Below are 48222 nucleotides of genomic sequence, written 5' to 3' on the forward strand. Positions count from 1 at the left end.
CGCTGGGGCTGGCCGCTCCGCTGGACTTTGATCGCGTAGCGGCAAAAACCGAACCGTTAATCGCCGAAGCTATCGCCAGGGGCTTCGGGGATAACCAGGGTTACGGGGTTGTCAGGTTGCAGGCTCATGTCCCACTTATCCAGTATGGCGAAAGCCGCAGCCCCTCCATCGCCATGTCTCCCTTGTCAAAAGATGACAGCTGCCGATTTGAGCAAGCGGTCGGGGAGTAGTAACTGCACCTGGTATCAAAAGTGCAAAATAGTAAATAATTGGATTTCGTTAGTTGAACAGGACTATTTTACTGCTATCTTCTATCGTTCAATTCTCCGTAGGTCGCTAAAGGAAAATAATAAAAACAGTAGTGCCCTGATTACAAATCATATAAAATGACATATTTGCAATGCGTGATTTCCATATGGTTGCTAACTGGGGGGTATCTGTGAATAAAAACGCGCTTCAACGAGCGATGAGCGTCTTGCTTTCTGCAGCGCTTGTGATTTCGTTTGTTCCTGCTCAAGGCCTTGCAGAGTCGGTTGCTTTTGCGGGTTCAAGTCCTGAAGCCGGCGCTTCTGGCGGCGAACGGCTCGGCGACGGGACCGGCTCCCTGGCCGCCGCTCCGAGTGCTTCTGAGGAATCGGTTGATGAAGGCGCATCCGCTGGCGAGCAGTCCGATGGCGGACCTGGAGCGACTGCGCTTGCAAACGACGCTGCGGTAGCCTCTGCATCCGAAGCTTCCGAATCTGATGGGGCCGACGAACCCGCGCCTGCAGCGCACGCTACAGCTCCCCTCGTCAATATTGTCGAGGCGGATGCCGCCGGCAACCCTCATGCGCAGATGTATACCACGCTGCTTGACAAGGACGGAAAGGTCGTGGACACAAACGACCCCAATCGCGCGGTCGACCAGCGTTATAAGCCCGTCGAGCAAGGCGGGGAAGGCGCCGGCCTCTCGAAGGGCGATGGCGTGACGGTTCATTTTCGCATGGCTGCCATAACGCCGAACAACGCCGACGGCGAAGGCACGGGCGTCCAAGAGGACACGACCTACTCCATGGAACTTCCCTGGCAACTCGTTGCCGCCAAGCAGGACAAAAGCGGAAATAAGCTCGTCGACCCCGATGTTCCGCTTAACTTCTTCAATTCTGGGGACATGACTGCCAAGGGCGGCGTTTACTCCAGGCTCGGCTCTGATGGAGCCCCGCTTGCGAACAGCACGGGCGACCCCCTCTACGAGCTTCGCATCGACTTCGCCAATGTTGCCGATCGCGTGGATATTGCCGGCGAGTTCCAGTACACCACTACGGTAAGCCAGAATGTTACCAGCGGCAGCACCGTCTCCCTCACCTATGTTCCCGGTGGTACTGTGAGCTTCAAGGTGAACGACGACCCCACTCCTGGCATTGACGGTGAGTACGGGGCTGCCATCAGCGCGGGCTCCGGCGGCCCCACATCATATTATGTGTACACCTCGCTTTCCAAGAACGCTCCGGAGGGCTCGGCAGACGACGTCTTTGCCTACAAGAATGCCAGAATTTCGCTCGACGACAACATGGGCGTGTGGGTTGACGAGAGCGCCTGGGCGCAAACGGCTCCTGCCGAGGGCAACGTCTTCAACGCTTACGGGGACAACAGCGGTCCTTATTTCTCGCTTGGCGTAACCTATGCCGAGAAGACCGAGGGTGGCAGCAACAAGAGCGCTTGGGTGACCGCCAATCCGTCGAACATCATCGAAAACAGCAACGGCAAGACCGTGGTCCGCTTTTCCCTCGACGGGCTTCAGGTCGATGTTGCATTCTCTGCCGCTGACGCCCTTGAAGGGTCGCTCATCCGCACGGATCATCAATCCTATATCGCCAAGGGCTTCACGCTAAGCGTCACCGACGGCGCTGGCAACGAAGCGAAGGGCATCAAAGCCCTGAACCTTTATGTGCCCACGGTTCTTGCAGGTGACTACGCGGGAACCTGGATGAACGCGCAGCTTTCCCTGCATGCCACTGCCGACTCCCTCAATGCGCTTGATGCCACGGGGTCCCTCAATACTGACCTTGGGCGGTTTGAACAGCCGGATGGAAGCACGGCAACTTTCAATCCCGCTTCGGGCCTCGAATTCGTCAATTCTGCGGTGTGCACGTGGCTCGGCACGAATACCAGCTCCTACAGAGGCAATTACTACTGGCTTGATTTCGACCCTGCGGTGTACAACGACACAGGCGTGAACTTCTACGCCTCTATGGCTTCTTTCCTTCCGGGCAAGAAGCTGGAGTCGGACTATCGCTGGCTTGACAATTCGGGTGGCTACGTGATGAACGATGGCACGGCTTCCACCTTCATGACGGGCGGTGCCGGTCCCGGCACGCAGATCGTCGGCATGACGGGCTCGAACTATTGGCAGTTCATCGGCACGGTGTCCGTGGGCCAGGTTAAGGGCGACTCCAACCTGGTTTCCAATTCCTGCTTCGCTTCAGGCAACGACGGTGGATCACGCGGCGATGCCAAGCTGCAGTACCAGCTGAAGAAGGTGTTTGCCGACGCAGACTCAAGCCAGCAGCTTGTGGTGTATCGCAGCGTCGATCAGAACGGCAACCTGGTGCGCAATTCCTACGGCGACGTGATGTACATCGTGGTAGACCCGCGGACCAACGCCAACGCCCAGCGACAGCAGGAAATCAGCGGCCAAAACTGGTACAACTATCGCGACGAGCGCAGCAACAACATGGAAAGCGCCAAGGGAGGCTCTTGGCGCCTGCACGTGTTCAATGCTCCCCAGTCCTCCCTCCAGATGACGTTCCCGCAGTACGAGGGTTCTTTCGACGTGAGTGACCAGGCCCGCTCGGGTAAGCACATTGCCGACCGGGTGCAGGTGGGCAACGGCTCCTTCAACGCGGAGTCGCGTACCGCGAAGGAGATTTCCTATGGCGTGGGCACGCAGCAGTCTTCCTACATGAATGCCGAGTGGGTGGATGACACCACTATCTTTTGGTCCATGACGATGAACGTCGACAACTGGCAGAGGTGGACCGATGGCAAGCTCTACGTGAGTGCCGACAGGCCTCTTCAGGTCGTTTCGGCACCCAGCGGCGTAAAGGTGAGCGGCAAAGATGTAAGCAGCGGATACGCGTTCGCGAAAACTTCGAACGGCTGGGAAAGCGTCGCGTCAGGTATGAGCACGGGCTTTTACCAAGCATCCTGGGACCAGATGTGCGATGGCACCACCATCGAGCAGAAGAGCGGGAACAATAACTTCTCGATCCGCATCGAAAGAAATGCCTTCGATGTGGATTCGACAACGGGGAGCAAGACCATTACCGTGGGCTTTTTCACCAAGGTGACCGATCGCTCTGTGCAGTCCGACGGCTCGTTCAAGGCAACGGCGCAGCTTGTGTGCCATACGGGTGACGCCACGCTTATTGCGGGCAACGGACATAACAACTGGCCTGGGTATTCGAGCTATGCGAGTTCGCTTGGTCAGTGGGCCTATCGCGTGAGCGCGACAGGTGCGACGCATACGCCCAGCCTCTACAAGTACAGCAATGAGGCCGCGTCCGCATCCGACCCCGCCAATATCGCCACCTCTTGGACGCTTGTGGCAAACAACTTCAACATGAGCGGCAACTACACCACGCATACGAGCTCGCCGCTGGTTAATGCCTACTATGGCGGCTGGACTGGACGCTTCACCATCGGTGACACGATGAACGGCTCCAAGGTGACGGATGCCGATGGCAACGAGGTCAACGTGGATGCGGGCAAATACACGCATGTCACGCGAATGTTCCCGAGCAAATACCCAAGCGTGAATGAGAATCGCAACGGTGGCGGCTGCGGACCCATCCCGTCAAAGGACATGGGCGGCGATGCGTGGGAGAAATACGTTGACGGCGCATGGAAGACCACGAACCCCGTTAACTGCTATTGGGATGCCGACGTCCCTGGCGTGTACCGCAAGATTCTGACGACCAGCTCGGGCGGAGGTACGGCTAACTCCGAGGCCAATCCCATGGCGGTCTACGTTTATTACGCGGGCAACATGACAGACTCTATTTCCAGCACGGTGGGCGGCAGCACGTTGAGCTCCGTCGGCGCCAATGTCGGCGACCCAGCATACTCCACCAGCTCGCTTGCTATCGAATACCGCGGCCTTGAGCAAGTGGTGAGCGTTGGAAATAACGATCAGCTCGATTATCAGACCGAGCTTGATACCAAGGAACTCGTTGCAGCCGCAGCGGCAGCCCAGGGCAAGGCTGGCGTTGATGCCGCAACAGCGCTTTACAACGTTGAGCTCAAGAATGCAGCAGGTTTTGGCACGTGGCGCGTTACGAATAAGGACTCTGCCATCTCAACGGTTAGCAAAGCCGTGACGGCAGGCCTTTCCATTAAGAAGGAAGCTACTGGCCCCGCCGCCGCAAACGATGACAACGGTGGTCTCTATGCAAGCTATAAGATCGATACCCAGGTGGGCTTCTCGCCCTCCGCGTTTGTCAACATCGAAGATCACATCTCTAAGGTCGTTGACTCGGGCAACACTTCGAATGGCTCCGATGCGGTGACGTATGATGTTTCCGACATCGCAACGACCACGCAGCAAGACAAGGACGCTGTTGCAGCACTCAAGAAAGCCACTTCCCTTAAGAACCTTAAGGTAACCGTTACCGAGCCAGGCCAGCCCGAACAGGTAATCGGCACCTATGATGAAGAGACGGGGACCTTCACATTCAAGGATGGTTGGAAGTCTTCGGTCTTGAACTTTGGCGATTATTCTGAGCAGCCCGGTTCGCTCTTCAACGGTCAGATTAAGCGAGATGAGGACTCGGACGGCAATCCGCAGCTACTCTCTGCTCAGACCAAGATTAGCGTCACCTATGACCTCTACCTTGATATTGACGCTAAGGCCGAGAGCGACACAAGCTTCCGTGAAAGTGACTACTATCACGGCGGCGCGCTGGCATTGTTCAACCATGCTCAAGCGGAGCGCCCGTACGGGGTCGTAGACGGTACCGACGCCGCTTCCGCCGCTATTGCTGATGAAGACGTTTCCGCAGCTGGGGCAAGCCATGTGGGAGATATGTACGCCCAGGGCGTGGATGACGGCATTTCGCTTGCCGGCGGTGAGATCGACGGGAACAACGGCATGTTGCGCGTGTGGCCCGATGCAAATGTGCAGCGCGAGTTTCTCGCCGATCAGCTCGCGGCGAAGACCCCCGTCGCTGTAAGCGCCAATAAATCCCATATTGATTGGATGTTCTACGACTGGACAGGCACGCTGGGCAAAAATAAGCCGACCGTGAAGCTGGACGATATGAGCCGAGTCTTCGTTGATGACCTGTGGTCGGATGTCGACGGCATGGACGACGCCCAGAAACTTGCGATGCGCCAGCAGCTTGCCGACCTGCTCAACAAGCACATTTCGATTAGCGATTTGAAGGTATACCTTGTGGGCGGCAATGAGAAGCCTGCTGTTTCGGAGAATCGAACCAACCTCGAGGGCAAAACCCCCATCTACAGCATCGACGGGAAGCTTTCCTCCTCGAACGACGGTACTGGTACCGCAACGGACGGCAGGGCGATCGGTTTTACCTATCAGCAAGGCGGCGCGCTGACCGAGACCAACGAGCAGGGCGGCAAAGACGTCTACGCGGCTGGTCCGGGATTCACTATCACGGCGAGCGGTTTGCCTTTCGATAGCTACCTTGCGAGCACATACTCCATGGACATCGACTGGCAAGGGTTTTACCAGGATGCTGCAGAGAAGGGCCTCCTCGATGGTGCGGGCAATGCCATGGGCACCAACCGTGCGCCGGAGCTGACCGTCAAAAACCAGGTCGTGGGCGACCGCAATCAGAAGGCGGATTCATCGGCCGGGAAAATCAAGATCGAGTCTGCGACCTTCGGCAAGTCCGTCAAGGACGTCGATGCTTCTGCCGGCACCGCTACCTGGCAGCTCTCTGCGAAGACGAGCGATTCGGTGGACCCCTCCGAGCTTGTGTTCAACGACGAACCCACCTTCTCCGCGGACGATGAGGCTGCGGCAACGGCTGCCAAGAGCGCAACCACCATCGAAGACGTCGTAGTCTCGCTCGGCGGCACTGTTCTTTACGAAAACGGCGCCCTGACCGACGAGGCGATCAATGGCGGCTGGACGACCGGCAATATGTCGGTTGCCATTGACGGCACGCGGCTCTCCATCGCGATCAAGAATACCGACGGGGCGAAGGTTTTGGCTAAGGGGCAAAACTACGAGGTTACTTACCGAACGGTGCTCGATAAGAATGCGTTCGTTGCCGCGCTCGTGAAGGCGGGCGGCGCTGCTGCGAACGCCGCTTACCGAATCCAGAACGTTGCGAGCCTGTCTTCGGGCGGAGCGGTCCTTTCCGGCGGGTCGAACGCGAGCTTTGCGCCGAACATTCCGGTCACAGCGGAGAAGTCTGCCGCCACTACGCCGCAAGGCGGCCTCGAAACCCAGTCGGCATCGTTCACGGTGAAGGCGGGCGCAGGCGAGGCGTCGCGCGAGGACTTCACGCTCATCGACCAGATAACGTCGATGTTCGGCTATAACGATTCTGCGGCTGCAGCCCAAAAGGCCATGATGCTTTCGGCGCTTACCGTCAAGGTGACGCTCGCCAATGGGGCGGAAGAGTCTTTCGACGCCGCGAAGATTGTGAACGGTGAAGTTGCCGGCGTGTCGCTCGCCATGGTGGACGGAAGTGAGCTTGCGCTTAACGTTCCGGGCACTTTTGGTAATGATCGCGGTTGGAAGTTGACGTTCGACAAGCTTCCGGCGGGCGCGACGGTAGTCGTCGACTATACGTTGACGGTCGACCGTGCGGCATACGTCGCTGCGGGCGGTGACCTCGATAGTGTCGTCACTTTCCGCAACGCTTTCACGGTGAGCACCGCCGATGGCTCTACCGCCGCGGATTCCTCGACCGGACAGGTTAAGGTCCAGCCCGATGTCTCGAAGAAGGGCATCGTCTCTTCGGGTAAATCCGAGGACGGGAACCCCCTCATCAACTGGTCCGTGGACGTGCGCCTGCAGCAGATCTTCGGCGCCGTTGAACTTTCCAGCCTTGAGACGGCAAGCGTCAAAGATGTGCTTGACCAGCGTTTGAGGTATCTGGGCGTCTCGGTTGAGGACAGCCGCACCACGCTTGCTGGAACGACGGTTGCCCCGCTTGAAGAGGGTCGTGATTACGAGGCGAGCTTCGACGAGGCGACGCGCACCCTTGAGGTGAAGATTAAGAACCCCTCGGAGCATCCCGACGTGCGCGTTACGATTAAGACCGAGGTAGTGGGCTCAGTCGACGGCATTGGCAACTCTGTGGACGTGTTCGTGGACGGCCAGTACAAGGGCGGGAACAAGACAGAGGTCAAAGACGATCTTGTCGTCGTCACCGAGTACGGATCGGTAGTTTCCGCCAAGGCGCCTACGTGGTCGGCGACCGCTCTCAAACTGGTCGACGGCGGCAAGGGCGAAACCCCTGCAGGTGCTTTCACCTTCTCGCTCGTGCAGGTTGACGAGAACGGGAGCCCCATCGAGGGCGGGCAGAGCGCCGAGGCGGCAAACGACGCCGACGGAAAGATTGCGTTCGACGGCATCACGTACGGGCCGCGCAACATCGCTGGCACGTATTGGTACCAGATGACCGAGAAATCCAGCGACGAGCTCGCCGCGATTTACCACATGGACGAGTCGGTGAAGACCATCAAGGTTGTTCTTCAGAAGGGAGCGGACGGCGACTATCTGATCTCAAGCGAAGTGCTGGACGGCGGTGATGGAGTTTCGACTGACTCCGTGGTCTTCAATAACGAGACCATCCCCGAGGTTCCCGACAACCTGGACAAGCCGGTCAACCCCGGTGAGCCTGAAGGGCCTGAGGCTCCCGACAACCCCGAGACTCCCAGCAAGCCGGGGGCTCCCGATGTCCCGGCTGTCCCCGAGGCGCCTGAAGCTCCTAGCGATGAACATTCGCTTTCCAAAACTGGCGATGCCGCGCCGATAGCGCCGCTGCTCGCCCTTGCGCTCGGTGGTTTGGGGCTGGTGGTCGTATGCGTTCGTCGCGTTCGCAGGGAGTGAAGCACCGCCCTTCTTCGGGTATGCGGTTTTACTCCGCAGCAAGGACGCCCATATGCCGATCAAAGCGGTTCGTTTCCGGCGCGGTTGGCGGAGAACCCTTGGATCACCCCTTTTCGAGCCGCCCGCTTCGAACCCCGACGGAAACCTGGGAGTGATTAAAGGTGAGACCTGCGGTTTCGTGAATCAATTGAGTCATTCCCGAAACCGTGAATCAAGGGGCCTGATTTGCCTGGATTGCGCACGAATCAGCCTTTCGGTGGCATAGTCCGACACGAATTGGCAGCACCCGTACTGGATTAGTCGCTGAGTGGGAATAGAACAGACGTTCTATATAATAGAATAGTACCGGACTGCGAGCGCGGATTCGATCGAAGCCGCGCTCCCTGTTATAAGAGCGGTTGAAGTTCTTTAGATTTGTTCCATGGGACGCAAGTTACCCCCCCGATAAACGGCGGGCTCGATAGCGCTTGACGGGCCGGATTACACTTGCCGCCCGAATTCTCGCGCTGCCGCCATGAGCTCTTCGCGGTCAGCCGCCTCGTTGGGCCCGGTGACGCCTCCGCTCGAGAGCAGGCCGCCGAAGGAGGCCTTTGGGAAGCACTCTATCCAGCCTTGCAACCCCCGGGCCGCTCGTTCGGCAACGTCGTCGCCCTCTTCGGCAGAGGCCGTGATCAGGCACACACTCCTAAACTTGTAGTCGCTTATGTATAGCGGATTGCAGCGGTCGAGGAAGACCTTCATCTGGCCGCTCATCTCGTAATAGTAGATGGGCGTCGCGAAAACTATCGCATCTGCCTCGCGCACCTTTCCGATCAAGGCGCCCATGCCGTCGCGAATTACGCAGCTGCCCGTCTTCTGGCAGGCCAGGCATCCGCGGCAGAACCCGATTTCTCTCCCTGCGAGCGACACGAACTCGACTTCGTTGCCCGCCTCGAGCACACCGCGCTCAACTTCGCGCGCCATGATCTCCGAATTGCTGCCTTTGCGGATGCTGGTTGAAACGATCAAGACCTTCTTGCTCATCGTGATTTTCCCTCGCCACCGTTCGCCTATTTGAGGTTCTTATCGAAGAACGCCGTGATCGCATTCCAGGGGATGACGCCGTCATCTCCGCCGTCGTACAGATCGCAATGGGATGCGCCCTCGACGATGAGCAGCTCCTTGTTGTCGCCCTTCAGCTTCTCGTAAATGCGCTCGCCCATATAGCGCGAGTGGGCCTTCTCGCCGTGCAGCATCATGACGGCGCTTTCGATCTCGTGCGCGAACTGGAGCAGGTTGGTATTGGCCCAGGGGATGTTCGAGGTCGCGTTCCACCCGTCGGTTGAGTTGCCCGAACGCTCATGATAGCCGCGCGAGGTCTTGTAATAGTCGTGGTAGTCCTTGACGAACTGAGGCGCATCTTCGGGCACCGGATCGACGACGCCACCGGCGCGCAGGTACTCGCTCGCACGGTAGTCGACCGTGCGCTGGGCCGCGACGTTCTTGGGCTTGTGGAGGTCCGCAGCCAGGGTAATGCCGAATCGGTTGACGAACGTCACCTTCTCGTGCTCGACCGCATCGCTTTGGGGGAACACCTTGTCCCATTCCTGCGACAGTTCCAGTTTTTCGCTTTGCATCATGCCTTCTTCCGAATCGCTCTAGTCATCGCTTATTACTACCTGGACTTCTTCGTCGCCATGAACCCATCCAAGCGCGCCGGCTTCATATCCGACGATCTGCCCCAAGGGGGTATAGGCCCAGGAGTTCGAACCGTGGAAGATGGCTATCTGATTGCCCTGGTAGAGCATGACGTCCCCAGCCTCTGTTGTGACTTGCCGATTGCTTCGAGGGAGCGTCCACGGCAGCTCGCCCACCTGTTCAAAGCCTCCATAGGGGTGCAGGTCGACCGTGATGTCGCCTTGCGATGCCTTTGACGCCAGCTCGCGAGCGGCGTCTGTGTCCGCAAGCTCGATGGTCATGGCCGCGTCGTCGACCTGGATGCTCAGGCTTTGAGCCGCCTGGGCATCAGCGGTTTGCTCTGCGGCGGCTTCTGGTTGCGACGACGCAGCAGCGGGCTCCTCAACTATCTGAGGCGCGTTGTCTTGCGATCCCTCAGCACATCCAGCCAAGGCTCCCGAAAGCAGCATCAACGCAAACGCCAAACCAGTTGCTCGTTTTGCCCCCATCTAGAGCTTCTTGATCACTTTGGCGGGGACGCCGGCGGCTACCGTGCGGGAGGGGATGTCTTTCGCGACGACGGCGCCCGCCGCGATTACCGCCCCGTCGCCGATGCTCACGCCGGGAAGCACGGTGACGTTCGCCCCGAACCACACGTCTGAGCCGATGTGGACGGATCGGGGAATCATGTTCGCTCGCCTTTCAACGTCCAGGCAATGGTTGATCGTCGTGATGACGGCGTTGTGGCCGATGAGCGTGCGGTCTCCTATGAAGATCCCGCCTTGGTCCTGGAATCGGCAGCCCGCGTTGATGAAGACGCCCCGGCCCAGATGCGTGTTGAGCCCGCAGTCGGTGGAGAAGGGCGGAAATAGGCCCACGCCGTCCGGAAGCTGCTCCATGAGCAATTCCTCAAAGGCGTCTCTGGTCTCCGAGAGGCTCTGGAAAGAGGAGTTCATGCGCGCGGTTATGTGCATTGCGCGCTCGGATGCGGCAACCATGATGCGGTGGACCTCCGAGCCGGCCTCGATTTCCCTGCCTGAAGCCATAGCCTCGAGAAAGGTCGCCACGTCTTCTTGCGTTAGATCGTGGGTGTCTTCGTAATAGTCGGTCATAGTTTCCCTCCTTTCAGACTTACCAAGATAGTAAGGAGGGATTCAACCTATAGCTAATACCAATAATGTAATTTGTAATATGCTTGTTAAGCATATTACGAAGAACGAGGAGAGGGAATGGAACTAAGAACGCTCCGATACTTCATCGCGGTGGCGCAGGAAGGAAGCCTTGTCAACGCGTCTAAGCGGCTCCACATCACGCAGCCGACGCTCTCGCGCCAGCTGGCGGATTTAGAGCGTGAACTGGGAAGGCAACTGTTTCTTCGAACTCATGGCGGGACCGAGCTTACCGAGTACGGAACCGTCTTGCTTAACTACGCGCAATCAATTACGGAACTCGTATCGAAAGCGGAGGAAGATATCAAGCTTCCCGAGCGCAGCGTAACGGGTAGCGTGCATATCGCCGCGGGGGAGACAAGGGCGATGTCCACCCTTGCTCAAGCAATGCGGAATACGCGAAACAAATATCCCGGCATCGATTTCCAGCTCCATAGCGGCACATCCACCGACCTCATGGACGGGCTTGTTCGCGGGCAATACGACTTCTTGCTCGAGTGCGAGCTCCAGCCCCATGTAAACCTCAACGTCTTGGAATTGCCGTTTCAGGATAGATGGGGCGTTGTTGTCCCTTCTGACCACCCACTTGCCGCGAAGGATGACGTGCAGCTGGATGGCATCGCCTCCTTCCCCCTCATTCTTTCGCGCCAGGCACAGCGAGTCGGGTCTCTGCGGCAATGGTTCGGAGCCCGCGCCGGATCTCTGGAAATCGTCGCGACCTACGGGCTCCTCATGAATGTAAAATGGCTGGTGAAAAGCGGTTTCGGAATCGCCTTGGCATTCGAAGGGCTCATCGCCTCTTCCGCAGAAGCGAGCCCCGAGGGCCTGTCGTTCGTGCCCCTTGATCCGCCCGTGCACTCAAGAAACGGGCTTCTTTGGAGAAAAACGATGCTCAGCCGACAAGCTCAAGCGTTCCTCGATGAGGTCAACGCGCTTTGTCTTCCAGCAGGCATCTGTTTCGAATAATCCACCTAGCTTTTAAGCCACCTACAGCTATTGTTCCTGGGAAAACGAGGATTGATCCGTGAAGGCCCCGGGACATCTCGATACCCTCATCGGGCCCCCGCTCGGCATCTTGGGGACGGCATCGACGACATGCAGGCAATCGGCAGTGGCGCAAGCTTGGTGGATTGCAGGCGAGACAAATCACCCGACTCCTGTCCCACCTGCGACCCTGACGCCATTCCCCGTGAAGCGTCTGTGCTTTCTCATGAAAAATCCACGCAACGCGCTCGCGTGTAGCCATGACTTCTGGTATCATTCAACAGGTTGCGCTAAGGACGGCGCAATCGGGAATAAGTGCGATGATACGCGGAGGCGGTGCATATGCGCTCCTCGGAGTCTTGCTACGGCCACGCTTCAAAGTTATCGCATGCAGTTATTTCGCATAAGGAGAAGTGAATGTACGCAATCGTGAAAACGGGCGGCAAGCAGTACAAGGTTGCCCCTGGAGACCGCATCAACATCGAGAAGCTCGATGCCGAGGTGGGCGCTGAGGTCGAGCTTCCTGTCATCTGCGTCGTCGACGGCGAAACCGTCGAGGCGGACCCTGCCAAGGCCGCTGCCACCAAGGTGGTCGCAACTGTCATCGAGCAGTTCAAGGGCGAGAAGGTTCTCGTCTTCAAGTTCAAGAAGCGCAAGAACTACAAGAAGCTGCGCGGCCATCGCCAGCAGCTCACTCGCGTGGAAATCAAGTCCGTCGGCACCGCCGTCGCCGAATAGGTAAAGGGAGGCATACACCATGGCTCATAAGAAAGGCTTAGGCTCCAGCCGTAACGGTCGCGACTCTCACGCACAACGACTTGGCGTGAAGATGTTCGGCGGTCAGCATGTCCGCACCGGCAACGTCATCGTTCGTCAGCGTGGCACCAAGTTCCATCCCGGCGAGAACGTCGGCCGCGGCAAGGACGACACCCTGTTCGCACTGTGCGACGGCACCCTCGAGTTCACTCGTGGCGTGAAGCGTCGCGTGCATGTCCGTCCCGATGCCGAGGTTCAGGAATAGCACGCTACCGCGCAATCAGCATAGATAGTCGGTTTTCGAGGCGCCCCCTGCATATCAGAGGGCGCCTTTCGTTTACAATCCAGACAACGCGGGCACCCATGAAGCCCGCACTGTTCGCGAAGGATCACCCATGTTCGTAGACAAGGTACGCATATATGTCAAAGGCGGCGACGGCGGCGCGGGCTGCATGTCGTTCCGCCGCGAGGCCCATGTTCCCAAAGGCGGTCCCGACGGCGGCGATGGCGGACACGGCGGCAATGTCGTCATCCAGGCCGACCTGGGCGTCTCGTCGCTGATCGACTACCGTTTCAAGCACCACTTCAAGGCCGAGCGCGGCACGCACGGGAAGGGCTCGCGCATGCGCGGCGCCGACGGCGAGGACATGATCTTGAAGGTGCCCGTGGGCACGGTGGTTCACGAGTATTTCGAGGATACTAAGGAAACGGGCGAGCTCATTGCCGACCTCACGCACGACGGCGAGCGCATCACCGTGGCGCTTGGCGGCGTCGGCGGCCGCGGCAACGTGCACTTCGTCACCTCGACCAGGCGCGCTCCCGCGTTCGCCGAGCTGGGCGAGCCGGCGCAGGACCAATGGGTCGAGCTCGAGATGAAGCTTATGGCCGACGCGGCGCTTGTAGGCATGCCGTCGGCGGGGAAGTCCTCGCTCATTTCGAAAATCTCGGCTGCGCGACCGAAGATCGGCGACTACCCGTTCACGACGCTTGTCCCGAATTTGGGTGTGGCGACGAGCGGCGATTTGAGCTTCGTCGTCGCCGACGTTCCCGGCCTGATCGAGGGCGCGCACGAAGGTCGCGGCCTCGGACATGAGTTCCTCCGCCATATTGAGCGTACCGCGCTCATCGTGCACGTGGTCGACCTCACGGGCGACTATGAGGGACGCGATCCCCTGCACGACTACGAGGTGATCAACCGCGAGCTCGAGTTGTACGCGAGCGACCTTGCTTCCCGCCCGCGCATCGTCGTGGCCAACAAGATCGACGTTGCCGGTACCGAAGAGGTTTGCAAGAAGCTTGCCGAGCGCGTGCGCGCCGATTCCATCGCAGCTGCCGGCGGCGACGAGTTTGCGGACAGCCCCATCGACCCGAAGCTTTACCGCATCAGCGCACTTACGGGCAAGGGGGTCGATTCGCTTAAGGCCGCCATCGCGACGAAGGTGCACGAGCTGCGCGAGGAAGCCCGCGCGAATGCCGCTGACCAGCCGGAATTCGAGCACGTGTGGGAACACAAGCGCGAGATGCGCGACCGCCGCTTCACCGTGCGCAAACTCTCCGACGGCGTCTTCCGTGTGGAAGGCGGCCAGGTCGAGCGCATGGTCATCCAGACAGACTGGGAAAACGAGGACGCCATCGCCTTTTTGCAGCATCGCTTCAAGCGCATCGGCGTGGAAGATGCGCTCGCGAAGGCGGGCGCGCGCAACGGCGACGAGATTCGCATCGTGGGACGCGCCTTCGAGTTCGAGTCGGCGCTGGCGGAAGACGCATTCGAGGAGCTTGACATCTAATGGACGAGGCCAAGACCGACATCACCGCAGTGGCCGAGGGGCACGAGACTTGCGATGGGCATGACGCCCGCGAGGCAAGTGACGCCCGCGGGGCGTGCGGTGCCAGCAGCGCCAGCGAGACTCGCGAGGGACGCCTTCCCGCCCACCTGCGCCCGCTCGTGGTTAAGATAGGTTCCTCAACGCTCACCACGTCTGAGAGCAAGATCGACTACGCGTTCCTCGACGACGTCGCTCGCCAGATCACCCGCGTGCGCGAGGCGGGTTTCTCGCCCATTATCGTGACGAGCGCGGCCATCGCGTGCGGGCTCGAGGCGCTTGGCATCGAGCGGCGGCCCACCGACATGCCAAGCCTTCAGGCGGCGGCCTCGGTGGGGCAAAGCGCGCTGTCGGCAGGCTATGCCCGAGCGTTCGCCCAGCATGGGATTACCACGTCACTTGTTCTTTTGACCAGGCGCGACACCGCCGACCGCACAGCGTATCTCCATGCGCGCGACACGCTTTCCCGCTTGCTCGAGATGGGGGTCGTGCCCATCGTGAACGAGAACGACACGGTCTCGGTCGAGCAGATCCGCTTCGGCGACAACGATACGCTCGCGGCGCTCGTCGCCTGCCTCGTCGAGGCGGAGCTTATGGTGATCCTCTCTGACATCGACGGCCTCTACGACGCGAACCCGACGAAGGTCGAGGGCGCGCACCTGATCGAGTGCGTCGATCGAATCGATGAGAGCATCATGGGCGTTGCGGGGGATGCGGGAAGCGTCGTCGGCTCGGGCGGTATGATCACCAAGATCAAGGCCGCGCGCGTGCTCATGGCGGCGGGCATTCCCATGACCATCTGCCTCGGGCATGCCCCCGACGCCATCGTGCATGCCGCTCTCGGCGAGCGCATCGGGACGCGTTTTGCGGCGAGCGAACGCCCGCACGAGATCACGCCGCGCAAGCTTTGGATTGCGCTCGGCGATTCGGCCCGTGGAGCACTTATCGTCGACGACGGCGCGAAGCAAGCGCTGCTCCACCGCGGCAGCTCGCTTCTCTCGGTGGGCATCTCCCGTGTCGAGGGGCGCTTCAACGACGACGACATCGTCGATGTGAAAGACGCGACGGGCCACGTGATCGCACGCGGTCGCACGGCGTTCTCGAGCGACGAGGTGGAACTTGCTTGCGGGCGCACGCGCGAGGAACTCGAGCGCAACCGCTTGCTTGCGGCGTTCGCCGAAAAGCCGGTCGTCCACCGCGACGAGCTCATTGCCTTCGAGTAGCGCATGACTGGAAAACGTCCCAACTAGCAGGGATTATCGCAGGGAAACAGAACGGGCGAGAGGAAGGTTCAGGCATGTACGAAGAGATCGAGATGCTCGCCAAGCAGGCTCGTGCGGCGAGTGTCCGCTTGGCCCAGAAAAGCGACGAGGAACGCAACGGCGCCCTGCGCGCTACGGCCTGCGCGCTGCGTGCGAGCGCGCCTGAGATTCTCGAGGCGAATGCGGCAGACGTTGCCGCCGCCCGCGAGAAGGGCACGAAGGAGAGCCTCATCGACAGGCTCGCGCTCGACGACGCGCGCGTTCGCGATATCGCGTCTGCGCTTGAAAGCCTTGCCGAGCTTCCCGACCCGCTCGGGCGCACCCTTGAGCAGCGCACGCTCGAATCGGGAATCCGCCTCGAGCGTGTGAGCGTCCCCTTAGGCGTTGTCGCCGTCGTGTACGAGGCGCGTCCGAACGTGACTGCCGATGCTGCCGGCATCTGCCTGAAGTCGGGCAACGCCTGTGTTTTGCGCGGTGGCTCGATGGCGGCACGCTCGTGTGCGGCCATCGCTTCTGTGCTCGCGCGCGCGGCTGAGGAAGCGGGCATGCCCGAGGGCTCGATCGGCATCGTTGCCTCGACCGACCGTGCGGCGACCGACGTCCTCATGGGGCTTCACGGCCTGATCGACGTGCTCGTTCCCCGCGGTGGCGCAGGGCTTATCCGCCACTGCGTGGAGACCGCCAAAGTCCCCGTCATCGAGACGGGGACGGGAAACTGCCACGTCTACGTGCACGAATCCGCCGACTTCGACATGGCGCGCAAGATTCTCGTGAACGCGAAGTGCCGACGCTTCGGGGTTTGCAACGCGTGCGAGACGCTGCTTGTCGATGCGTCCGTCGCCGGCGAGTTCCTCCCCGAGGCGCTCTCCGAGCTTGCCGATCGCGGGGTGGTGATCCACGCCGATGAGCAGGCGTGCGAGGCGGCGCTTGCCGCAGGGGCCGCGCGCGGACAGGCGCAAAGCGCGCTTCGCGTCGACCGCGCGAGCGAGCAAGATTGGGAAACCGAGTACTTAGGGCCCGAAATTGCCGTGAAGTGCGTCGCGGGTATCGATGAGGCCATCGCTCATGTGAACCGCTACGGCACGATGCACTCGGAAGCCATCGTGGCGAACCCGAGCGACCCTGCGGGCGCTTTGGCAATCGAGCGCTTCTTAAACGAAGTCGACGCGGCGGCCGTGTATGCGAACGCCTCGACGGCTTTCACGGACGGCGGCATGTTCGGCCTCGGCGCCGAAATCGGTATCTCCACGCAGAAGCTTCACGTGCGCGGCCCCTTCGCAACTGAGGGGCTCACTTCGAGCAAGTACGTGCTGCGTGGTGACGGCCAGGTGAGGGCTTAACGCATGGGTGACCAAACGCTGGCTGGCGAATCGAACGCGTCCGGGATGCACCCCGATCAGGCGACCTCGCGCCGTATGCCCGTCGTGTGCGAGCGCTTCGATGATCTGGGGGCAAATGGCGCACCAGCGCGTCTGGGCATCATGGGCGGCACTTTCGATCCCGTCCATATCGGGCATTTGGCCTGCGCCGAGCAGGTGCGCGAGGCCTACGGGCTCGATGCGGTGGTGTTCATCCCCGCCGGCAATCCCGTCTTCAAACGCGATCGGGACATCACGCCCGCGAGCGACCGGCTCGCCATGTGCCGTCTTGCGACCGAGAGCAACCCTGCCTTCGACGTGAGCTCGCTGGAGATCGAGCGCGGCGGCGACACCTATACCGTCGACACGTTGCGCGAGCTGCGGGCGCATTACCCCGACAATGTCGAGCTCGTGTTCATCACGGGCGCCGATGCGGTCGCGAAGATCTTCCGTTGGCACGAAAGCGAGGCGGTCGCGGGACTCGCGCGCTTCGTCGCCGTGACGCGGCCGGGTTATCCGCTTGACGACGAGATGCGCGCCACCTTCGAGGAAAGCCCCTTTACGGTGGAGTTTCTCGAAATCACGGGGCTGTCGGTTTCCTCAAGCGACCTGCGCCGCCGCGTCAGCGAGGGCAAATCAATCAGATACCTCACCATGTCGCGCGTGCGCGATTACGTATGCGAGCATGGATTGTACCGAAAGGAGCATTAAACGGTGGGGAAGGGTAGCGATGCCGAGTCGGCCGAGGTGCTCGGCGAGGCGTTTTTCGAGGAGCGCAAGGTCGAGCTTGCACGTCGTGTCAGCGAGAAGCGCTTCACTCACGTGATGGGCGTGGTCGAGGAGGCTGCGATCATCGCGCGCGCCTACGGGGTCGACGAGCGCGAGGCCCGTCTTGCGGGACTTCTGCACGACTGGGACAAGGCCTACGATGACGAGGAGATTCTCAAGCGAGTCCGCGAGCTGGGACTTCAGGTGAATCCCTGGATTTTAGAACATCAGCCGCGCCTTCTACACGGACCGACGGCCGCCGCCGCGCTCGGTCGAGATTATCCTGCCATCCCCGCGCGCATCCTCCAGGCCATCGACCGCCATACGACAGGCGAGATCGATATGACGCCGCTCGATATGGTACTCTACTGTGCCGACGCGCTTGAGCCGAACCGCCGCTTCGGGCGCGTTGACGAACTGCGTGCCCAAATCGGCCACGTAACGCTCGAGGAGCTCTACGTCGCAGTGCTCGGGTACTGGACGATTCTCATCATCGAGCAAGGCAAGACGCTGCATCCGCGGACGGTGGAAATCTGGAACGCCTACGCGGTGAAAAATGAAAAGCCGTACATAAACACAAAGCGAAAGGAGCGCAAGTGAGCGCTAACGAACAGAAAACCTCGCGAGAACTCGCAATCATCGCTGCTCAGGCAGCCGACGAGAAGAAGGCGACCGACATCCTCGTCCAGGATGTGGCGGAGCTTGTCGGCGAGACCGACTTCTTCGTGATCGTCACGGCGTCGAACAGCCGTCAGGTGAACTCGATCGTCGACGCCATCAAGGAGGACCTGCGAGACAAGGGCGGCGTGAAACCCTTCCATGTCGAAGGAACGCAGGATGGTTCGTGGTCGCTGCTCGACTACGGTCAAATCGTCGTGCACGTTTTCCAGCCGGAGACGCGCGAGTACTACCGCCTCGAGGAGCTGTGGAACGACGCCCCTGTGCTCGATCTGGCGAAAGAGGCAGGGCTTTCCGACGTCCAGTACTCCGACCGCATCTCGAAGCTTCTGCCCAAGAAATAGGCGAAAATCTGGCAGAAACACGGCACGGTTGCGGCGGGAGCTCGGCGCAAGCCAGGTGCGAATGCGGCGTGGAATGCATGACCTCGCTGCGAAAGCCTGTCGCAAAACCGACGCAAACTCGGTCTGCCATCGGCGCAACCGCGGCATGGTCGCAAGCTATTTCCGCCACTTTATCCCTTCTTTCAACTTATACGCCTGCATTGCGTTGCATACGACGTGCTGCAGGCGTTTCTTATTTTCAGTACTTGTGCGTATGGCTCGATTGTGGGACAGGCGCCCTTGTTGGGCGCGGGGTTCGCGCCTCTCCTTCCATATTGACGATATGGCGCTCTCCCGATTCGGGGAGTAGACTCGGCCAACGCGGCTTTCGTTTTTGGGAGAGGGACATCTTATGTCCGACTTTCTTATGTCGTGCGCATGCAAGGGCCGCCGCCCCAAATACGTCGCCTCCTCCGCGCCGAACTCGCGCCCGCACCTTGTCGCGGAACTTCTGCGCTCTCGAGACGTCGCGCGCTTCCTCGTGGCTCCTTCCGGTTTCGGCAAGTCGACGGTAGCCGCAGAATATGCACAGGTCGTTTTCTCGTTTAAGCACACTTTTTGGGTCAACTGCGAAAGCCCGTGCTTTCTGCGCGATCTCGATGCCGGCATCATCGCATCGCGAATCGCCGAGGTCGACGGTGCGGCATCTCTTGTGGTATTCGACGATCTGCCTCGTATGGACGCGATGCGCGTCGAGGCGTTTTCCCAGGTCATCGACAATCTCCTTGCGGCGGGAAACGAAGTGCTCGCAACGTGCACCCCTTCCTGCGACGCGTATTCCGACCTGCATCGAGACAGGGTGAAGCTCTCGGCGAGCCGATTTCTTCTCACCGACGAAGAGACTGACCGCGCTGCGGCGGTGACGGGGTCTTCGACCGCGAAAAGCCGCGTGGCGTGCATCTTGTGGGGCGGCGATGACGGGAGCCGTCTCGTTTCGGGCATGGCGGCAGAGGAGCCGCCCGCAAGCGTTCTGCTCGCGGCGTTTCTCATGCTGGCGCTTGGAGAGGGAAGCCTCTCCGAGCTTGTCCCGCTTATGGGCTCCCGCCATGCCGACGAGGCATTTTCCCTCATCGAAGAGGAGTATCCCTTTCTCGGTGCATGTTTTCGGGAAGATGCCTTCGACGCGCTTATCGTCGAGATGCCGGCGCTCGTCCAGGGCTTTTCGCGGGTGGCAGACCGGCTCGTCGATGCCTCGACGTGCGAAGACGTAAGCGAGCTGGCGGTGTGCGTCGCGGCGATGCTCCTCGATCGCGAAGCTGCCGCAAGGGCGTGCGCCGTCGTTCGCCATTTTGCTGCGAAGCCTGCAAGTGCGAGTTGGCTTGCCTCCCATGGCGCCGAGCTTCTTTCGGCAGCATGCTTCAAGCCTGCTCACGAGCTGTATCTCTTCGCGGGGAAGGGTGCGCGTCAAAACAAGGTTCTCCTCGCTGCCGACGAAGCAGTGCGCCTCGTTGCGCTTGACGACGCAGCCTGCGCTCTGTTCCTCGCGCGAAAGTACGCCTTCGCCCGCAATGTCGATTCAGAATCGCGTTCGCGTTTCCTCCTCGTTGCCGCCTACTTAGGAGACGACGAGGATCGCCGTCGCGTGGCTTCCGCGGCCGCAGGGATCGCTGCCCGCGCAAGCGGTCGGGGCGAGCTTGACTCCGCTGCTGCATTGAGCCTTGTCGCGTCCCATTTTGGAGAAGGAATCGTGTCGCTTGCAAAGGTGTGGGGCGATCTCGTTTCTCATCGCGCGCCCGAGCACGTGCTTGTCCTCGGCGCCCTATTCGTCCTTCAGGGACTCGCGAAGAAAACGACGTCGGGCTTTGATTCGGCAGATGACGCGCATACGATCGAGCTAGTCGCCCTTTGGGCTTACGACCTTATATCGCGCGCAGATTCTTCCGTAATGTCCTGGCAGACGGGGGTGCTCGCGCTCGCCCTTTCCCGCGCGGCGGAGGAGGGGGTCTTGCCATCGCGCTTTGCCCCTGCGGCGGAAACGCTTGCGGCGGCACGCTCCATGCAGGTCGCGCGTTTCGCCGAATGCGCAGCTCACAGGCGCGATGCGCTTCGTGAGGAACGCGCGCGGGTCGAACGGGAGCGCTCGATGCGCGAACGCTATGCCGCTCGTCCTGCCAGATTGGACGCGTCGTCGGCGGCAGAGGGCGACCCGCCCGCTCTCTACGTGAGGCTCCTCGGCGGGCTCGACGTGCGCATCGGCAATCGGCAAGTCGATATGCAGGCGTTCAGCAGGCAAAAGACCAAAACGCTCCTCGCGCTTCTCGTTCTCGCCCGCGGCCGCGAGCTTTCCCGTGAGCGCCTTTTGGAAACGCTTTGGCCTGACAGCCCCCATGGCTGCGCAATCAAGAATTTCTACTCGGTGTGGAGCCAGCTCAAGCGGGGGCTCGACTACGAGGGGACATGCCCCTACCTTCTTCGTGACCAGGGAGGCGTCCGCCTCGATGCGCGGTTTTTGCGAAGCGACGTTGCCGAGCTCGATTCTATCTGTCGCACCTTAAGTTTCGGGGAAATCGACCTCGATCGCTGGCGAGGCCATCTCGAGGCGATCGATGAGTCGTATTCTGGCGACCTTTTGCCGAGCGAACGCGGCAACGACGACATCGCGGCTGCTCGCAGGCGACTTCGCATCAACCTCGTCGATTCCCTTGTGTGTGCATCGGGCAGGCTTTTGGAATCAGGCGAGCCTCGCGCGGCGCTCTGGTTTGCCCGCGAGGCGACTACTCGCGACCGCTCGCGCGAGGATGCGTGCGCGGCTCTTATGGAGGCGCAGCTTGGCGCGGGCCAGCGCGCTGCTGCCATCGACACCTACATCTCGTGTCGAAGGTACCTTGCCGAAGAGCTCGGTATCGACCCCTCGCCATCGATCGTCGCCTTATACCGCAGCGCGGTCGAGGCCGAGGAGGTGCTCGAATAGCAGATTTTCACAGCATTTCCCCACGACAGCATCATTTTCAGCTGAGGATTATCGCATCTGGTCGTGTAGTGGATTTCCCGGGGCTCGGCAAGCCTTATGCTAGAGTACGAGAGGTTGCACGCTGCGAAATCACGGCGTTACATGAACATAAGGCTTTCAAGAAAGACGGCATACATGGGTTTCTTATCGAAGCTTCTCACGATGGGCGAGGGCAAACAGCTCAAGCGCTACCAGGCCATCGTCGATACGATCAATGGCCTCGAGGCATCAATCAAACCGAAAAGCGACGCTGAGCTGCGCGCTTTCTCCGACTCGCTGCGTGAGCGCGCGGCTGCAGGGGAAGACGCTGCAAAGCTTCTCCCCGAGGCGTTCGCCGCGGTGCGTGAGGCATCGGTGCGCACGACGGGGCTGCGTCATTTCGACGTGCAGCTTATCGGCGGCATGGCGTTAAACGACGGGCAGATCGCCGAGATGAAGACGGGCGAAGGCAAGACGCTCGTGTCCACCCTCGCGGGCTACCTGAACGCGCTTTCGGGTGACAACGTCCACATCGTCACGGTGAACGACTACCTCGCCCGCCGCGACTCCGAGTGGATGGGCCAGATCTACCGCTTCCTCGGCATGGAAGTTGGCCTGATCCAAAACGGCATGCGCCCCGCGCAGAAGATCCCCGCCTACAAGGCCGACGTCACCTACGGCACGAACTCCGAGTTCGGCTTCGACTATCTGCGCGACAACATGGTCACGAGGGCATCCGCCCGCGTGCAGCGCGGCCATCACTTCGCCGTCGTCGACGAGGTCGACTCCATCCTCATCGACGAGGCGCGCACGCCGCTTATCATCTCGGGCGCGGGAACGCGCGCGGCCGACACCTACAACAAGTTCGCCCGCGTCATGCCGCACCTCGTGCTCGACGAGGACTTCGAGATGGACGAGGCGAAAAAGACGATCAACGCCACCGAGGTCGGACTTGAGAAGATCGAGTCCGCGCTTGGTATCGACGACATCTACGCCGACCCGTCCGGTCTGCTCGCGAACCATTTGCAGCAAGCCTTGAAGGCGCAGTTCCTCTTCCATCGCGATGTCGATTACGTCGTCGTCGGCGGGGAAGTGAAGATCGTCGACGAGTTCACGGGCCGCATCATGGAGGGCCGTCGCTATTCTGAGGGCCTCCATCAGGCGCTCGAGGCGAAAGAACACGTGCTCGTGCGTGAGGAGAACCAAACGCTTGCGACCATCACGCTGCAGAATTACTTCCGTCTCTACGAGAAGCTCTCGGGTATGACCGGCACCGCCATGACCGAGGACAAGGAGTTCCGCGAGATCTACAAGTTGCCAGTCGTCGCCATCCCGCCGAACAGGCCGGTCGCCCGTATCGACGAGAACGACCTGGTCTATCGCACGGTCGACGCGAAGTTCAACGCCGTCGCCGACGACGTGGCGGCTCGCCATGAGGCGGGTCAACCTTGCCTGATCGGCACCGTCTCGATCGAGAGCTCTGAGCGCCTGTCCCGTCTTTTGGACAAGCGCGGCATCAAGCACGAAACCTTGAACGCGAAGAACCACGAGCGCGAGGCGCACATCATCGCGCAGGCGGGCCGCGTGGGCGCGGTGACCATCGCGACCAACATGGCAGGCCGTGGCACGGACATCCTGCTCGGCGGCAACCCCGATGTGCTTGCCGAGGACGTGCTGCGCGAGTGGGGCTTCGACCCTTCGCGCCACATCGACGACGAGCCGGCGGAAGGCGAGGAGATTCCCGAAAACGCAGCTCCCGCGCCGTCGGATGAGAAGCGCGAAGAGGCTCTTGTCCGTGCGCGCACCATCTGCAAGCAGGAAAACGAAGAGGTGCTCGCTGCGGGCGGCCTGTGCGTCATCGGCACCGAGCGCCACGAGTCGCGTCGTATCGACAACCAGCTGCGCGGCCGCGCGGGTCGTCAGGGCGATCCGGGCACGACGCAGTTCTGCCTCTCGCTCGAAGACGACCTCATGCGCCTGTTCGGCGGCAATCGCATGGATTCCATCTCCAGCATGATGGAGAAGACGAACATGCCTGATGACCAGCCCATTCAGGCGTCCATGGTGTCGAAGGCGATCGAGAGCGCGCAGCGTCAGGTCGAAACGATGCACTTCGCAGCTCGTAAGAACGTCCTCGAATACGACGACGTCATGAACCTGCAGCGCAAGGTGATCTACGAGGAGCGCAACTCCATCCTGGATGGCAAGGACATGAACGGCCGCATCCCCGGCATTATCTCCGACGCCGTCGATGCCGTGGTGGAAGAGAACTGCCCCGAGCGCTCCGCATTCGACGACTGGGACGTGAAGGCCGTCGACACGTGGGCTGCTGGCATGACGGGCAACGCCGATTTCCACGTGGCGTCGCTCGACCACGACGACGAGCCCGAAAACGTCGCCGAGGCGCTTACGGAATACTTGGAAGGCATCTACGCTGAAAAGGAGAGCCTCCTTGGCGCCGACATGATGCGCAACCTGGAAAGCCAGGTCATGCTCCGCATTATCGACACGCGCTGGATGGCCCACCTCGCGGAGATGGACTACCTGAAAACCGGCATCGGCCTGCGTGCGTTCGCGCAGCGCGACCCGCTCGTCGAGTACAAGAACGAGGCCTACGCCGCGTTCCAGCGCCTGACGGCCAGCATGTACGAGGACTACCTGCGCACGCTTCTGCGTCTGCAGATCGCCGTTAAGCAGGAGCCCATTCCCGAGGAGAAGAACCCGCTTGAGGGCCGTTTGAGCTACTCGAAGCCCGAAGACGCCCTCACTAAGTCCGACATCAAGGTGGCACCGGCGGCAGCGCAGGCAGCTCGCGCGGGCGAGGCTCCCAAGCCCGCCGCGCCGAAGCCCACCACGTACGTGAAGGACAAGGACGACCCCTTCGCGAACGTCGGCCGTAACGATCCTTGCCCCTGCGGCAGCGGCAAGAAGTTCAAAAAGTGCCACGGCATGTACCAGGATTAGCGGCTGCCGTTGTATATGGCGCATCTGCTGTGAAGCGGTGGCCACCGCTTGCGGCCGCCCATCCTGGCACAAGGTCGATGCGTTGCACCATGGCTTTGTAGGGTAAGGGGCTGTTTCCCCAGGGAAGCGGCCCCTTTCTTCTGCTCTTGGGCGCAGTTTGCTCGAGCTTAATCGCTATGACACCGTGCCATTCGTGTATAATTATGCGTATTCTGACCGTGCCATTCGTGTATGCCAGTACCTAACTTCACCGTGCCATTCGTGTATGAATGGCTTTTTGCCATAAATCGGAGCGAGGAGCGCCCATGTTTAAACGCCGTGCATACGATGATCTTCTTCGTTGGAAGCGCGAGTCGAGAGGCACGCGCGCTCTGCTTTTAGAAGGCGCGCGCCGCGTTGGCAAAAGTACGCTTGCAAGGGAGTTTGCCGAAAGGGAGTACGCCGCTCATCTGGTCATAGACTTCTCCGAAGCCTCAGATGACCTCAAAATGCTGTTTCGCGACTATCGCGCGGACGTGGATTCCTTCTTCATGTACCTGCAGGCGTTCACGGGCGTTTCGCTGCCGCGTCGAGATTCCCTCATCGTGTTCGACGAGGTGCAGCGCTTCCCGCCCGCACGGGAATTCATCAAGCAGCTTGTCGCGGATGGCCGCTATGACTATCTCGAAACCGGCTCGCTCATATCCATTCGGCGCAACGTCGAGGGCATCGTCATTCCTTCCGAGGAGACTGCGCTTCGCTTGAATCCGCTGAACTTCGAAGAGTTCCTTTGGGCGGATGGCGAAGACCAGCTCGCTGCGGTCATCCGCGCTTCTTTCGAAGGGAAAATCCCGCTGCCCGAGGCCGTCCATCGCAAAGCAGAACGCCTTTTCCGTGAATACATGCTGGTCGGAGGCATGCCTCAGGCGGTTGATGCATATGTTACCGAAAAGGATTTCGGGAAGGTGGACGAGGTGAAGCGCGACATCTTGTCGCTGTACCGCAGCGACATCGAGAAGTTCGGCAGTGCCGACGCGCTGCGCATCCGCCGTGTGTTTTCCACCTTGCCCAGTCAGCTAGCGCGCCATGAGAAAAAATTCGTGCTGTCCTCCCTCGATAGCAATGCGCGCAGCAGGGAATATGCAGATGCATTCTTCTGGCTGGCTGATGCGTGTATAAGTGCCACGTGCATCAGCGTTGACGATCCGTCGGTGGGCCTTGCGGCAACCGCAGACGAGGGAACGTTCAAGTGCTACATGGCCGATACGGGGTTGCTGATTTGTCAGCTGTTTGCCGACAACGCTGAAACCCCGCACGAGCTTTATCGTGACATTCTTTTGGGAAAGCTCGAGATCAACGAAGGGATGTTCACGGAAAACGTTGTGGCGCAACAGCTTGCCTCGAACGGGCACGGACTGTACTTCTATTCAAAGCGCGACCGCGAGAACTGCGCGAACACCATGGAAATCGACTTCTTAATCACGGCAGGTTACGACGACGCCGCCGGGCGCATGCGCGTTTCCCCTATCGAAGTGAAGTCGACGAAGCGCTATGGTGCGAAATCGCTCGATAAGTTCAAAGCCAAGTTCGGCTCGCGCGTGGGTGTGCGCTATATCCTGCACCCGAAGCCCCTGCAGGTGGAGGGCGACCTCGCGTGCTTGCCGTTGTATATGGCGCATCTGCTGTGAAGCGGTGGCCACCTGCCGCCACCTGCCGCCGCATACTGGCGTCCATCCGCGAAGAAACTATGCACGACGCGCCCCGTCATCCCCGACGGGGCGTTTTTGCTGGTAACATGAAAAAGCTATGGCTGACAAAGAATTGACAGAACACATCGACACCGCCGCGCGGCGCGTTGCCGATTCGCATACGTATCTGCACATCGACGACAAGACAGTCGAGCTGCAGAGGCTCGACGCCCAGATCGCCTCGCCCGGCTTTTGGGATGACGCCTCGCGCGCTCAAAGCGTGTCGAAGCAGGCGTCGAACTTGCGTGACGTCATCGCCGAATACGACGGCGCTTGCGCCCTGCTCGACGACGTGCGCGCCGCAGCGGAGCTCGCCGACGAGGACGAATCCTTCGCCGAGGAAGCGAAAAGCCTGCTCGCAAGGCTCGACAACGAGCTCGATGGGCTTGAAGTCTCCTCGTGGTTCTCCGGCCGCTTCGATGCGGGCGATGCGATTTTGTCAGTCAATCCAGGATCGGGCGGGCTTGAGGCGCAGGACTGGACTGAGATGCTCTACAAGATGTATCTGCGCTACGCCGAGGACAAGGGGTGGAAGGTCACCGTGCTCGACGCGGTTCCCGGCGAGGGCATCGGCCTTGACAAGGCGACCATCCAGATCGAAGGGCGAAACGCCTACGGCATGCTCACGAGCGAAAACGGCGTCCACCGCCTCGTGCGCATCTCCCCGACCGACGACAAGAAGCGCCGTCACACTACTTTCGCGAGTGTGGAAGTGCTCCCTGTGCTGCCCGACGACATCGAGGTCGATTTGAACCCCGCCGACGTGCGCGTCGACGTGTATCGCTCGAGCGGCCCCGGCGGGCAGTGCGTGAACACGACCGACTCGGCCGTCCGTCTGACTCATATTCCCACAGGCATCGTTGTGACCTGCCAAAACGAGAAGTCTCAGTTGCAAAACAAGGAATCGGCCTTCCGCGTGCTGCGCGCCAAGCTCTACGAAATCGAGCAGCGCAAGCGCGAGGCGCAGATCGACGAGCTTCGCGGCGAGCGCATGGAAAACTCGTTCGGCAGCCAAATCCGCAACTACGTGCTGTATCCTTATCAGCTGGTGAAAGACCTGCGTAGCGGCGTTGAGACGAGCAACGTCGATGCCGTGCTCGCGGGCGACATAGAGCAATTTGTGATCGGGTATCACAAGTGGCGAGTTTCGCAATAAAGAAAGGACTGCAATGACCGACCTTACGCGTGTGGCGACCGATCTGCGCTGCGACATCCTGCGCATGATCGCGGAAGCGAAAAGCGGGCATCCGGGGGGATCGCTGTCGTGCGCCGACATCCTGACCTCGCTGTATTTCGGCGGTGTGCTCAAGCACGACCCGAAAAACCCCAAGATGGAGGGTCGCGACTGGTTCTTTTTGGCAAAGGGCCATGCGGCGCCGGCGCTCTACGCCGCGCTCGCCCATGCGGGATATTTCCCCGTTGAGGAGCTTATGACGCTTCGCAAGCTGGGAACGCGCCTGCAGGGCCATCCCGACTGCAACCTCTGCCCGGGTGTGGAAGTGTCCACGGGCTCGCTGGGCCAGGGCCTTTCCATCGCCGCAGGCACGGCGTGCGGCCTTTCGCTCGATGGCAAGGAGGGCTCGGTCTTCGCGCTTCTCGGCGACGGCGAATGCGAGGAAGGCCAGGTGTGGGAAGCTGCCATGTTCTCCGCGCACCGCAAGCTCGACAACCTCACGGCGATTATCGACCACAACGGCCTGCAAATCGACGGCAAGGTGACCGAGGTGTGCAGCCCCGAGGATTTGGGCGTGAAATTCGAGGCGTTCGGATGGGATGTCCACCACGTCAACGGCCACGACATCGATGCGCTCATCGAGGTGCTTAACGCTTGCAAGGAGTCCCGCGATGGGAAGCCCCATGCCGTCATCGCCGAAACGGTGAAGGGCAAGGGCGTGTCGTTTATGGAAAACGAGGCTGGTTGGCACGGCAAGGCGCCGTCCGCCGAGCAGCTTGAAGCCGCGCTCGCCGAGCTTGAAGCGGCGTGTGATGAGGAGGTTTGCCGTGGTTAAGCTCGCAAGCGCCGAAATGGCCGAAAAGAAACTCGCAACCCGCGCCGCCTTCGGCGCGACGCTCGCCGAACTCGCGGAGGAGGGCGTGCCGGTCGTCGCCGTCGATGCCGACCTCACCGGCTCCACCACCACCAAGAAGTTCGCGACCGCTGCGCCCGAGAATGCCGACAAGCTTTTCAACTGCGGTATCGCTGAGCAGAACATGATCGACGTGGCCGCTGGCCTTGCCCTTACGGGGCATGTCGCCTACACAGGGTCCTTCGCCGTGTTCGGCACCGGTCGCGCCTACGACCAGATCCGCAACACCGTGTGCTACAGCAACCTCGACGTGAAGATCTGCCCGACGCACGCTGGCGTGTCGGTCGGTCCCGACGGCGGGTCGCACCAGATGCTCGAAGACGTCTCGCTCATGCGCGGGCTACCCAACATGCGCGTGCTCGTTCCCGCCGACTATGCTGCCGCGCGCGCTGCCATCAAGCTCGCTGCGAAGACGCCGGGCCCGGTGTATGTGCGCATGGGCCGCGCCGCTGTGCCGTGCGTCTACGATGCCGACGTCGAGCTCGAGCTTGGCCGCGCCTACGTGTTGCGCGAGGGTTCTGATGCAACCATCGTGGCGTGCGGTGTGGAAATCCGCGAGGCGCTCGCGGCGGCTGACGCGCTCGCCGAGGAGGGCATTTCCGCCGAGGTCGTCGACGCATTCTCGGTGAAGCCGCTCGATGAGGACACCATCACGGTGAGCGTTTCGAAGACGGGCTGCTGCGTGGTCGCCGAGGAGCACAGCGTGCATGGCGGTCTCGGCTCTGCTGTGGCGGAATGCCTCGCGCGCAAGAACCCCGCTCCCTGCGAGTTCGTGGGCGTGCAAGATCGCTTTGGCAAGTCCGGCGAGTTCGAGGAGCTGCTCGGCTATTTCAATCTCGACGCCGCAGCAATCGTCGAAGCTGTGAAGCGCGCCATGGGCCGCAAGTAGTTTCGCGTTCGCCTCCTGTTCCGAAAATGATGAGCGGCTCGTTTCCCGAAAGGGGAGCGAGCCGCTTTTTCATGTAACAAACGAGTATTATCGCATAGCTGTTAAAGATACACGTCGAGCGGTGTTTCGAGCGCTTTGTACAGCTCCCGCGGGACGAGCGTTTCTTGATACGCGCAGAATTGACGCAAGGGCATATCGATTTTGCCCTGGTTCCATTTCGTGAACGTGGAAAACTCGAGGTCGGAAAGTGACTCGATTTGAAAGTCGATGAGGGGCGTTATCTCGCCCCCTTTCTGCTTAACGTTGGAGCGAAGCTGATTGATTCGGTGTCTCATGATGATGTTATAAGGGCTGTCGGCTCCCTGGCGCAAAGCGACGCTGTTATAGAGACTCCGATGATTGAAGAACTCCTGGCTGGTTAAGAAATAGCTCTCTCGCCAATTCAACGAGATGCCCACTCTGTCGAGGCCCATCTCGTGTGCGAGGAGCGAATGCCAATTGGGCACGTCGTTCAAGCTGTCGAAGTAAGTGTAGAACTGCGTACGGCTGATGCCCGCCGCCTCGCAAAGCATCGAAATCTTCACTTTTTGAAAAGGCATGTCGGGCCCGACAATTGCGTCGAGGGCATCGAATATGCGCTTTTTCTTTTCGAAGTGGGTGTAGATTGTCCCCTTTTCGTCGAGCAGTTGCTCTCTGATACCCATAAGCCGAACCTCCCCCTTGCTCGGACCTGCGGTAGCTCTCTTGTAAAAAACTTCAGTTTCAGGATATCTGTTCGACGAAAATGTTCAAGGTGCGAGGTGCTCAGGCTCGCCTCGACTGCATTGCTTGACATCTCTCGCAGTTTGTTCAGATTTACGGGCAAGACAGCTCTGACTGCATGGCTAACTGAGACACTTCTTTGCATTGTTCGGCTTCTTACGTCAAAGCTGAAAACCGCTCACTCCCATAGTTCGCCCCTCGCTTCTAATCTGAAGCCACTGGACGTCCAAGGAAAAAAAGAAGAGTGGGAGGAGAGAAAATGGCGAAAATGGATTTTACGCTCGTTCCTCATGAGAAGCCCTATCAGTACGAAGAGGGCGACCTGAAAGTGACGCGCATGAGCGCATGGTCGGGTCCTGGATGCCATGGAGTGTGCGGCGTTTTGTGCTACACCGATGAGAATGGCAAGCTTGTAAAGGTGGAAGGCGATTCGGAGAATCCGTTCAACCAGGGGCGCCTTTGCATGAGATGCCTCGACTTGCCCGAGGTGACCAATCACAAGGATCGTTTGCTCTATCCGATGAAGCGAGACCGCAAGGATCGTGGACTTGACAAGTGGGAGCGCATCACGTGGGACGAGGCGTTCGACCTCGTAGAGAAAAACCTGAAGGAGATTGCCGAGAAATACGGCCCCGAGTCGATCGTGTTCTGCCAGGGGACGGGGCGCGATATCGCGGCATGGATTACGCGTCTTGCCTGGTCTTATGGGTCGCCCAATTACGGCGGCTTCTTCTCGGGGCAGGCATGCTGCGTGCCGAGAATCGCGGCAATGGTTGCGACCACGGGCTCCTATTGGGTAACCGACTACTCCCAGCAGTTCCCCGACCGCTACGATAACCCCAACTATCACGTTCCCGAGACGCTGTTCATCTGGGGATGCTATCCGCTCAATTCCAACCCTGATTGCTACTACGGCCACTGGGTGACCGATGTTATGAAGCGCGGCACCAAGATCGTCATGATCGACCCGAAGGTGACCTGGCTTTCCGCGCGTTCCGAGATCCATCTGCCCGTGCGTCCCGGCACCGATGCAGCGCTTGCGCTCGGCATGCTCAACGTTATCATCAGCGAGGGTCTCTACGATTATGACTTCGTTGACAAGTGGTGCTACGGCTTCGACGAGCTCGCGCAACGTGCGGCGGAATATCCTGTCGACAAGGTTTCCGAGATTACCTGGGTTCCGTCTGAGAAGATCATCGCTGCGGCTCGCCTGCTCGCGAAGAGCAAGCCCGCGGCACTTCACTGGGGCGTGGCGTTCGACCAGACGAGGGAGGCCATCCCTGCGGCCGTCGCTGCCATGAACTTGTTCGAGATCACGGGCAACATCGATGTTCCGGGCGGCATGATGGCGCCTGTCTCCATCCTTGACTACGCTTCTGGCTGGGGTCAAGAGCTTATCAGCCCCGAGCAGAAGGCCAAGCGAATCGGTCTCGATAAGTACAAGCTGCTCCAGTTCGGTTTCCAGACGAACTCCGCCGAGGAAACGATTGCTGCGCTCAAGACCGACAAGCCTTATAAGATCCATGGCTGCTGGATTCAGACGAACAACCTGCTTGCCTGCATGGCTGCCGATCCGCGTCTTCTGCAGAAGCTCATCGGTCAGCTCGACTTCGTTGTCGATGTCGATTTGTTCAAGACGCCGACCAACATGGCGCTTGCAGACGTGCTGCTCCCGGCTGCAACTTACCCGGAGCGCGACGGCATCTGCATCGGTGCAGGCACGCAGCGCGCTGAGTCCATCGTGAAGGTGACGCAGATCGGCGAGTGCAAGTCCGACATGGAAATCAACCTGGAAATCGGCAAACGCTTGAACCCTGAAGCGTGGCCGTGGGACAACGTTGACGACATGTTCACCCATATTCTTGAGAAGGAACTTGGCATCTCGTTTGACTGGCTCAAGGAGAACACGCCCGCCTATCCCGAGTTCGAGTACAAGAAGTACGAGAAGGGCAAGATGAGGCCCGACGGCGGCGTCGGCTTCGGCACGGCGACGGGGCGCATCGAACTGTATTCGACGTTCCTGGAGGCGGCAGGACTCGATCCGCTGCCCTACTTTGAAGAACCCAATCCCGGCCCTGGGTCCACTCCGGCGCTTATGGCGACCTACCCGCTCATTCTCACCACGGGCGCGCGCAACATCAACTCGTTCCATTCCGAGCATCGCCAGATCGAGCGCCTGCGCAAGTACCACCCCGATCCGACGGTTTCGATGAATCCGGAAACGGGCGAGAAGTATGGCGTCGAGGAAGGCGACTGGGTCTGGATCGAAAACGACAAGGGCCGCGCGAAGAGTCGCGTGAAGTTCACTCCTTGTCTGGACCCCCGCATTATCTCGGCTGATCACGCCTGGTGGTTCCCCGAGGCCGATCCCGAGAATCTCTATGACGCGCTCGAGGTGAACATTAACAACCTCGTTCCCTACGAATGCGGCAAGAGCGGCTTCGGCAGCAACTACAAGACGACCCTGTGCAGAATCTACAAGTGCGAAAGCGGGCGATAGCCATGGCTGAAAACGGAATCTTGATTGACTACGACTGGTGCACCGGATGCCGCACCTGCGACATGGCCTGCCAGATGGAGCACGGCTTTCCCGTGGGAAAGACGGGCGTGAAGGTTCTCGAAGTGGGGCCGTGGCAGATCGAGGGCGACAAGTGGCAGTACGACTACCTGCCCGCGATCACCGATATGTGCGACTCCTGTGCTGAGCGTACGGCTGCCGGCAAGCAGCCTACCTGCGTCAAGCATTGCCAATCCCAATGCCTGACTTTCGGCCCGCTCGACGAGCTGTATGCCAAGCTCAAAGACCACCGCAAGCAGGTCGTGTACGCACTGTAGGAAGGGTGCAACGGGTGACAGAGGAGGCGCGTAAGCGCGTGCTTCACGAGAGGGGTTCGCATGGGAGCGAGCCCCTCGGGGTTTCGCCTATCGGAGGGGATACCGCCGATGCCGTAACGAAGGCGACGTCTGTGATCGATTTTATGAAGGAGGCGACGGGGGTCGATCTCGTGGCCGAGGTTGGCGCGAGGGGTAAGCTGCGGCCTCCTGGAACCCCGTCTTGATCGGTATACGAAAGTAGGATGTAAGGGGGATTTCAATGAGCACGACGAGAAGATGGATCTCGTTTTTAATGGTTTTCCTGGTGGGGCTTGCGGGCTTCATCAACATGTTCAAGTGTGCGCCGCTTATGCCCGCACTTCTTGGAAGCGACTTGGGATTCACGCCCGACACAATCGGGTGGATGATGTCGATGTTCGGCATCATCGGCGCCATTCTGGCGTTTCCAGCCGGCATATTCATTAACAAATTCGGGCTCAAGGTAACGCTTGTCACCTCCATTGCGTGCAGCGCCGCTGGCTCCATTCTCGGCGCGATGTCGCCGAGCGCGATCATGCTGCTTGCCACGCGTGTTCTCGAAGGTGCTGGCGTCGGGTTCGCTGGCGTTGCCGGCAGCGTCGCAGTGACGAGGCTGCTTCCTGCGAAGCGCCAGGGTTTCGGGCAGGCGCTCAATATCGACACGTTCCCGCTTGGCACGCTTCTGGCGATGAACGTGGCTCCGATGCTTCTCGCCGCAGGCGGCGGATCGTGGCAGACCCCATGGTGGACGTTCGGCATCTTTGCGGCGGTTTGCCTTGTCCTTGTTGTGCTTTTCTTCAAGCTTCCTGAAGATGAGCCCGCTTCCGAGGAGGCAAAGCGGGCTCATGGTGACGCCGCTGCGGCGCCTATGGGCAAACCGAAATGGGTGCCTATCGTGCTGTTCGCTGTGACATTCGCGCTGTACGCGACGGTGCAGGGTGGCGCGGTGAGCACGTTCTATCCCACCTACCTGCAGCAGGTCATGGGGCTTGACGTTCAGGCTTCGGGCTCGATCACCTCTATTTCCAGCCTTATCGTGCTGTTCGTGTCTCCGTTCGCGGGCGCCTTCGCCGACAAGGTCGGGCATCGCAAGCTGTTTGTGGGAATTGGCTGTCTTGTCATGGCAATCGGTATGCCTGTCGCGTTTGCGGGGAACATGGTTCTCGTATGGGTGTTCTCGGTTGCTCTTGGCCTGGTGATGTGCGTAGTTCCGCCTAACGTTTACGCGATGGTTCCGCCGCTTGCCGGTAACCCGAAGAGCATCGTTTTCGCCATGGCGCTTCTCGGCGTTGCCCAAAACGTCGGTACGGCTCTGGGATCTGCTCTGATGGGGCCGCTGTCTGCCACAAGCTGGAGCCTTGCGGCAACGGTGCTTGCTGTGCTTGCAGCCGTCGCCGGTGTTGCGAGCCTTGTGGCCCGCACGAAGTAATCGCCCTCCATCCGCCCCATCCCTCGATTCCCGGGAGATGGGGCGGTTCGCTATCTCGAGGAAGGCCTTGAGATGGTTTCGGTGAACAAAAGACGAGGCAAGGAGTTGGAAGAATGGCAAGAACGAAAGACAAGACCGTTTACAAGTCAATGGGCTTCAACAGCTTTGGCTTGGGAAGCAACGGTGCCGCGGTTGACGTGAAAGACGGCAGGATTGCGCGAATCCGCCCGATGCACCTTGACGAGAAGTACTCAGTTGACGAAATCAAGCCATGGACCATCGAGTCTCACGGCAAGAAACTCGAAAGCGGGCTCGAAACGACGATCGCGCCGTTTGCGATGGCATACAAGAAGCGTGTCTATTCCAAGAACCGCGTTCCGTTCCCGATGAAGCGCGTCGATTGGGATCCGTCGGGCGAGCGTCATCCGGAAACGCGTGGCATTTCCGGCTACGAGCGTATCAGCTGGGACGAGGCGTGCCAGATTATCGCCGATGAGATAAAGCGCTTCATCGACGTTTACGGCATGTCGTCGATTTACCTTCAGGCCGACGGCCACGGCGAGGCGAAGACGATCGGCGGCACGCACGGCGCCAACAGCCGTCTGCTCGATTTCATGGGTGGCGGCTACACCCTTCAAGCGCGCCAGCCTGACAGCTGGGAAGGCTGGTACTGGGGCGCCAAGCACATGTGGGGAATGGACCCGGTCGGTCAGCAGGCATTTCAAAATGGCCTGGTGAAAGACATCGCCGACAATTCGCAGGCAGCCCTGTTCGTCGGATGCGACCCCGAAACGACGCCGTGGGGCTGGGGCGGCATGATGGCCTCGAAGATCAGCTACTTCTGGACCGAATGCGGCGTGAAGCAGATCTACATCTGCCCCGACGTGAACTACGGTGCAGCGATCCACGCCGACAAGTGGATTCCCGTGCTTCCCAACACCGACGCTGCGCTTTGGCTGGGTGTCGCTTACACGTGGCTGAAGGAAGGAACGTACGACAAAGAGTACCTCGCGACTCATGCGGAGGGATTCGATTGGTTCGAGCGCTATGTCTTGGGCGGGGAAGACGGCGTTGTCAAGACTCCGAAGTGGGCTGAGAGCAAGTGCGGTGTCCCGTCACGCCAAATCAAGGCACTTGCGCGCTATTGGGCGAAAAACAACGTGTCCACGGTACACGGCAACGGCGGCGGCTACATCCGCTCGGCGTTCGCGACTGAGCCTGCTCGCCTCGAAATCGCCCTTTTGGCTATGCAGGGTTTGGGCGCGCCAGGCCGCAACATGTTCAAGATGCTCGAATGGGGCATGTTCGGCATGCCGCAGCTCAACCCCTTGCCGCAACCGGCGTGGGGCGGCACCGTGCAGGCTGCCTACACCGGCCACATGGCGGGTTCTGCTCTTGTCAACTTCATTCCTCAGACGCTCCTCCCGAAGGCGATCATGATGCCCGAGGGCGAGAAGCTGTCCTGGTCGGGCCATGTGGTGTGCACGTATCCGCGCACCGACCAATATCAGAACTACGAGTATCCCAACGACGGCGCAAGCCGCATTCACATGATTTGGAGCGACACCCCCCTGTTGGTCGACGTGCTGGAACGGCGGCAACCTTTTGCAGGACGCCCTGCGGACCGACGAGATCGAGTTCGTGCTCGTACAGCATCCGTGGCTTGAGAACGATACGTACTTCGCGGACATCATCCTTCCCACGACCACGAAGTTCGAGGAAAAAGACATCATGACCACGAGCATGTGCGGCGAGAACAATCTCGTTTTGGACGAGGCTTTGGCGGTCGAGCCCATCGGCGAAGCGAAATCGGATGCCGAAGCCGTGCTCTGCATTGCTGACAAGATGGGACTTCGCGACCAGCTGATGGAGAACTGGTGCTACCCGCCGTACCGCATCTTCGCTGGTGACGGTCGCAAGGTCGAATGCAGCACGGAGCACGTTTACGGCGAGCCTTCCTTCGACACGCTGATGAAGATTGGCTTCTACCAAGGCGGCTTGGCCGAGCACATGGAATGGGACGAGCTCAAGGAGAAGGGATATCTGCCCATTCCCTTCGCGCCGGTCAACGAGGGAGAGCCGGTCGGCATGCAGCTTTTCTACGAAGATCCGGACACCTATGCGCTCGATACGCCGACGGGCAAGATCGAGTTCTACTCCACCGCTATCGCCGAGGTATGGGGCGACGACGGCGAGCGTCCGCCCGTTCCCCACTGGATCGAGGAGAGCCCCGAGCACCACGAGCGCCTGACGAACGAGCGCGGCAAGGACTTTCCGTTCCTTATGGTGTCGAACCATCCGCGTTGGCGCGTGCACGCCCAGCACGACGATATCCCCTGGACGCGCGAGATCGAGACGTGCAAGGTGAAGGGTCCCGATGGTTACTTGTACGAACCTGTTTGGATCAACCCGATCGATGCGCGAGAGCGTGGCATCGAAAACGGCGACATCGTGCGCATCTACAACGAGCGCGGTTCGGTCCTCGGTGGAGCTTACGTCACCGAACGCATCCGCACTCATACGGTTAGCCAAGATCATGGTGCGCGTGTCGACTGCATCGTTGGAGGCACAGGCGGCCTCGACCGTGGCGGCGCGAACAACCTCATCTGCCCGAACGCGACCACAAGCAAGAACGCTCCGGGCGAGGTGACGAATGGCTTCCTCGTGAACATCGAGAAGGTCGATGTGCTCGAGTTGGCGAAGAAGCACCCCGATCAGTTCAACCGCGAATACGATCCGTCGTGCGGGATGATTGCATCTGCGCGAATCGCTAAGGAGGCTTAAGATGTCAAAGGTATTCCTGTTCGACGCAGCGCGATGCAACGGCTGCCACTGCTGCCAGGTTTCCTGCAAAGACGAGTTCTGCGGTGCCGATTGGGCTCCCTATTCGAAGGCTCAGCCGGAAACGGGCCAATTCTGGTGCAAGGTCAACCAGGAGACGCGGGGAAGCGTGCCCAAGGTTAAGGTTGCCTATAGGGTGGAAATCGGCGCGCAAGACGACGCGATCAAAGATTATGCGCCCGAAGTGCTCGAGACGCGCGAAGACGGTCTCGTTGTGATCGACCCCGAAAAGGCGCGTGGCCGCAAGGATCTGGCAGACCGTTTTGAAGGTGTATATTGGAACGATGAGCTGGGTATTCCTCAGGGATGCACCGGGTGTGCCCATCTGCTTGACGATGGATGGGACGTGCCTCGCTGCGTTGATGCCTGCGCGATGGGTGCGCTTCGCTTCGGGGACGAGGCGGACTTCGCCGACGAGCTCGCGCATGCTGAGCGTTTGAGCGAAGGAAGCCACGTGTACTACCTGAACCTGCCCAAGCGCTTCGTCGCAGGCGAGGTGTACGACGAGGATGCCGACGAGGTCATCATCGGGGCGACGGTCACCGCGGTGAGCGAGAGCGGCGAGCGCTTTGAAGCAACCTCTGACGACTTCGGTGATTTCTGGATCAACGATCTCGCAAAGGGGAAGTACGAGGTGCGTTTTATGGCGGAAGGCTATCTTCCGCGCACGCTGGAAGCAGACGCAACTGACCGCGATGTCAACATGGGATCGATTGCGCTGTACAAGGGTTAAAGGGTAGCCTCGGCAAGCCCCGAGCACCTATCCGCCATAGGGCCGCGCGAGCTTTCGAGCTGCGCGGCCCTTTCTGTGTTGTGCGCCGTGGCGCCTGTAGAGGAAAGCTTGCCGTCTCTCGGGTCTTTGCACCCGACGCTACTCTGCTTGTGGTTTTTGCGCAAGCGTGAGCTGGGGCGGTGGCGCGCGGGATTCATTACTACTAGAATTGGACTGTCTCAGTACATCACTATTCGAACGGAGCAAACTGTGACAGATGTTTCCAGCCGCGGGAACGCCTCGCGTCCCGCTGCCCAGTCGGGCGCACCGCGTCCGCGTTCGAGGGCGGGGGCTCACAGCCGCCAGGCTCAGGCCACCCAGCAGCTCTCCCAGTCGCTTCCCGTGCTCGATGTCGCGGACACGCCTCAACAAACGTCGTCCCCCGTCATCACCTTCGACCACGTCACGAAGATCTACCCGGCACAGCCGAACAAGCCGGCGCTCTCCGACATTTCCCTGCAGATCTACGCAGGCGAGTTTATCTTTTTGGTCGGACATTCGGGTTCCGGCAAGACCACGTTCATCCGCATGCTGATTCATGAGGTCACGCCGACGAGCGGGCATATCTACATTGCGAACGAGGACCTGACGACCATGCGCAACTGGCGCGTGCCATACCTGCGCCGCAACATCGGCTGCGTGTTCCAGGACTTCAAGCTCCTGCCGAACAAGACGGTCTTCGAGAACGTCGCCTTCGCACTCGAGGTTATCGGTAAGTCGCGCCACGTCATCAAAACTCAGGTGCCCGAGGTACTTCGCCTCGTCGGCCTGCAGGACAAGCTGAACAAGCGCCCCGACCAGCTCTCCGGCGGCGAGCAGCAGCGCGTTTCCATTGCCCGCGCCATCGTGAACCGCCCGCCGCTGCTCATTTGCGACGAGCCTACGGGCAACCTCGACCCGCAAACCTCGCGCGGCATCATGGACCTGCTCGAGCGCATTAATCGCACGGGCACCACGGTGCTTGTTGCAACCCACGACCGCGAGATGGTCGACAACATGCGTCGTCGCGTTATCGCGCTCGATCGCGGCCGCCTGACCCGCGACCAGGACAGGGGGGTGTACGGTTTCGATGCGTAGTCTCGGTTACTTCTTTAAGGAGTCGCTGCACGGTTTCACGCGCAACCTCTCCACCACCTTGGGTTCTATCGTCACGATCTTCCTCTCGTTGCTCATCATCGGCATCTTCCTTGTGGGCGGTGCTGTGGTGAACAACGTCATGTCCTCGGTTGAAAGCGAAGTCGCCATCTCCGCCTTCGTCGCCGACGACGCCTCGCAGTCCGATATCGACAAGGTCGAGGACTTCATCCGCGGCATCGACGGCGTTGCCACGGTCGACTTCACCACGAAGGACCAGGCGCTCGAGAACTTCAAGGCCACGTCGAACTCCGACATCATCGACGCGCTCGACGGTCAAAACCCGCTGCCCGCTTCCATCGAAGTCGAGCTTTCCGACCCGAAACTCGTCGAGGATGTGGCAGGCCAGATCGAGCAGAACTCCACGTTCGCTTCCATCTGCGGTTATGACACGCCTTCCGAGTCGCTCAAATACGGCCAGAAGTCGGTCGCGCAGCTCTTCCAGTTGACGACCTATGTCCGCTATATCGGCATCGCGCTCATTGCGCTGCTCATCTTCATCGCGCTCGTGTTCATCAACAACACGATCCGCCTGGCGATCCTTGCGCGCCGCAAGGAAATCGCCATCATGCGCCTCGTCGGTGCATCGAACGGTTTCATTCGCGGGCCCTTCCTTATGGAGGGCGCGCTGCACGCCATCATCGGCTCGCTGTTCGCGGTCGGCGTGCTTGAGCTTCTGCGCAACCTGGCGCTTCCGAAACTTGCGGGCGCGCTCAAGTTCCTCGCGATCGATGTGAACGCCAGCATGTTCGGCTTCATCTATGTGGCGCTTGTCGTCGCGGGCCTTATCATCGGCCTGTTCGGCTCGGCGCTTGCGATGCGTCGCTACCTTAAGGTATAGAAGGCGCGAACGAGAGTTATCTCCATGGCGAAGCACGGTGAAACCAAACAGCGCGCGGCGATCGTCGCGCGCGAGCACAAACGCAACAAGCGTATTTTGCGCCTGCTGTGCTTCGTCGTGGCCATAGCCGTGGCCTTTGTCGCCGGTTTCGCCCTGCGCAGCCAAGATCAGTTCCTCGCCTCGCTCGGGTTTTCCATTCCTGGCGTCCAGAAAGCGGGCACGCAGACGGCGGACACGAAAAAGTCGCCCTACGATTCCATTTCTGCTCGCTTGAGCGAAGTCGAGGACGTCCTTGCGAAGAGCGATCTCAGCGGCTACGACCTCGACGAGGCAACGAAGGAAGTCTTCAAGGGCTTTTCCAGCGCATGCGACGACAAGTATTTCGAATACCTCGACCCTTCGCGCTATGCCTCGTTCGTGAAGGACAGTTCGGATGGCGCCTATACCGGTGTCGGCGTCCTGTTCTCGGATTACAACGGTCGCGCACTCGTTTCGGATGTGTTCTCGGGCTCCGCTGCCGAGGCCGCTGGCGTCCAGCAGGGCGATGTGCTTATCGGCATCGACGGCGACACTTCTCACGACTGGTCGGTCACCGAAGCCATCAGCGGCCTTTCGCGCAATGCGGGCGAGACGGTTGTGGTCACGTGGATGCGCCCTTCTTCGGTCGGCGCCGAGACGGGCACTTCCTACACTACGGCGCTTACGTGCTCCTCGTACAAGGAACAAAACGTCACCTACTCGCTCGACGGCACGGTTGGTTATGTCAAGGTGCGCCAGCTCACGCAGGATACCGCAGGCAACGTCTCCTTGGCGCTTGGCGACCTGATCGGGCAGGGAGCGACGTCGTTTGTCATGGACCTCCGCGACAACCCGGGTGGATATCTTACCCAGGCGGTCGATGTGGCGAACCTCTTCATCAAGACGGGCGTTATCGTCGAAGTGCAAACATCAACGGGCACCTCGCCGAAGTCTGCTTCTGGCAAAACGGTCACTGACCTGCCGCTTGTCGTGCTCACGAATTCCTATACCTCGGGCGCTGCCGAGGTGCTTGCCGCTGCGCTTCAGGACAACCAGCGTGCCACCGTCGTCGGCGAGACCACCATCGGCAAGGGCTCCGTACAGGTTGTGCACGAGCTGTCGTTCGGTGGGGCGATCCGCTATACCGCCGGTTACTACAAGAGCCCTCTCGGCCACGACATCGATGGCGTGGGTGTGATTCCCGATATCGCCATTTCCGCAAGTGAGGGCGGCACCGACCCGCAGCTCGTTCTCGCCGTAGAGACCGCGCAAACCAAGGAGAAGGCTTAAGAGGCCCATGCCCCGCTCCAAGAACCACACGCGTCGCGTCGCTCGGTCGCGTCCGCGTGGCATCATGCAGTTGAATCCCGAAGGTTACGGCTTCGTGCGCACGTCCGAAGGCGAATTCTTCGTGCCCCACGCCAAGCTCGGTGGTGCCTTCGACGGCGACCTGGTCGAGGTGGCTCCGCTGCCCGCGAACGCCGCGAAGGGCAATGCGCGAGAAGGCGCTGGCGGCGGACGGTATGGCCACAAGAAGGCGGCGCGCGTCGTCTCGGTAGTGGAACGCGCCCACGAGGTCATCGTCGGCAGGTTCGAGGTTGCTGAGCCTTTCGGCGTCGTCGTGCCGCTCGATCCGCACATCCCCTACGACATCTTCACCCAGCTCTCCGAAGCGCCCGACGTGGAAGACGGCGCGATTGTTCGCGTGCGTATCGCTCAGTTTCCCTCCCGCAACACGGCGGCAACGGGGCATATCGAAGAAGTGCTCGAGCATGTCGATGGCCTCGACGAGGGAGTCGATGCGGTGGTCGCCCGCCATAAGTTTGAAACGTCGTTCTCCGATGCTGCGCTGGAAGAGGCTCGCGCTGCTTCGATCGATGAGGTAGGTGCGCTCGCGTCGGGCTATCGCGATTTGCGCGACCGCTTTGTGTTTACTATCGACCCTGATGACGCGCGCGATTTCGACGATGCGCTCTCCATTGAACGCGTCGAGGAGTCTGGGCGGCCGCTTTGGCGCATCGGCGTGCACATCGCCGACGTCTCGCATTATGTGGAGTGGGGGAGCGCGCTCGACATGGCTGCGCGGCGTCGTGCCACGAGCGTGTATCTGGTCGATCGGGTGATTCCGATGATTCCCGAGGAGCTTTCATGCGGGCTGTGCTCGCTCGCTCCGGGCGAAGTGCGTCGCTCTATGACGGTTGACCTGTTCGTCGACGATCGGGCGCAGCTTGTGCGATACGAGATTTACCCCGCGCTCATCTGCTCGAACGCGCGCTTGACTTACGGCGAGGCGCTCGAAATGCTTGAAGGGGAATGTCAACCTGTGGCATCTGAGGGCGGGCAGCATGCTCCGTGCTCAGACAGTCCTGCTTTGGAGAACAGCCCACTGGGCTGTTCTCGTCGTGCGGAACTGCGCGCGGAGCACGCTCCCCGCCCTCATTCGGAGATTGAAGACCAGCTTGCCGCTGCCGAAGGGCTTTATCGTGCAACGGCTCCCGAGAATGCGGGGTATGCTCCGCGCGCAGTTCCGCACGAGCCGAACGTGCCCTCTGGCACGTTCGTGCGAGCTCAGGACTGCTTGAGCACGGAGCATACCCCGCATTCTCGGGAACAACGGCAGACTTCCATCCAGCTCCGTCTTCTCCAACTATCGCGCCTCGCCTCGCTTCGCCACGCGCAGCGCGAGCGAAAAGGCGGCATCGACTTCGACCAGCCTGAGGCGCGCGTGACGCTCGACGAGGCGGGCAAGCCGCGCGGTGTCGAGCTTCGTCGGAAGAACGCCGCGACGTCGCTTATCGAGGAGATGATGATCTGGGCAAACGAGGTCGTCGCCGAGCATCTCGCCAAGGCGAAGTTCCCCTGCGCCTACCGCGTGCACGAGGCTCCCGACCTGGAGGGGCTCGCCCAGCTCGCGCCCATCTTCGAGGAGTTCCCCTGGTTCGAGAAGATCGATCCCGTGGGATTTTTCACGGGCGATCAGCGCGCGCTTCAGCAGGCAGTATCCGCATCGCGCGGCCGCGCCGAGGGCGAGCTCGTCTCGTCGCTCGTGCTTCGCTCGATGAAGCGCGCGGTTTATCGTGAGCGCAATTGCGGGCACTACGGCCTTGCAAGCGCAACGTATTGCCATTTCACGAGCCCCATCAGGCGATATCCCGACCTTATGGTGCACCGCATGCTGAAGGCTGAGCTCTTCGGCCGTCCCGAGAAGTTCGATCAGATGACGACGAACCTCGGTTGGATCTGCGAGCACTCATCGGGAATGGAGCGCGAGGCGGATGACGCTCAGCGCGAATCCGAGGAACTTAAGTTGGCGGAATATCTGCAGCAGTTCGTGGGGCAATCGTTTTCCGCCATCGTGTCGGGCGTGTCGCAGGGTGGCCTGTACGCGCGCCTCGAGAACTCGGCGGAGGGCTTCATCCCAGTTCGCACGCTTGGCGATGACTATTTCAGCTTCGACGCGACGCGCTATACGCTCACGGGCGAGGAAACAGGTGCGCGCTATCGGCTCGGGCAGCGCATCGCCGTGGTTCTCTTCGCGGTCGATCCTCGTGTTCCCCAAATTGACCTCAGGCTTGCGCAAGGTTCGAGGCGATAGATTAGGGCGTCTGTAGCGGCGTCCTTTTTCTTTCCCGCGATGCCGGTAGGCGTCTTCTCGTGAAGCCTTCGCCCGCACCCCGCCCATCGCAGTGCATATCGAAAAACAATCTTCGCATACTGCCATTTCCCGAAGTTAGTTCTTGCAGTCTCCTATAAAACAATGCAAAATAGGGATTGCAATCGCAAGTGGACTCCAATTGGGCGACCGTGCTTCAAGCGCGAGCGCTCCAAACACGAGGATCCCAAACGAGGGGCTCCCGAAAAGGAGGTGACGACGTGGCAAGGGGGAAGCAGGCCAGCGGCCTTCTCACTCAGCAGAAAGTGCTGCGCGCGGCAGTGGCGCTCTTTCTGGAAAAAGGCTACGCCAAAACCACGACCGCCGAGATCGCTGCTGCGGCGGGTATCAGGCAAAGCTCCTTTTTCCATGTCTTTCCCAGCAAAGAAGCGCTTCTCTTAGAGCTCGTGCGCCGCATGTTCGGCGGGCAGTTTGACCTGGCCGAACAGCACAACAACGGACAAGAACCGATATTCATGTACGCGGTGGAAACGGCGTTGCAGCTGCATATCGCGGAGCTGACCGAACCGCTGCGCGAGCTCTACGTTATGGCCTACACGCTGCCGACGACGGCGGACTATCTCTATCGCACCACGTCAAAGCGCCTGCAAGTCATCTTCGCGGACTATCTGCCCGAAGCGCAGCCGAAGGATTTCTTCGAGATGGAAATCGCGTCTGGAAGCATCATGCGCGGCTTCATGTCCGTGCCATGCGACCCGTATTTCACGGTGGAAGCCAAGATACGGCGCTTTCTCGACTGCTCGCTCAAGCTCTACGATGTGCCCCAGGCGAAGCGCGAATGCATTATCGAGGCTATCCTCCGCATGGATTTACGCACGATGGCAGAAGGCATTATCCGGAAAACCATTCAACAGGCTGAAGCAGGATTCGAGGCCCTCAAAGCCGAAACCGAGTAGCGCCCCACCGAGGGCGGCTCGCCCAGATCGTCAGACATGACCACGTTCGTCATTCATGAGAAAGGTTCGCCCATGAAGAAGAAAACCCTGATCATGCTCCTCACATCGATACTTTGTATCGCGCTGCTGCCGGCGATAGCCCACGCGGCGACCCCGGATGTTTGGGACGGCAGCACCGCCTCGAGCCTTACGGGCGGCGGAAAGAGCGAGGACGACCCGTACCTCATATCTACGGGCGCGGAGCTCAAGCTACTGGCAGATAACTCCCGTGCGGCGGGGCTCGGCAGCTGCTACGTGAAACTCACGAACGATATCGTTTTGAACGACGGCACGTTCGACAAGAGCGGCGCGTTCACGAAACGGGGGGCTACAACAACATCGCAGCCTAACGAATGGCTTCCGATGGGCGAGGCCAGCTGGCACATCGACGGCGATGGCCACTCGATTTCGGGTATGTACATCAAGTGCAACGAAGAGAAGGTTGGCTTGATCGGTAGGATTACAGATAGCGGGTACATTCGGGACCTTACCATTAAGGACAGCTACGTCACCTCATCTCAAGCGCCGAAGAGCTACAAAGGTAATATCGGCGTCTTCATAGGACGAAGCAGCGGGACGTCTTTTACCAACTGCGTCGGTGAGAACAATATCGCTGTTACGGATAACTGCTATCTCACTGGCGGTATCGTTGGTTGGTCCTATAGCGGCGACAGTTTCAACGTCGTGCATGTCTCAGGGTTCATTCAGGGTTCGGGTGCGCTCGCTGGTATTGCGGGACGCGCGAATGGCGCTACCTTCAAGAACTGCTGGAACGAGATGGACATCGATAATGCCAATACCGACCAACCAATCAAGCAAAGCGGCGGTCTTGCTGCCATGGCGGACAGCTCCGAATTCTACAACTGCGCGAACCTGGGGTACCTTCATGGCGGTAGCCGCATCGGCGGCATTGCCGGTGAGGCTCCCGGCAAGATGAAGAACTGCTACACCATAAGCGATATCTCCGGCATCAAAGAGTATGGAAGCCGGAACTATGTGGCGACCCTTGCTGGTATGAATAGCAAGAACGTTGCCGTGCAGGGCTGCTACGCCGAGGATGGCTCGGGCCTTTACGACATCGGCGCAGAAGGCGAGGGCTCTTATGTCCCGCACTTCACGGGTAAAGGCAACCTCGGCGGTGGGAGCGATGGGGAACTCCTCGCTGCGCTCAACGAGAACCTCTACAGCATGGACGCCGAACCGAACCTGAACAAGTGGGTGCTGAACAGCGACGGCTATCCGATTCCTACGGGTGAGACGTTCGTTGACGATACGGTGTATTACGACATCTGGCTTGACGGCGTGCGCGTGAGCGAGCGAAATGAAGCCGACATCCTCGGCGACGGACTCGCATCCTATGATAAGGCCACGAACACTCTCTTCCTGCATGACGGCCTTGTCGTGACCGCCGCGTACAATCAAAGCCTGCTCTACTCCGAGGGCGACATCAACCTGTGCGTCGACGGCGACGTGAAATTCCAATCTTCCCAGAACGTCGGCACCGGGCCATGCGTCATCGACCTTGGCTCTGCTGGCGGAAGTGGCAACTTCAAGATATACGCTCCTGAGGATACCTCGGCAACCGTTACGGTGACCGGTCGATACGCGGAGTACGGCATCGACGTGTCCTCGCTTACGCTCGAGGGCGACGTCTCGCTGAAGGTCAGCGCCGACAGCGCCTTTGCCTTCTGCTACACGATGACCTTCACCTCGCCGCAGGCGATGCTCGACGCCGTTTCGTGGGGCGACCGTCCTGCGATGCTAAACTCCGTCCAAACCATCAATCTTCCCAGTTCAAACGCGCAGAAGCTCTATGAGAACCAAGGTAGCGGCCTCGTGCAGGTGGACGCTTTCACGACATCGCGTAAGGTGGAGGGCTATCCTTATCCGATTGACCGGATGTACCCGCATATCCGCATCGCCCCTGTGGTGAGCGAGCTTGTGGGCAGCCTGCCCGATTCCTTCACCGTCTCGATGACCGATGCCAACGAAGAGAGCAGCCTTGCCGCTTGGGTGTTGGGCGAAATCCGCAAGATCGAGGGCATCACCGAAGATAACAGCTCGGTTGTTGTGAGCGACGTTCGCGCTGCAACTGCGGGCACCTTTGCAAGCCAGGACGGAGAAGCGGGCAGCTTCACGGCGACCGTCACGCTGCAGATGGACGGCGCCAGCATGACCAAGGTTATCCCTGGCACGATCGAGCCTGCGGCCTATGCGCCCCCTGTCATTACGACGGGGATCAAGGCTGGCACGGTGGATGCGGAAACTGGTCTTTTCGTCGAAGCGACTGATGCAACCTTCACCTGCGGCGATGAGGTCGTCTTCGCGGTCAGCTACGAGGCGGGCGGCGTGCCCGTTAAAAACCTTCAGGGTTCCGTCTCTTGCTACGCAGATAAGGGCCTCACCTGGAGTGAAGCCAACGGCTGCTATCTCACCCCGACCGAATCCGCCGACTGCTTCATCTTCACAAAGGCCGCCCGATACGAGGTGATTTTCAACTTCCTCGCGACAGAGGAATACGAGGCGCAGGTCGGCAGCATCGACATCGACGTCGTGAGGCGCACCCTTGCTCCTTCGGATTTCACGTTCACGGCTCCGAGTGACCTTGCCTACGACGGGAGTGCCAAGCAGGCAAGCTTCGAGTTCGCGGGTATGCTCACCTGCGACGGAGCTCAGACGATAAGCTACATGAGCAACGACGTCACCTTAAGCGACGCGGTTAATCCGGGCACCTATACCTTGCAGCTCGCTGTTCAGGAGTGCGACGCCTATGACGCCGCCATGCTCACCGACCCGAGCTGGACGTTCACGATTGATCCTAGACAACTGAGCGACTTCGACTTCTCCGATATCACTGTCGCGAAGGTCTACGATGGCACCACGGCCGCAGGTACGCTTGATGGCACTGTCGGCTTCGCGGGGAAGTGCGGCGATGACGACGTTTTGATCGTGGCGACTCCCGGCCCTTATGCCGAAGCCGACGTTGACGCTGGTACAGGCAAGACCGTGACGCTCGAGCTTTCCTTGGCGGGTGCCGATGCGGATAAGTACACGCTGGCATCTCCGAGCGCCACGTTCGATCGCGCGGAGATCACCAAGGCGCAGCTTTCCGCATCTTCCTTCGTTGACCCGACTATTCAGGTAATTTGGCGCAATGAGGGCTACGGCTCGATCTCCGGTACGCTGACGGCGAACGATTTCTTCGCGGAAGACGAGGTGCCTGACGGTGCGAAGATCGTGGCGGTCGGCAAGGCGACTTCCGAGACCGTTCTCGACAGCGTGAGCGTTGCCGACGATGGAACGCTCAGCTATTCGAAGGCGGCGAGCTCTGAAAGCGCGTTCAAGACGAGCGGCTACGACGTCGCCATCGAGGCTAAAAATTACAGGGGCTCCGCGCCGCTTTCTGTGCGACAGTTGGCTCGTGCGGGATTCGATGAGGCGTCCTGCATCTCGACCTGGG

At 60.2% G+C, this 48222-nt stretch carries 34 protein-coding genes; 29 read left to right on the forward strand and 5 right to left on the reverse strand.

Going from position 1 to position 48222, the window contains the following annotated elements:
* On the forward strand, positions 1-230 hold a 230-nt coding region (locus Q0G85_RS04145), incomplete at its 5' end, for a hypothetical protein (protein ID WP_297154995.1).
* Between the two features lie 236 nt (positions 231-466).
* The gene (locus Q0G85_RS04150) at positions 467-8071 is read left to right on the forward strand and encodes a hypothetical protein (protein WP_297154997.1); all 7605 of its coding nucleotides are present in this window, start codon (positions 467-469) and stop codon (positions 8069-8071) included.
* A 480-nt stretch (positions 8072-8551) separates the two neighbouring features.
* Here the strand turns inward: Q0G85_RS04150 and Q0G85_RS04155 are convergent, their stop codons facing one another.
* The 4 genes from Q0G85_RS04155 to Q0G85_RS04170 are packed head-to-tail and all read right to left on the reverse strand — an operon-like array spanning position 8552 to position 10839.
* Positions 8552-9094, reverse strand: a complete 543-nt coding sequence (locus Q0G85_RS04155; RefSeq protein WP_297154999.1) for a flavodoxin family protein — start codon at positions 9092-9094, stop codon at positions 8552-8554.
* Positions 9095-9120: 26 nt separating this feature from the next.
* Positions 9121-9690, reverse strand: coding sequence for an alpha/beta hydrolase (locus Q0G85_RS04160; protein WP_297155001.1), 570 nt, complete (start codon positions 9688-9690; stop codon positions 9121-9123).
* A gap of 18 nt (positions 9691-9708) precedes the next feature.
* Entirely contained in the window at positions 9709-10236 is a 528-nt protein-coding gene (locus Q0G85_RS04165; protein WP_297155003.1) for a cyclophilin-like fold protein, read from the reverse strand.
* Complete coding sequence (locus Q0G85_RS04170; protein WP_297155005.1) at positions 10237-10839, reverse strand: DapH/DapD/GlmU-related protein; 603 nt, start codon at positions 10837-10839, stop codon at positions 10237-10239.
* Between the two features lie 117 nt (positions 10840-10956).
* Between Q0G85_RS04170 and Q0G85_RS04175 the strand changes: the two genes are divergently transcribed.
* The 15 genes from Q0G85_RS04175 to Q0G85_RS04245 all read left to right on the forward strand — a co-directional run bounded on the left by Q0G85_RS04175 (position 10957) and on the right by Q0G85_RS04245 (position 29504).
* Complete coding sequence (locus tag Q0G85_RS04175; RefSeq protein ID WP_297155007.1) at positions 10957-11862, forward strand: LysR family transcriptional regulator; 906 nt, start codon at positions 10957-10959, stop codon at positions 11860-11862.
* A 435-nt stretch (positions 11863-12297) separates the two neighbouring features.
* Positions 12298-12618, forward strand: coding sequence for a 50S ribosomal protein L21 (rplU, locus tag Q0G85_RS04180; RefSeq protein ID WP_158048956.1), 321 nt, complete (start codon positions 12298-12300; stop codon positions 12616-12618).
* Positions 12619-12637: 19 nt separating this feature from the next.
* Positions 12638-12901 (forward strand): 50S ribosomal protein L27, encoded by a 264-nt coding sequence (gene rpmA, locus Q0G85_RS04185; RefSeq protein ID WP_297155009.1) that lies wholly within the window; start codon positions 12638-12640, stop codon positions 12899-12901.
* 130 nt (positions 12902-13031) lie between these two features.
* Entirely contained in the window at positions 13032-14423 is a 1392-nt protein-coding gene (obgE, locus tag Q0G85_RS04190) for a GTPase ObgE (protein ID WP_297155011.1), read from the forward strand.
* A complete protein-coding gene (gene proB, locus Q0G85_RS04195; protein WP_297155013.1) occupies positions 14423-15682 on the forward strand; it encodes a glutamate 5-kinase in 1260 nt (419 codons plus the stop codon). Before obgE ends, proB begins: the two co-directional genes overlap by 1 nt.
* 74 nt (positions 15683-15756) lie before the next feature.
* A complete protein-coding gene (locus tag Q0G85_RS04200; RefSeq protein ID WP_297155015.1) occupies positions 15757-17061 on the forward strand; it encodes a glutamate-5-semialdehyde dehydrogenase in 1305 nt (434 codons plus the stop codon).
* Between the two features lie 3 nt (positions 17062-17064).
* The gene (gene nadD / locus Q0G85_RS04205) at positions 17065-17790 is read left to right on the forward strand and encodes a nicotinate-nucleotide adenylyltransferase (RefSeq protein ID WP_297155017.1); all 726 of its coding nucleotides are present in this window, start codon (positions 17065-17067) and stop codon (positions 17788-17790) included.
* 3 nt (positions 17791-17793) lie between these two features.
* Positions 17794-18447, forward strand: a complete 654-nt coding sequence (gene yqeK, locus Q0G85_RS04210; RefSeq protein WP_297155019.1) for a bis(5'-nucleosyl)-tetraphosphatase (symmetrical) YqeK — start codon at positions 17794-17796, stop codon at positions 18445-18447.
* On the forward strand, positions 18444-18869 hold the full coding sequence (gene rsfS / locus Q0G85_RS04215) for a ribosome silencing factor (protein ID WP_297155021.1): 426 nt from the start codon (positions 18444-18446) through the stop codon (positions 18867-18869). The genes yqeK and rsfS overlap by 4 nt, the downstream gene beginning before the upstream one ends.
* 391 nt (positions 18870-19260) lie before the next feature.
* A complete protein-coding gene (locus tag Q0G85_RS04220) occupies positions 19261-21819 on the forward strand; it encodes a BTAD domain-containing putative transcriptional regulator (protein WP_297155023.1) in 2559 nt (852 codons plus the stop codon).
* A 174-nt stretch (positions 21820-21993) separates the two neighbouring features.
* Positions 21994-24801, forward strand: a complete 2808-nt coding sequence (gene secA, locus Q0G85_RS04225; RefSeq protein WP_297155025.1) for a preprotein translocase subunit SecA — start codon at positions 21994-21996, stop codon at positions 24799-24801.
* Positions 24802-25106: 305 nt separating this feature from the next.
* Positions 25107-26468, forward strand: a complete 1362-nt coding sequence (locus Q0G85_RS04230; RefSeq protein WP_297155027.1) for an ATP-binding protein — start codon at positions 25107-25109, stop codon at positions 26466-26468.
* Between the two features lie 118 nt (positions 26469-26586).
* The gene (gene prfB / locus Q0G85_RS04235; RefSeq protein ID WP_297155029.1) at positions 26587-27684 is read left to right on the forward strand and encodes a peptide chain release factor 2; all 1098 of its coding nucleotides are present in this window, start codon (positions 26587-26589) and stop codon (positions 27682-27684) included.
* Between the two features lie 13 nt (positions 27685-27697).
* Complete coding sequence (locus tag Q0G85_RS04240; RefSeq protein WP_297155030.1) at positions 27698-28537, forward strand: transketolase; 840 nt, start codon at positions 27698-27700, stop codon at positions 28535-28537.
* Positions 28530-29504: a transketolase family protein gene (locus Q0G85_RS04245; protein WP_297155032.1), complete on the forward strand. Its 975-nt coding sequence runs from the start codon at positions 28530-28532 to the stop codon at positions 29502-29504. Before Q0G85_RS04240 ends, Q0G85_RS04245 begins: the two co-directional genes overlap by 8 nt.
* Positions 29505-29605: 101 nt before the next feature.
* Here Q0G85_RS04245 and Q0G85_RS04250 read toward each other — a convergent pair whose 3' ends face one another.
* Complete coding sequence (locus tag Q0G85_RS04250; protein ID WP_297155035.1) at positions 29606-30208, reverse strand: TetR/AcrR family transcriptional regulator; 603 nt, start codon at positions 30206-30208, stop codon at positions 29606-29608.
* A gap of 317 nt (positions 30209-30525) precedes the next feature.
* Between Q0G85_RS04250 and Q0G85_RS04255 the strand changes: the two genes are divergently transcribed.
* The 12 genes from Q0G85_RS04255 to Q0G85_RS04310 form a co-directional block, all read left to right on the forward strand.
* Positions 30526-32766 carry a molybdopterin-dependent oxidoreductase gene (locus Q0G85_RS04255; protein WP_297155037.1) on the forward strand — a complete coding sequence of 747 codons (2241 nt, stop codon included), beginning with the start codon at positions 30526-30528 and terminating at the stop codon, positions 32764-32766.
* A gap of 2 nt (positions 32767-32768) precedes the next feature.
* Positions 32769-33101, forward strand: coding sequence for a 4Fe-4S dicluster domain-containing protein (locus Q0G85_RS04260; RefSeq protein WP_297155039.1), 333 nt, complete (start codon positions 32769-32771; stop codon positions 33099-33101).
* Between the two features lie 259 nt (positions 33102-33360).
* Positions 33361-34548, forward strand: coding sequence for a nitrate/nitrite transporter (locus Q0G85_RS04265; RefSeq protein WP_297155041.1), 1188 nt, complete (start codon positions 33361-33363; stop codon positions 34546-34548).
* A gap of 113 nt (positions 34549-34661) precedes the next feature.
* Positions 34662-36215: a molybdopterin-dependent oxidoreductase gene (locus tag Q0G85_RS04270; RefSeq protein WP_297155043.1), complete on the forward strand. Its 1554-nt coding sequence runs from the start codon at positions 34662-34664 to the stop codon at positions 36213-36215.
* Complete coding sequence (locus tag Q0G85_RS04275) at positions 36190-37332, forward strand: molybdopterin dinucleotide binding domain-containing protein (protein ID WP_297155044.1); 1143 nt, start codon at positions 36190-36192, stop codon at positions 37330-37332. The genes Q0G85_RS04270 and Q0G85_RS04275 overlap by 26 nt, the downstream gene beginning before the upstream one ends.
* Position 37333: 1 nt before the next feature.
* Complete coding sequence (locus tag Q0G85_RS04280; protein WP_297155045.1) at positions 37334-38122, forward strand: carboxypeptidase regulatory-like domain-containing protein; 789 nt, start codon at positions 37334-37336, stop codon at positions 38120-38122.
* A 381-nt stretch (positions 38123-38503) separates the two neighbouring features.
* Positions 38504-39238: a cell division ATP-binding protein FtsE gene (gene ftsE / locus Q0G85_RS04285; RefSeq protein WP_367116864.1), complete on the forward strand. Its 735-nt coding sequence runs from the start codon at positions 38504-38506 to the stop codon at positions 39236-39238.
* Positions 39231-40136 carry a permease-like cell division protein FtsX gene (ftsX, locus tag Q0G85_RS04290; protein ID WP_297155049.1) on the forward strand — a complete coding sequence of 302 codons (906 nt, stop codon included), beginning with the start codon at positions 39231-39233 and terminating at the stop codon, positions 40134-40136. The genes ftsE and ftsX overlap by 8 nt, the downstream gene beginning before the upstream one ends.
* A 24-nt stretch (positions 40137-40160) precedes the next feature.
* Complete coding sequence (locus tag Q0G85_RS04295) at positions 40161-41444, forward strand: S41 family peptidase (protein ID WP_297155051.1); 1284 nt, start codon at positions 40161-40163, stop codon at positions 41442-41444.
* Positions 41445-41451: 7 nt separating this feature from the next.
* A complete protein-coding gene (locus Q0G85_RS04300) occupies positions 41452-43749 on the forward strand; it encodes a ribonuclease R family protein (protein ID WP_297155053.1) in 2298 nt (765 codons plus the stop codon).
* A 278-nt stretch (positions 43750-44027) separates the two neighbouring features.
* The gene (locus tag Q0G85_RS04305) at positions 44028-44723 is read left to right on the forward strand and encodes a TetR/AcrR family transcriptional regulator (RefSeq protein WP_297155055.1); all 696 of its coding nucleotides are present in this window, start codon (positions 44028-44030) and stop codon (positions 44721-44723) included.
* A 72-nt stretch (positions 44724-44795) separates the two neighbouring features.
* A partial coding sequence (locus Q0G85_RS04310; protein WP_297155057.1) for a YDG domain-containing protein occupies positions 44796-48222 on the forward strand: 3427 nt, incomplete at its 3' end.

Origin of the sequence: uncultured Ellagibacter sp. (assembly GCF_934617235.1) — a bacterium.
GTDB lineage: Bacteria > Actinomycetota > Coriobacteriia > Coriobacteriales > Eggerthellaceae > Ellagibacter.

Bases quoted from the DNA above. Each gene is read 5' to 3' on its own strand.
- Q0G85_RS04150 (WP_297154997.1), top strand. From the start codon at position 467: ATGAGCGTCTTGCTTTCTGCAGCGCTTGTGATTTCGTTTGTTCCTGCT.
- Q0G85_RS04155 (WP_297154999.1), bottom strand. From the start codon at position 9,094: ATGAGCAAGAAGGTCTTGATCGTTTCAACCAGCATCCGCAAAGGCAGC.
- Q0G85_RS04160 (WP_297155001.1), bottom strand. From the start codon at position 9,690: ATGATGCAAAGCGAAAAACTGGAACTGTCGCAGGAATGGGACAAGGTG.
- Q0G85_RS04165 (WP_297155003.1), bottom strand. From the start codon at position 10,236: ATGGGGGCAAAACGAGCAACTGGTTTGGCGTTTGCGTTGATGCTGCTT.
- Q0G85_RS04170 (WP_297155005.1), bottom strand. From the start codon at position 10,839: ATGACCGACTATTACGAAGACACCCACGATCTAACGCAAGAAGACGTG.
- Q0G85_RS04175 (WP_297155007.1), top strand. From the start codon at position 10,957: ATGGAACTAAGAACGCTCCGATACTTCATCGCGGTGGCGCAGGAAGGA.
- rplU (WP_158048956.1), top strand. From the start codon at position 12,298: ATGTACGCAATCGTGAAAACGGGCGGCAAGCAGTACAAGGTTGCCCCT.
- rpmA (WP_297155009.1), top strand. From the start codon at position 12,638: ATGGCTCATAAGAAAGGCTTAGGCTCCAGCCGTAACGGTCGCGACTCT.
- obgE (WP_297155011.1), top strand. From the start codon at position 13,032: ATGTTCGTAGACAAGGTACGCATATATGTCAAAGGCGGCGACGGCGGC.
- proB (WP_297155013.1), top strand. From the start codon at position 14,423: ATGGACGAGGCCAAGACCGACATCACCGCAGTGGCCGAGGGGCACGAG.
- Q0G85_RS04200 (WP_297155015.1), top strand. From the start codon at position 15,757: ATGTACGAAGAGATCGAGATGCTCGCCAAGCAGGCTCGTGCGGCGAGT.
- nadD (WP_297155017.1), top strand. From the start codon at position 17,065: ATGGGTGACCAAACGCTGGCTGGCGAATCGAACGCGTCCGGGATGCAC.
- Q0G85_RS04220 (WP_297155023.1), top strand. From the start codon at position 19,261: ATGTCCGACTTTCTTATGTCGTGCGCATGCAAGGGCCGCCGCCCCAAA.
- secA (WP_297155025.1), top strand. From the start codon at position 21,994: ATGGGTTTCTTATCGAAGCTTCTCACGATGGGCGAGGGCAAACAGCTC.
- Q0G85_RS04230 (WP_297155027.1), top strand. From the start codon at position 25,107: ATGTTTAAACGCCGTGCATACGATGATCTTCTTCGTTGGAAGCGCGAG.
- prfB (WP_297155029.1), top strand. From the start codon at position 26,587: ATGGCTGACAAAGAATTGACAGAACACATCGACACCGCCGCGCGGCGC.
- Q0G85_RS04240 (WP_297155030.1), top strand. From the start codon at position 27,698: ATGACCGACCTTACGCGTGTGGCGACCGATCTGCGCTGCGACATCCTG.
- Q0G85_RS04250 (WP_297155035.1), bottom strand. From the start codon at position 30,208: ATGGGTATCAGAGAGCAACTGCTCGACGAAAAGGGGACAATCTACACC.
- Q0G85_RS04255 (WP_297155037.1), top strand. From the start codon at position 30,526: ATGGCGAAAATGGATTTTACGCTCGTTCCTCATGAGAAGCCCTATCAG.
- Q0G85_RS04260 (WP_297155039.1), top strand. From the start codon at position 32,769: ATGGCTGAAAACGGAATCTTGATTGACTACGACTGGTGCACCGGATGC.
- Q0G85_RS04265 (WP_297155041.1), top strand. From the start codon at position 33,361: ATGAGCACGACGAGAAGATGGATCTCGTTTTTAATGGTTTTCCTGGTG.
- Q0G85_RS04270 (WP_297155043.1), top strand. From the start codon at position 34,662: ATGGCAAGAACGAAAGACAAGACCGTTTACAAGTCAATGGGCTTCAAC.
- Q0G85_RS04280 (WP_297155045.1), top strand. From the start codon at position 37,334: ATGTCAAAGGTATTCCTGTTCGACGCAGCGCGATGCAACGGCTGCCAC.
- ftsX (WP_297155049.1), top strand. From the start codon at position 39,231: ATGCGTAGTCTCGGTTACTTCTTTAAGGAGTCGCTGCACGGTTTCACG.
- Q0G85_RS04295 (WP_297155051.1), top strand. From the start codon at position 40,161: ATGGCGAAGCACGGTGAAACCAAACAGCGCGCGGCGATCGTCGCGCGC.
- Q0G85_RS04300 (WP_297155053.1), top strand. From the start codon at position 41,452: ATGCCCCGCTCCAAGAACCACACGCGTCGCGTCGCTCGGTCGCGTCCG.